The organism is Veillonella sp. T34266-5 (assembly GCF_002959815.1).
In the GTDB taxonomy this organism is placed as follows: Bacteria; Bacillota; Negativicutes; order Veillonellales; family Veillonellaceae; genus Veillonella; species Veillonella atypica.
In genome coordinates, this window is record NZ_PPCZ01000005.1 from 115,343 (window position 1) to 173,013 (window position 57,671).

General features: G+C 37.0%; 53 protein-coding genes (2 of these 53 running past the window's edge). 50 read left to right on the top strand and 3 right to left on the bottom strand.

Features of this window, described 5'->3' with window-relative positions:
* On the top strand, positions 1-357 hold the final stretch of the coding sequence (gene uvrA / locus VIHSUH07_RS03395) for an excinuclease ABC subunit UvrA (protein ID WP_105083905.1). Its footprint begins 2,496 nt before the window's first position; 357 of the gene's 2,853 nt are visible here — the last part of the coding sequence; its start codon lies beyond the left edge, outside the window; the stop codon is at positions 355-357.
* Positions 358-435: 78 nt separating this feature from the next.
* On the top strand, positions 436-2,274 hold the full coding sequence (gene uvrC / locus VIHSUH07_RS03400; RefSeq protein ID WP_105083906.1) for an excinuclease ABC subunit UvrC: 1,839 nt from the start codon (positions 436-438) through the stop codon (positions 2,272-2,274).
* A gap of 73 nt (positions 2,275-2,347) precedes the next feature.
* On the opposite strand, the gene VIHSUH07_RS03405 is transcribed toward uvrC, so the two are convergent.
* The gene (locus VIHSUH07_RS03405; protein ID WP_105083907.1) at positions 2,348-3,703 is read right to left on the bottom strand and encodes an MATE family efflux transporter; all 1,356 of its coding nucleotides are present in this window, start codon (positions 3,701-3,703) and stop codon (positions 2,348-2,350) included.
* A gap of 193 nt (positions 3,704-3,896) precedes the next feature.
* Between VIHSUH07_RS03405 and VIHSUH07_RS03410 the strand changes: the two genes are divergently transcribed.
* The 20 genes from VIHSUH07_RS03410 (at position 3,897) to VIHSUH07_RS03510 (ending at position 25,066) form a co-directional block, all read left to right on the top strand.
* On the top strand, positions 3,897-4,556 hold the full coding sequence (locus VIHSUH07_RS03410; RefSeq protein ID WP_105083908.1) for a TerC family protein: 660 nt from the start codon (positions 3,897-3,899) through the stop codon (positions 4,554-4,556).
* 161 nt (positions 4,557-4,717) lie between these two features.
* Positions 4,718-5,386, top strand: a complete 669-nt coding sequence (locus tag VIHSUH07_RS03415; RefSeq protein ID WP_105083909.1) for a TerC family protein — start codon at positions 4,718-4,720, stop codon at positions 5,384-5,386.
* Positions 5,386-6,849 (top strand): 23S rRNA (uracil(1939)-C(5))-methyltransferase RlmD, encoded by a 1,464-nt coding sequence (rlmD, locus tag VIHSUH07_RS03420; protein ID WP_105083910.1) that lies wholly within the window; start codon positions 5,386-5,388, stop codon positions 6,847-6,849. Before VIHSUH07_RS03415 ends, rlmD begins: the two co-directional genes overlap by 1 nt.
* A 147-nt stretch (positions 6,850-6,996) precedes the next feature.
* Entirely contained in the window at positions 6,997-7,647 is a 651-nt protein-coding gene (locus VIHSUH07_RS03425) for a DUF4304 domain-containing protein (protein WP_105083911.1), read from the top strand.
* 187 nt (positions 7,648-7,834) lie between these two features.
* Complete coding sequence (gene tnpA / locus VIHSUH07_RS03430; protein ID WP_005375295.1) at positions 7,835-8,299, top strand: IS200/IS605 family transposase; 465 nt, start codon at positions 7,835-7,837, stop codon at positions 8,297-8,299.
* A gap of 462 nt (positions 8,300-8,761) precedes the next feature.
* Positions 8,762-10,345: a YadA-like family protein gene (locus tag VIHSUH07_RS03435; protein WP_105083912.1), complete on the top strand. Its 1,584-nt coding sequence runs from the start codon at positions 8,762-8,764 to the stop codon at positions 10,343-10,345.
* Positions 10,346-10,734: 389 nt separating this feature from the next.
* Entirely contained in the window at positions 10,735-13,038 is a 2,304-nt protein-coding gene (locus VIHSUH07_RS03440) for an AAA family ATPase (protein WP_158251385.1), read from the top strand.
* A gap of 2 nt (positions 13,039-13,040) precedes the next feature.
* Positions 13,041-14,498 carry an LlaJI family restriction endonuclease gene (locus VIHSUH07_RS03445; protein WP_199176829.1) on the top strand — a complete coding sequence of 486 codons (1,458 nt, stop codon included), beginning with the start codon at positions 13,041-13,043 and terminating at the stop codon, positions 14,496-14,498.
* A 135-nt stretch (positions 14,499-14,633) separates the two neighbouring features.
* Positions 14,634-15,905, top strand: coding sequence for a hypothetical protein (locus VIHSUH07_RS03450; protein WP_105083915.1), 1,272 nt, complete (start codon positions 14,634-14,636; stop codon positions 15,903-15,905).
* A 94-nt stretch (positions 15,906-15,999) separates the two neighbouring features.
* Positions 16,000-16,797: an ADP-ribosylglycohydrolase family protein gene (locus tag VIHSUH07_RS03455; RefSeq protein WP_105083916.1), complete on the top strand. Its 798-nt coding sequence runs from the start codon at positions 16,000-16,002 to the stop codon at positions 16,795-16,797.
* Positions 16,798-16,823: 26 nt separating this feature from the next.
* Positions 16,824-17,885 carry an ankyrin repeat domain-containing protein gene (locus VIHSUH07_RS03460; RefSeq protein WP_105083917.1) on the top strand — a complete coding sequence of 354 codons (1,062 nt, stop codon included), beginning with the start codon at positions 16,824-16,826 and terminating at the stop codon, positions 17,883-17,885.
* A 28-nt stretch (positions 17,886-17,913) separates the two neighbouring features.
* On the top strand, positions 17,914-18,333 hold the full coding sequence (locus VIHSUH07_RS03465) for a bacteriocin (protein ID WP_105083918.1): 420 nt from the start codon (positions 17,914-17,916) through the stop codon (positions 18,331-18,333).
* Positions 18,326-18,685 (top strand): hypothetical protein, encoded by a 360-nt coding sequence (locus VIHSUH07_RS03470; RefSeq protein WP_105083919.1) that lies wholly within the window; start codon positions 18,326-18,328, stop codon positions 18,683-18,685. Before VIHSUH07_RS03465 ends, VIHSUH07_RS03470 begins: the two co-directional genes overlap by 8 nt.
* A 47-nt stretch (positions 18,686-18,732) precedes the next feature.
* A complete protein-coding gene (locus VIHSUH07_RS03475; RefSeq protein WP_105083920.1) occupies positions 18,733-19,203 on the top strand; it encodes a glycosyl transferase family 4 in 471 nt (156 codons plus the stop codon).
* A 30-nt stretch (positions 19,204-19,233) separates the two neighbouring features.
* Positions 19,234-20,748 carry an SMI1/KNR4 family protein gene (locus VIHSUH07_RS03480; protein WP_105083921.1) on the top strand — a complete coding sequence of 505 codons (1,515 nt, stop codon included), beginning with the start codon at positions 19,234-19,236 and terminating at the stop codon, positions 20,746-20,748.
* 56 nt (positions 20,749-20,804) lie between these two features.
* Complete coding sequence (locus tag VIHSUH07_RS03485) at positions 20,805-21,827, top strand: DMP19 family protein (RefSeq protein ID WP_105083922.1); 1,023 nt, start codon at positions 20,805-20,807, stop codon at positions 21,825-21,827.
* A 61-nt stretch (positions 21,828-21,888) separates the two neighbouring features.
* Positions 21,889-22,374: a prolyl-tRNA synthetase associated domain-containing protein gene (locus VIHSUH07_RS03490; protein WP_105083923.1), complete on the top strand. Its 486-nt coding sequence runs from the start codon at positions 21,889-21,891 to the stop codon at positions 22,372-22,374.
* A gap of 432 nt (positions 22,375-22,806) precedes the next feature.
* Positions 22,807-23,574 carry an antibiotic biosynthesis monooxygenase family protein gene (locus VIHSUH07_RS03500; protein ID WP_105083924.1) on the top strand — a complete coding sequence of 256 codons (768 nt, stop codon included), beginning with the start codon at positions 22,807-22,809 and terminating at the stop codon, positions 23,572-23,574.
* Between the two features lie 109 nt (positions 23,575-23,683).
* Positions 23,684-24,466: a protein-ADP-ribose hydrolase gene (locus tag VIHSUH07_RS03505; protein ID WP_105083925.1), complete on the top strand. Its 783-nt coding sequence runs from the start codon at positions 23,684-23,686 to the stop codon at positions 24,464-24,466.
* A 102-nt stretch (positions 24,467-24,568) separates the two neighbouring features.
* Entirely contained in the window at positions 24,569-25,066 is a 498-nt protein-coding gene (locus tag VIHSUH07_RS03510; protein ID WP_105083926.1) for a methylated-DNA--[protein]-cysteine S-methyltransferase, read from the top strand.
* 128 nt (positions 25,067-25,194) lie between these two features.
* Here VIHSUH07_RS03510 and VIHSUH07_RS03515 read toward each other — a convergent pair whose 3' ends face one another.
* The gene (locus VIHSUH07_RS03515) at positions 25,195-25,860 is read right to left on the bottom strand and encodes a fumarylacetoacetate hydrolase family protein (protein WP_105083927.1); all 666 of its coding nucleotides are present in this window, start codon (positions 25,858-25,860) and stop codon (positions 25,195-25,197) included.
* Between the two features lie 150 nt (positions 25,861-26,010).
* Between VIHSUH07_RS03515 and VIHSUH07_RS03520 the strand changes: the two genes are divergently transcribed.
* Both VIHSUH07_RS03520 and VIHSUH07_RS03525 read left to right on the top strand, forming a co-directional pair.
* Positions 26,011-27,216 (top strand): hypothetical protein, encoded by a 1,206-nt coding sequence (locus VIHSUH07_RS03520; protein WP_105083928.1) that lies wholly within the window; start codon positions 26,011-26,013, stop codon positions 27,214-27,216.
* 43 nt (positions 27,217-27,259) lie between these two features.
* On the top strand, positions 27,260-28,282 hold the full coding sequence (locus VIHSUH07_RS03525; RefSeq protein WP_105083929.1) for a branched-chain amino acid aminotransferase: 1,023 nt from the start codon (positions 27,260-27,262) through the stop codon (positions 28,280-28,282).
* Positions 28,283-28,385: 103 nt separating this feature from the next.
* Here VIHSUH07_RS03525 and VIHSUH07_RS03530 read toward each other — a convergent pair whose 3' ends face one another.
* Positions 28,386-28,778 (bottom strand): thioesterase family protein, encoded by a 393-nt coding sequence (locus tag VIHSUH07_RS03530; protein WP_105083930.1) that lies wholly within the window; start codon positions 28,776-28,778, stop codon positions 28,386-28,388.
* A 171-nt stretch (positions 28,779-28,949) separates the two neighbouring features.
* Here VIHSUH07_RS03530 and VIHSUH07_RS03535 point away from each other — a divergent pair, with 171 nt between their 5' ends.
* From VIHSUH07_RS03535 to VIHSUH07_RS03660, 26 genes are all read left to right on the top strand, one after another.
* Entirely contained in the window at positions 28,950-29,687 is a 738-nt protein-coding gene (locus VIHSUH07_RS03535) for a TVP38/TMEM64 family protein (RefSeq protein ID WP_005379027.1), read from the top strand.
* Positions 29,688-29,729: 42 nt separating this feature from the next.
* Complete coding sequence (locus VIHSUH07_RS03540; protein WP_105083931.1) at positions 29,730-30,923, top strand: aminotransferase-like domain-containing protein; 1,194 nt, start codon at positions 29,730-29,732, stop codon at positions 30,921-30,923.
* A 184-nt stretch (positions 30,924-31,107) separates the two neighbouring features.
* On the top strand, positions 31,108-31,941 hold the full coding sequence (locus tag VIHSUH07_RS03545; RefSeq protein WP_009660951.1) for an Mrp/NBP35 family ATP-binding protein: 834 nt from the start codon (positions 31,108-31,110) through the stop codon (positions 31,939-31,941).
* A 93-nt stretch (positions 31,942-32,034) separates the two neighbouring features.
* Positions 32,035-33,435: an anion permease gene (locus tag VIHSUH07_RS03550; RefSeq protein ID WP_105083932.1), complete on the top strand. Its 1,401-nt coding sequence runs from the start codon at positions 32,035-32,037 to the stop codon at positions 33,433-33,435.
* A gap of 135 nt (positions 33,436-33,570) precedes the next feature.
* Positions 33,571-34,869: a M18 family aminopeptidase gene (locus VIHSUH07_RS03555; protein WP_105083933.1), complete on the top strand. Its 1,299-nt coding sequence runs from the start codon at positions 33,571-33,573 to the stop codon at positions 34,867-34,869.
* A 293-nt stretch (positions 34,870-35,162) separates the two neighbouring features.
* Positions 35,163-38,609 carry a pyruvate carboxylase gene (locus tag VIHSUH07_RS03560; RefSeq protein ID WP_105083934.1) on the top strand — a complete coding sequence of 1,149 codons (3,447 nt, stop codon included), beginning with the start codon at positions 35,163-35,165 and terminating at the stop codon, positions 38,607-38,609.
* Between the two features lie 210 nt (positions 38,610-38,819).
* Positions 38,820-39,293, top strand: a complete 474-nt coding sequence (nrdR, locus tag VIHSUH07_RS03565) for a transcriptional regulator NrdR (RefSeq protein WP_005379058.1) — start codon at positions 38,820-38,822, stop codon at positions 39,291-39,293.
* A gap of 9 nt (positions 39,294-39,302) precedes the next feature.
* Positions 39,303-40,229, top strand: coding sequence for a dipeptidase (locus VIHSUH07_RS03570; protein WP_105083935.1), 927 nt, complete (start codon positions 39,303-39,305; stop codon positions 40,227-40,229).
* Positions 40,229-40,798 (top strand): D-sedoheptulose 7-phosphate isomerase, encoded by a 570-nt coding sequence (gmhA, locus tag VIHSUH07_RS03575; protein ID WP_005381034.1) that lies wholly within the window; start codon positions 40,229-40,231, stop codon positions 40,796-40,798. The genes VIHSUH07_RS03570 and gmhA overlap by 1 nt, the downstream gene beginning before the upstream one ends.
* Before the next feature lie 42 nt (positions 40,799-40,840).
* Positions 40,841-42,319: a D-glycero-beta-D-manno-heptose-7-phosphate kinase gene (rfaE1, locus tag VIHSUH07_RS03580; protein ID WP_105083936.1), complete on the top strand. Its 1,479-nt coding sequence runs from the start codon at positions 40,841-40,843 to the stop codon at positions 42,317-42,319.
* Complete coding sequence (gene rfaD, locus VIHSUH07_RS03585; RefSeq protein ID WP_060807074.1) at positions 42,316-43,281, top strand: ADP-glyceromanno-heptose 6-epimerase; 966 nt, start codon at positions 42,316-42,318, stop codon at positions 43,279-43,281. Before rfaE1 ends, rfaD begins: the two co-directional genes overlap by 4 nt.
* 51 nt (positions 43,282-43,332) lie before the next feature.
* Positions 43,333-43,833, top strand: coding sequence for a D-glycero-alpha-D-manno-heptose-1,7-bisphosphate 7-phosphatase (locus tag VIHSUH07_RS03590; RefSeq protein ID WP_105083937.1), 501 nt, complete (start codon positions 43,333-43,335; stop codon positions 43,831-43,833).
* Between the two features lie 51 nt (positions 43,834-43,884).
* On the top strand, positions 43,885-44,904 hold the full coding sequence (locus tag VIHSUH07_RS03595; protein WP_105083938.1) for a glycosyltransferase family 9 protein: 1,020 nt from the start codon (positions 43,885-43,887) through the stop codon (positions 44,902-44,904).
* A complete protein-coding gene (locus tag VIHSUH07_RS03600; RefSeq protein ID WP_105083945.1) occupies positions 44,904-45,941 on the top strand; it encodes a glycosyltransferase family 9 protein in 1,038 nt (345 codons plus the stop codon). Before VIHSUH07_RS03595 ends, VIHSUH07_RS03600 begins: the two co-directional genes overlap by 1 nt.
* A gap of 3 nt (positions 45,942-45,944) precedes the next feature.
* Positions 45,945-46,928, top strand: a complete 984-nt coding sequence (locus VIHSUH07_RS03605) for a 3'-5' exonuclease (protein WP_105083939.1) — start codon at positions 45,945-45,947, stop codon at positions 46,926-46,928.
* A gap of 46 nt (positions 46,929-46,974) precedes the next feature.
* On the top strand, positions 46,975-48,366 hold the full coding sequence (locus VIHSUH07_RS03610) for an aminopeptidase (RefSeq protein WP_105083940.1): 1,392 nt from the start codon (positions 46,975-46,977) through the stop codon (positions 48,364-48,366).
* A 51-nt stretch (positions 48,367-48,417) separates the two neighbouring features.
* Entirely contained in the window at positions 48,418-48,795 is a 378-nt protein-coding gene (locus tag VIHSUH07_RS03615; protein ID WP_005383868.1) for a hypothetical protein, read from the top strand.
* 133 nt (positions 48,796-48,928) lie between these two features.
* Positions 48,929-49,906, top strand: coding sequence for an ABC transporter substrate-binding protein (locus VIHSUH07_RS03620; RefSeq protein ID WP_005378884.1), 978 nt, complete (start codon positions 48,929-48,931; stop codon positions 49,904-49,906).
* 24 nt (positions 49,907-49,930) lie between these two features.
* Entirely contained in the window at positions 49,931-50,908 is a 978-nt protein-coding gene (locus VIHSUH07_RS03625) for an ABC transporter substrate-binding protein (protein WP_105083941.1), read from the top strand.
* A gap of 14 nt (positions 50,909-50,922) precedes the next feature.
* The gene (locus tag VIHSUH07_RS03630; protein ID WP_005378866.1) at positions 50,923-51,795 is read left to right on the top strand and encodes an ABC transporter permease; all 873 of its coding nucleotides are present in this window, start codon (positions 50,923-50,925) and stop codon (positions 51,793-51,795) included.
* A gap of 10 nt (positions 51,796-51,805) precedes the next feature.
* Positions 51,806-52,603, top strand: coding sequence for an ABC transporter ATP-binding protein (locus VIHSUH07_RS03635; RefSeq protein ID WP_005379071.1), 798 nt, complete (start codon positions 51,806-51,808; stop codon positions 52,601-52,603).
* Between the two features lie 185 nt (positions 52,604-52,788).
* Positions 52,789-53,055, top strand: coding sequence for a 30S ribosomal protein S15 (rpsO, locus tag VIHSUH07_RS03640; RefSeq protein WP_005379030.1), 267 nt, complete (start codon positions 52,789-52,791; stop codon positions 53,053-53,055).
* Positions 53,056-53,440: 385 nt separating this feature from the next.
* Entirely contained in the window at positions 53,441-55,510 is a 2,070-nt protein-coding gene (locus VIHSUH07_RS03645; protein WP_105083942.1) for a polyribonucleotide nucleotidyltransferase, read from the top strand.
* Between the two features lie 10 nt (positions 55,511-55,520).
* Positions 55,521-55,970 (top strand): dUTP diphosphatase, encoded by a 450-nt coding sequence (gene dut / locus VIHSUH07_RS03650; RefSeq protein ID WP_005379026.1) that lies wholly within the window; start codon positions 55,521-55,523, stop codon positions 55,968-55,970.
* Between the two features lie 151 nt (positions 55,971-56,121).
* Positions 56,122-56,943, top strand: a complete 822-nt coding sequence (locus VIHSUH07_RS03655; protein ID WP_105083943.1) for a hypothetical protein — start codon at positions 56,122-56,124, stop codon at positions 56,941-56,943.
* 147 nt (positions 56,944-57,090) lie between these two features.
* Positions 57,091-57,671, top strand: the start of a protein-coding gene (locus VIHSUH07_RS03660) for a dynamin family protein (RefSeq protein ID WP_105083944.1). 1,108 nt of this gene lie beyond the right edge of the window; 581 of the gene's 1,689 nt are visible here — the first part of the coding sequence; it begins with the start codon at positions 57,091-57,093; its stop codon lies beyond the right edge, outside the window.

Sequence of the window (57,671 nt, forward strand, 5' to 3'; positions counted from 1 at the left end):
CGGGTTAAATTGGCCACAGAATTAGCACGTCGCAGTACAGGTAAAACATTATATATCCTTGATGAACCTACAACAGGCCTTCATGCAGAAGATATTAGAAAGCTTTTAGATGTATTGCAGAAACTGGTAGATGGTGGCGATACAGTTATCGTAATTGAGCATAATCTCGATGTTATTAAAACAGCGGATTATATTATTGACCTTGGTCCTGAAGGTGGTAACCGCGGTGGTACCATCGTGGCTACCGGTACACCGGAACAGATTGCAAAGGTGAAAGAAAGTTATACAGGAAAATTCTTAGGTCCTGTATTAAAACAGACTAATACATTTATGAATGCTGCAAAGAAAAAGAAATAATTTGCACTGCCTTGCATGGTTGCGACAATGAAGTATTAATTATAATGGTATGGAGAATTGACGAAGAAAGGAGGATATATGCCGTCTGAAGAGTTATTAGAAAAGGTTAGCCATTTACCGACCACACCAGGGGTTTATTTATGGCGTGATCAATATAACCGCATCATCTATGTGGGTAAAGCGATTAATTTACGCAATCGCGTGCGATCCTATGTGCGTAATGATGCGAATCGGGCGCCTAAGGTAACGGCGATGATGAAGCGTGCCATTGATGTAGAGATTATTCAAACAAAGACGGAAATGGAAGCTCTCATATTAGAAAATACACTTATCAAAGAACATAAGCCGAAATACAATATTTCCCTTAAGGACGATAAAACGTATCCTTATGTTAAAATCTCTGTTCAAGAAGACTATCCTCGCGTATATATGACACGTCGCCTTGAACGGGATGGAGCTAAATATTTTGGGCCCTTTACCGATGTAACAGCCGTTCATGTAGTCCTCAAGTTGATTCGTCAGTATTTTCCATTGCGTACCTGTAAATCGATGAAGGTAGAACGCCCTTGTTTGCAATATCATATGCACTATTGTGAAGCGCCATGCTTTCATAAGATATCTGTACCGGATTACCGCAAATATATCGATGAAATTATAGCGCTCTTTGAGGGAAAACCAATCCCATTGCTTAAAGAAATTAAGGAAAAGATGGAAGAAGCTGCGGAAGAGCTTCGATTTGAAGATGCAGCACGTTATCGAGACCAATTGACGAGCATTGAGAAAATTCAAGAAAAACAGCGGATGGTAACGCAACGTGGTGATCTAGATGTACTGGGGATAGCTGTAGATGGTCAGTTGGCATGTGTACAACTACTCTTTATTCGAGGTGGCCGTCTATTAGGACGAGAAAATTACTTCGTGCAAAATGAAGGTGACTCGGAAGAAACCATTATGACTGATTTTATTAAGCAGTACTATGGGGATACTACCTTTATTCCTAAAGAGCTATTATTGCCTATGGAAAGTTCTGAGCAACATCTATTTAAGGATTGGTTCAGTGACATGAAGGGCCAACAGGTCGATGTCCTTGTGCCTCAACGTGGTTATAAGATGGACATGATTAAAATGGCTCATGAAAATGCTGAAACATTCCTTGAAGAACGTCGCCGCCAATGGCAATACCAAATCGATAAGAGTGGCGGTGCCGTTAAGAAATTGGCGGAGGTCCTCGACTTGCCAAGATTGCCAGAGCGTATGGAGTGTTTCGATATTTCCCATACACAAGGCTCTGAAACCGTAGCCTCCATGGTTGTATTTGAAGGCGGCAAGCCAGCTAAGAAGGAATATAGACGCTTTAAATTAAAGACCACACAGGGAAAGCCAGATGACTTTAAATCGATGGCAGAAATCATGGAACGCCGCTATGGTAATGAAACGGATTGGCCTATGCCAGACCTCATTATTATCGATGGTGGTAAGGGGCAGCTCAATGCATCTATACCGCTCATACGCGCCGTAGGTGTTACAGATGTGCCAGTCATATCCTTGGCAAAACGGATAGAAGAGGTCTTTGTAGAGGGGCAATCGGATAGCATCATTTTGAGTCATCATTCACCAGAGTTGCAATTATTGCAACAAATTCGTGATGAAGCCCATCGATTTGCTATTACCTATCATCGTAAATTGCGGGGCAAACGTAATTTAGAATCTGTACTCGACCACATTGATGGCATTGGTCCTAAACGACGTAAGGCTTTATGGGCTCATTTCAATAGTTTAGAAGCCATGAAAGAAGCCAGTATAGATGAATTGGCTAAGGTGGATTCTATGAACTATAAGACGGCGGAAACGTTATACAATTTTTTCCGTATGTCGAAGGTTGAAAAACAAGATGTATTACAAGGCAATAAAATGTAATACAAAAATAGTTAATACCTTATACTAGAAAAGCAGCACTGCTGAGTATGACTCGCAGTGCTGCTTTTGTGCGTTATGCTTTTATAGGTACTTGTTTGTGTTGAATATACCATGTTCGAATGGTGAATAGTATGCCTGCTACAATTACGCTAGCTAATAGGCCTATCCATACACCGAATGGGCCGTAATTTGGGTTGTTAGCAAGAATGTATGCGATAGGGAAGCAAACGCCCCAATAGGAAATAAGCGAGATATAGAATACGATCTTTACATCCTTGTAGCCACGTAGAATACCTTGTAACGGTGTACCGATGGCATCGACGGCAGAAAAGAAAACGCCATATCCAAGGAATCCATAAATAAGATTATATACCTCTTCATCATTTGTAAATAATGCGGATATGCTTTCCATATGGGTGAATGTGAAAGCACAAATTAAAACTGCAATGACAATGGCTAAAACGCGAGAAATGTAAGAGTACTGAATGGCTTCCTTATGTCGCTCAGCACCAACTTCATAGCCTACAGCAATGGTGGATGCCATGGCGATACTAAGTGGTAAGCAATAGAAGACGTTGGTAAAGGAAATGACCGATTGGTGAGCCGCTACAACAGCAGATCCAAAGTGTACCATCAATAGACCGGCAATACTGAAAATGCTGGCTTCGAAAAAGATGGAGGAACCGATTGGCAAGCCGATTTGCAATTGCTCACGTATGTATTGCCATTTTGGGCCTACCCAATCTTTATAGATACGATATCCTTTTAATTTAGGATGGAAGAGTACCATCGCACTAAATAGAATAAAGTTTGTCCAACAGGCTCCGGCAATGCCATAACCCGCACCTACACCGCCGATTTCAGGCAATCTGAAGTGACCAAATATCAGTGAGTAGTTTAAGAATACATTCACTACAAAACTCGTTACTACAATGGCCATAGAATAGTGAGTCAACCCGTGGGAATCAACGGTGTTACGCAATGTATTAACCCATAACAGAGGGAATAGGCCAAGTGCGAAAGCTTTCAAATAATTGATACAAACAGCCGTAGCAGCAGGTTCTAAGTTAAGGAAATTTAGTAATGGTACTAATCCGAAAACACCGAGTAATAATATAATAAGTGCTAGGGTTGTTGCAATATAAAACCCTTGGTAGACGATGGTAGGTATACTATCCGTTTTCTTGGCCCCTAATAGCTGTGCAATGATCGGGGTGATACCCATTAGGGTCCCTTGTGCAAAGATATAGAATAATAACCATAGGTTGTACCCTGTTGCAACCCCGGCTAAATCAATTGTACTATATTGTCCTGTTAAGAAGATGGCGATAAATGTGCCCCCTACAAGAGAAAATTGGGTGATGCACATAGGAGTAAATAATTTAATGAACAACCATAATTTTTGTAGTATAGAATATGTTTGATACATAATGACCTCCTAAATTGATGATATATTTTAACATAGTCTATCTATTATGGCTAGGTGTATTAAAAACTATAGAATATAGTTGTATATATGAGTATTCGTATTAGGAATAGATGTGCCCATTACAGTATTGTACAAGGTAGATTCTCTTTAGTATAATAAGTATATTAAATATTTTCGTTATAGGAGGTACGAATTGGACATTGTATCTGTTCAAGGTTTGTTGGCAATGTTACAAATCATTGTCATCGATATTCTGTTGGCCGGCGATAATGCCATTGTAATTGGCATGGCTGCACGAAATTTACCGGCTCATTTACAAAAGAAAGCAATTTTTTGGGGCACAGCAGGTGCTATCATTTTACGTCTCGTTATGGCATTCCTCTTCGTTGAGGCTTTAAATACAATTCCAGCGCTTCGTTTGGTAGGTGGTATCCTTTTATTATGGATTGGGTACAAGCTCGTTGCTGATGATGACAGTGAGCATAATATCGAGGCCAAGGATAGTTTGCGAGCTGCAATCATGACGATTGTCATTGCTGACGGTATCATGGGTATTGATAATGTAATCGGTGTAGTAGGCGCTGCAGGTGGCCACATGACAATGGTTGCTATTGGTATGCTTATTACGGTGCCTATCATCGTGTATGGTAGTACATTATTTGTGAAAGTCATCGAGCGTTTCCCAATTATTCTCTACGTTGGTGGTGGTATCCTAGGATGGGTCGGCGCTGGCATGAGCGTAGAAGACACATTGATTGCTCATACAGTTGAACCATATGCACTGTATATTAAAATAGCTACCGTTATCCTCGTAGTAGGCGCATCTTTAGTAGCAAAACAGCTTAAAAAATAATTGGAATGTATAATATCTCTTCTCTTTTTTACAGGAGGAGAGATATTTTTTTGCAGTAGATTATGAACGATATTAAAGCATTTGTTTTAGATGAGAAAATACATAAAATATGGTATAGTTAAGGGATAGTTATAGAATTAATTATAGTTGAGGTACGTATAATGGAATTTTTAGAAGCGGCCACGTGGGTTACGATTGGCAAAATTATATTGATAGATATTTTATTAGCCGGAGATAATGCTGTAGTTATCGGTATGGCAGCCGGTAAATTAGCACCAGAACTTCAAAAGAAAGCCGTTATATGGGGGACGGTAGGTGCTATTTTAATGCGTCTTATCTTTGCTACCGTTTTGGTAGAAGCATTAACCTTGATTCCTCTCGTTCATTTAGGTGGTGGACTTGTGCTCGTATGGATTGCCATTCAGCTTTTAAAAGGCGATGACGAAGAGGCTCATATTGAAGCTAAAAATTCCTTAATGGGTGCTATCTGGACGATTATTGTGGCTGATGCCATGATGAGTATCGACAATGTTATCGGTGTTGTAGGCGCTGCAAAAGGTCATTTAGAACTTGTTATCGTAGGGATGTTGATTACGGTACCTATCATCGTATTCTGCTCTACATTATTTGCTCGTATTATCCACAAATTCCCAGCTATTCTTTGGGCTGGTGGTGCCCTACTTGGATGGGTTGCCGGTGAAATGATCGTAGAAGATCCACTTCTTTTGCCATACATTCAAGGTGAAGAATTACTCGTTAAATTTGGTGCAGTATTCTTTGTACTCATCGTGACTGGTATCATTAAAATTTGGAAGAAAAGAGACGCGTAATGAACGGTACAGGTCGTACATCTCGTAAACATAAATCTAAAGGTAGACAACAACATACAGGTGGAAAACTTTCTAAAAAACAACAGGCCATTCTAAATGCGCCTGTTAAACTTGGCGAGGAGGTTTTGGTAACCATTCACGGTATTGGCAGTAGTGGAGAAGGTGTAGGTCGCGTAGATGATTTTACTGTCTTTGTTCCCTTTGCCTTGCCTGGAGAAACGGTGAAAGTATCTATTAATATGGTGAAAAAGACCTATGCTACAGGCAAGTTAATAGATATTGTAACACCAGCTTCTAATCGTATAGAGCCTACCTGTAACTTATATGGTGTATGCGGTGGGTGCCAATTGCAACATATTACCTACGAAGGGCAGCTTTCACTAAAAACACAAAAGGTGAAAGACGTTATAGAACGCATCGGTCACCAAAATCCTAACCTTGTAAAACCAGCATTAGGACCAAAAGAACCTTGGTCGTATCGTAACAAGATGCAAATGCCTGTCGGTGGTACTAGAGGCGACATTAAGATGGGATTCTATGCAATGGGGTCTCACGATATTGTACAGGGGACGAATTGCCCTATCCAAGATGATGGAAATAATCGTATAGCCCAAACTTGTTATGACATCGCTAAAGAACTTGATGTTGAGCCATACGATGAACATACAGGCAAAGGTGTATTACGCCATGTAATCGGTCGTATTGGACAATCTGGCTGGATGGTTATTCTCGTAACCGCTACTGATTATCTACCACAGCAAGAAGAATGGGTTAAGAGCATAACCAATTGTATACCACAAGTGGAAACCATCGTTCATAATGTAAATAGTAAACGTACCAATGTTATTTTAGGTCCTACTAATCATGTTATCTATGGAGATGGTACAATCACTGACCATATTAAGGACCTACGATTTAATGTATCACCACATTCATTCTTCCAAGTGAATCCAGAACAAACTACAGTACTTTACGATCAAGCATTAGCTTATGCTGATTTAAAAGGTGATGAAACCGTTATTGATGCGTACTGTGGTACGGGTACTATTTCATTGTTTTTGGCTCATAAGGCAAAACATGTTATCGGTATAGAAATCGTAGAACCAGCTATTATTAATGCCCGTGAAAATGCACGCAATAATGGCTATGACAATACTGAATTCATCGTCGCTGATGCGGCTGTTGAAATGCCAAAACTCTATAAAGCCGGCGTACGACCAGACGTCATCATATTCGATCCAATCCGCGCAGGCTGTAAAGAAGAAGTACTAACATCCGCAGCTGGCATGGAACCAAAACGCATTGTCTACGTATCCTGCAACCCAGCAACCATGGCACGAGATATTGAAATCCTCATACACTACGGCTATGAACTCAAAGAAGTACAACCAGTAGATATGTTTCCAATGACAGCGCATGTTGAGGCAGTGGCTTTGCTTACTAGGAACGAAGTGACGCAGTAAGCATTAGCACTGCCCATGCGATAGGCGTCCAAGAACACGAGGAGAAACGAAGTGTGATTGGAAACGCCGAACCGCTGAGGCAGTGGCTTTGCTTACTAGGAACGAAGTGACGCAGTAAGTAATTATTAGAGGAGTGCTTTTACAATCTTGAAACCTAGAGAGTTATGTGAAAAAGCTTGGCAGGAGATAGCAAGTAAATTTCCTGATTTTAAGGTAGTTAGTAAAGGTCAGAAGTTAAAGAAAACCTCTAAGAATAAAGACCTTATCTTTGAAATCTACTTTCAAGCTAATAGAAATAACTATGCAGATAGCGTAGAGTTTGTTCCACATATTGCCATTTATTCTAAATCTATGAAAAAAGCTAATATTCATAACGGGTTTGTATATGGAGGAGAATTAGGTCGTTTGTTAAATAGAACGGAATGGCATTGGTATCAACTAGCAGGTGCTAGCTATCAATATACTGTAGATGAAGTTAGCAAGCTATGTAAGGAATATATAATACCGTTATTTGAAGATTTTGAAGATACAGAACATAATATTGAAAAACTTATAGAGGGAGATATAAACGATCATAATCTGCTGTATTATATTTATTATTACGGTGGAAAAGATAAAGCTCAACAATATTTTAATAAAATAATTAAAAATTCTGAGTTAAGAAGTATGTATATTGATTTTTATAATCAGTTGAAAGAAATGCCTAAAGAAAATATTTCATTAGATGTGAGTGAATTTTATGGATCCACTATGATTAAATTTGCATATATAAATGGAATAATAATTGAAGAGGAATAATAAATAAGCCCATCGCATATCACTATGCGATGGGCTTTTCTCTGTTGTGCGCCGAATAGGCATGACTAAACCCCCAGTTAAACTGGGGGTCGGTAAAAAATTCTTAGAGAAAAGGAAAGAACCTCCTAGTGGTAAAATAAAGTTGGTCTGGCAACCACAACATTTCAACATAGGAGGTTCAATGTCAATGAATGACGTAAAAAGCTTATCACATAGTAAATGGAGATGTAAATATCATATTGTTTTTGCACCAAAGTATAGAAGACAAATAATTTATGGTCGGATAAAAGCTGATGTAGGTAAAATTTTAAGAGATTTATGTAATAGAAAAAATGTAGAGATTATAGAGGCAGAATGCTGTCCGGATCATATTCATATGCTAGTAACTATTCCACCACATTTAAGTGTATCAAGTTTTATGGGATATTTAAAAAGCAAAAGTAGCCTCATGATATTCGATAAACACGCAAATTTAAAATATAAGTATGGAAATAGACATTTCTGGTGTAGAGGATATTATGTGGATACGGTAGGACGATATGAAGGAGCGATAAAAGAGTATATTCGCAATCAACTACAAGAGGATATAGCGCAAGATACATTAAACTTTAAAGAATACACCGACCCGTTTACGGGTGAGCCAGTAAAATAGGCAAAATAAAAGCCCCCGAGTAGGGGGCAGCCAGTGGTAATAGAGTGGTTGTCAGATCATTCAATGCCCTCTTTAGAGGGCCACCACTAGAGAAAGACCCTTATAGGGTCAGAGCAAACCACCCGTTCTACGGGTGGTTATGATTTCTAGACTTATTATCATGGAAAATACAATTACATATTGTCTTTAGTATGTATTATCTTCTTACACTAATAAAATAAATTAAAATAAATAATAGTATAGCATTGGAAAAATAAAACGTTATGAATAGAAGTTATATGAGTATAAGTAATGCTAATTATATAAAAAACGAAAATGATTTATAATTTATTTATATTATGGCCTTTTTCTGAATAAAAATTATTTAGAAAGGGATCTGTGTATGGTGTATATCAAGAAAGGAGTCAATTTTGTAAGTATTTTTGGTAAGTAGTTTTGTATATTCATAGAGGGAGAAGAGAAATGAATAAAGTACAAATGATGTTAACTGGTAAGATAAATTCCCATAAATGTAATCCTAAGAACGTAAAGCGCCTTAGTACCGCAGTAACTGCTTGTGCATTTGCATTAACATTAGGGACGGTTATGGTATTAAGCACATCTAGTGCAAATGCAGCTGGTCAAGTAATTGGTGGTTATACGACTGGTAATCAAGCATTAGGTGATGGTAGTGTTGTTGTCAGTGGTGGTAAGGATAAGGAGCCTAATTTAGCCGAAGGGGAAAATAGTGTTGTCCTTGGTGGTACAAAGAATGCAGCAGAAGGTTCATATACTTCCATCGTTGGTGGCTTTCAAAATACAGTTCATGAAGAGATTAAAAATGGTGCCATCCTTGGTGGTACAAAAAATCAAATTGAAGCAGTAGGAACCTTAGTAGGCAATTATGCAACTATCAGTGGTGGGGAAGATAATATTGCGTATGGTGAGTCCTCATCTATTTCAGGCGGTAATTCTAATGGTACGTATGGATTGCATAGTTCCATAGCCGGTGGTCGTGGTAATAATGCAGCTGGTGAAATTGGTTCTGTTATAGGCGGTTCTCAAAACAATGCAGATGGTAAAGGGAGTACGCTTGCAGGCGGTTTAGGAAATACTGGTGTTGGTATGTGGTCATCCGTATTTGGGGGCAGTAAAAATGAAGCCGTAGGTACTGGAGCATCTATCCTTGGCGGTGGCGGCCGTGAATTTACAGGTCGTAAATTTGTAACCCATAAAAATATTGCAAATGGTGAATATAGTACAATCGTTGGATCTCGTGATGGTATGACGGTGGGAAATGGTAGTACAGTTATTGGTGGTTCTAATGGTATGACACTTGGTCTTGCTTCTACCTCTATAGGAGGTGGTTTTACAGGTGCTAAGGCAGAAAATAGTTTGGCATTAGGCCATAAGGCAGGTACTATTGTTAAATATGGCACTGCTATCGGTTATGAAAGCGTAGCTACAGAAGAAGGCACAATTGCGTTTGGTCATGATGCTGGTGATGTTTCTGGTTATACAGTAAAATATCCAGATAAAGAAATCACCACACACTTAGGTTATAAAAAAACTGTGCCAGATTATGATAAAGAGCCTACAGTAACACCTACTACATATTCAGATGCTAAATATAATCGTTTGGTGAAAGTAGCTGATGGCGTAGATGCACATGATGCGGCAACAGTAGGTCAATTGGAAAATGCTATTAGCCAAGTGCAATCTGCTGGTACAAATTTAGAAACTACAGTGAATAAAGCTACTGCATCTAGTTATGCACTAGCTGCATTACAACCAAACTTCTCAGAAGGTGAAACCGGATTGGGTGTAGCTGTTGGTTTTGGTCATTACCATGGAAAAACAGCTACTGCATTAGGTGCTTACTACCGTCCAAACCGCAATATACAATTTAATGTAGGTACTGTGGTTGGCAATGGTAACCAAGGCTTTAACGGTGGACTTAGCTTTAAGGTAGGATCTGAATCTAAATCAAATACAACATCCACTGATGAAAGAATCACTGAATTAGAAAAACGTATTCAAGAATTAGAGCAAGGTAAAAATAATTAGAAATAAATAAGATAAGACGAAGACATCTATATAGTTTTTATCAAGTTGCAGGGGAAATTTTTAATCTGTATAGCACTAACTATGCAAATGGTTAGTGCTTATTTACTTATGCAGATGCACCGTTTTATTGTTCAAAACGCTTGTAATACAATACCTTTAAATTATATTAAAAAAACTAATCATCAATTATGGTTTAGTATAGTTATTTAATATACACTCTAGCTTATATATGTAATATAATTAGATTAATAAATATCATATTGAATTAATATACTAAGATAAACTTACAGGGGTTAATTTACAATTACATAGCTAACACATGGGGAAAATATTGTTATTTCGTTAGGTTTAAAATGTATTTAATGAATAATGGGAGTGAAAAGAAGATTATGAATGAATATCAAAGAGCAGTTGAGATTCTTAAAGATTATGTTGAATCTGAAGGTGCTGAATTATTTTCTTCAGATAATTTAAAAAGGGAATTAGATGCATTTAAAGATGTCTTTTCTCCAGAAAAGTTAGAATCATTAGACGATACAAATTTGTTATCTACTATATTCTATTCATTAGGTGATAATAAAAATACCTTATGCTATTGGCTTGAAATGAATGGTGATTGTAGAGAAAATTTTGGTAGTATCGCAGGTGGATCTGCTTATAAATTTGGTTTATTTCAAAGTCAAAAATCTGGAAATTGGACAACTGGATATTCACAAAAACCAGTAGAGCTATCAGTAGAAAATGCGGTAAAGCTTGGTAAAGAAATTCGTGATGCACTAGTAAAAGGGATTAATATAATACGTGATACAAAATTAGAAACGGTTCAAGATTATGAAAGATTGGATGATAAATTAAAAACTGATGTTGGAGAAAAATATTATGAATTAGGGTGGGTACATAAATATTTTTCTATGATTTGTAATGATAAATTAAGCGGATTTCATACTTCCGATTGGCAAAAGCATGTACTTAGAGCTTTAAAAATTAAACCAAGTGAAAAAACATATGGTCGAAGTGGTCAGATTTCAATAATACAAAATTTGGCTGGATGGTATTATAAGCAATTTTTAGATATATTCAGAAACCGTTTTGGTGAGGTGCGTCAATTTATTCGTTTGGGCTGTTCAGATTCAACAAAAAATTATGTAAGTGAATGGCATGAACAGGGTGTCGTTGGATTTGGATATCCTAAAATAGGCGATTTGACGCAAAAAACTTTAAAAAAAGATATAGATAAAGTTGTTATTCAACGAGAGCTTGAAGAAAGTTATAATTTTTCAGATAAGAAAGTTGCATCTAGAAGAGCAGGGGAACTATTTAGATTTTATAAAAGTGATAATAATACAGTATTTGTTATCATGGAAGGCGAGAAGTTAATAGCATGTGTTGATGAAATAGGAGCATATTCATTTAATTCATCGTCAGAGATGCCACATCAGAAGAAAGCGAATTGGAAATTGGTCTTTGATGATGGGGAAAAATTGCCGGAAAAGACTGAAGGTTTGCGTACAATTTGTTATCCTTTTCATAAACCTGATAATCTATTATTTTTATATAATCGATATTACTATGGTAAAGAAAAAAGTGAGCTTATGAAAGAGACGGATAAAAATAATATTAATCACGAAAAGGCTATTAATTTTTATACTAAAGATCAATCATCTTTTGAACGAAATCGTATAATATTTGGAGCGCCAGGTACAGGCAAGAGTTTTAACTTAAATAAGGATGCTAAAGAATTGCTGAAAGATGATTATGACGACAATTTAGAGCGTATAACTTTTCATCCGGATTACTCATATGCTAATTTTGTAGGAACGTATAAGCCTGTTCCTGTTAAAAATGATGGTAAGGATTCAATTACTTATGCTTATGTTCCAGGACCTTTTATGCGTATTTATGTGGAGGCTTTAAGGAATAGTCGTACGGATAGAGTCAAACCGTTTTTATTATTAATAGAAGAGATTAATCGTGCGAATGTAGCAGCTGTTTTTGGAGATATTTTTCAGCTATTAGATAGAGATTCTAATAATGTAAGTGAATATCCGATTCATGCCTCTGAAGACATAAAAAATTATTTAGCATGTGAGCTTGGAGGAAAACCTGCAGATTATTGTAGGTTAAGAATCCCAGATAATATGTTTATATGGGCGTCCATGAATAGTGCCGATCAAGGTGTATTTCCTATGGACACGGCGTTTAAAAGACGATGGAGCTTTCAGTATTTAGGTATAGATGATGGGGATAAGGATGTTAGTGGAAAGTATGTATATCTTGGTGGTAAAGAAAAGCAAAAGATAGAGTGGAATCAACTCCGTAAAGCAATAAATGAGTTTCTTGCAAATGAAAATATTAATGAGGATAAACAGCTAGGTCCTTATTTCATTTCTAAACATTGCTTAATATCAGATAATAATGAATTTGATAGTGATAAATTTTGTGAAGTATTTAAAAATAAAGTACTTATGTATTTATTTGAAGATGCTGCTAGACAAAAAAGATCAAAGCTTTTTGCAAACAGTAAATATGGACATACTAGATACTCAAAAATATGTGAAGCTTTTGATGAACAAGGTGTAGAAATTTTCCATAAAGATATTCAAGCTAATATTAATATTAAAAGAATTGATCCAGTATCGGCTGAATCAGATAATAGTGATTTATTACAAACGGACAATCAGGAGCGAGACTGATTATGATTTCTGTATATTTAAGAGAGCAGAAACGATATACACAAAAAGAGCTTCTCAAAATATTTGTTTGTTCTGAAGAGAAGTTAGACTTAATTTTTAGTAAGTTAAAAGAATTTGGAATATTGAAAATAGTGAGGAAATCAAGCTCACAACTTAATATGTCTAATCTTGTAGATGAGTATATAGAAATTGTTCCTGTAGAAGCTATTTGTAAAGATTGTTATTATGTATTTATTTTTGTTGGTATTTTAATAGTAGCTGGACGAATTCTCAAATGTTATCCTAAGTATCTATGTAGTGTTGATAATCCGATAAAGGAATTACGAGTTGTTTGTAAAGTTATAGAGAAGTATAGTTCAAAAGAACAAATCATATATATGTTAAATGATTATACGGGGAATAGCTCTTTTAATTTATTAGCAGTCCTATTGTTCCTTATGCATGATTATTTTGAAAATGGTATCTATAATAATTCAAAAAATATACTTGAAGTTAATGGTTCGGGAGAAGTTTTATGGGATAAAACTATAAATGAAACTTTTTCAATATTTTCAAATAATAGACCATATTATATTGAGATGCAGACAAAGAAAAGGGTTAATGATGATTTTGATTATTTTAAACGTCTTCATGAGTGTATTTTGACACTCATATCAAAAGAGTTGATGGAGGCAGATCTCCTATCATTATTCGAACTTACTCCAATTGATTTAACTGATGAATATTTATATGAGTTTGGCGATAGGGAATATATATTATATAGAATTGAAAATGAGTTAAATATAGAGTTTAATACTAGGAAGCAATTAGTATTAAAAGGAATTTATGCATATATTAAGCATGGCGGACAGTTAGACTACAGAGATGGAATTTCTTCTTTTGGAACTAATTCTTTTAATCTAGTATGGGAATGTGTTTGTAGTGAAATTTTGAATAATCAATTAGATATTCCCTTAGGACAATTAAGATTACCCGTTCCGTTAAATAAAGAGTATAATTCACAAACTAAATTGATTAATTTAATAGAGAAACCATTCTGGTCAATATTTGAAAAAGAAGCTAAAGAGACGCTTATTCCTGATTTGATTACAATATTTAAGAATCAATTTTATATTTTTGATGCAAAATACTATACTCCCAATTTGAAACATGGAGAATCACCTAAAGGACAACCCGGTATTGAATCAATTTCTAAACAATATCTTTATCAATTAGCATATAAAAAATTTATTGATACGCATGGTTTTGAAGGAGTTAAGAATTGCTTTTTACTTCCAACTGAAGATGATACTATTATATGTTTAGGAGAAGTATCTATGAAAATGTTTTCAAATTTAGGACTAGAAAACATAAAAGTTAGATGTATTCCTGCAAACATTGCATATGATTATTATCTTTTAGGAAAAAAACTAGATATAAATATGCTCAAATTAAATAATAAAGATTGTTATAATCGTTGACGGATATGATAAAAGTAGTATGTTGAAAGTTAATTATTTGAGAAAATCAAATAGAGATAAAATAACTTTTTATCAAATCTGTTGTATCTGTTTGTGAAATTAATAAAGTATAAAATTATAGGGGGATTACAATAAATGGGGTATGAAATAATTGGTGTATGTATAATATTGATAGTAATAGGTGTTGTATTCTATTTAAAAAATAAAGTATATATGGTTAATTCGGAGGATATTATTAGTACATCAGATAGTGATAGCTTAAATGAAATTGAAACTAAATATGAGTTTGCTATTCATATGGAAATGATTCCTGTAGAGGCTATTCCAGATAAGAATGAACTTGTTGAAATTAAGGATAAAAAGTTGCTTTCACGTATAAATAATCTTCTTCCGGAAATGGCAAAGGCTAGAACTGCTGTACACAATACTGTACAGACTGCAAAGTCTAATGGTGAAGTATTATATAGAGCTATTCTTCCAGCAGGCACTAAGTTGACAGATTCAAAATCTATGGAAGGTGCTGTTCGTGGTATTTATCGTGGAACTAATAGTATCAAAGGACATGCAAACTTTGTAGCTGTTGAAGTTGAAAAAAGTACAAAAACTCTTGCTAATACAGCGGCAGCAGCGATGGGGGTTGCATCAATGGTAGTCGGTCAGTATTATATGACTCAAATTAATGATGAACTAGGTAAAATTAGCGATGGAATATCTCAAATTAATGATTTTTTAAATAATGAATATAAAAGTAATATACATTCACTGCTAGTACAGGTGAAAAAAATAGCTGATTTTCAGATAGAAATTTTAGAAAATGATGAACTTCGTTTGTTAAATATCAATCATCTTAAAGATTTGGAAACTAAATGTACCCAGCTTCTTGCACAAGCTAATTTTACTTTAGAAGGATATGCAAAGAAAAATGATTTAAATTATGAAGGTTATGAGAAAGCATTAAAAAACGTACAGAGTTGGTTTATGTATCAAAAATTGCTAATGGATATTTTATGTAGAATTTCTGATTTAGAATATGCTTTGAATTTTGGGGGAGCTTCAAGAGAAATGTGTAGTGTAGTATTAACTCAATATTTGAAAGAGGTATTAAAGGTACGATCAGAAGTTTCGTCTTGGCATGAAGAAGCCGCTAAACGATTAGGAATAGAACTGGATGAATCCCGTAGAAAACGGTCTGGTGTTGACGGTGTAATTTATTTTATTCCTGGGTTATTTAACGATGATTTTAACTATAGAGAGATGAATGAAGAAACAGAAGAGATGATTGCTAAACAGAAGATAGGGTATAATAACAAATTTAAAAGCGATAGCTCTGAATTATATTTGGATGATGTACAACTTATATCAAAAGATGGTAAAATTTATTATTTGCCGATGAATAAAGTTGTCTAAAAATGATGATATTAATAGCGGAACATTTATGTATATAGTTAATACGATAAAATTATCTAAAAAATAAATTCGAGAAATTCAGGGAGGAATTAACATGTTAGGAGCAATCATTGGAGATATAGTTGGTTCACGATTCGAATTTAATAATATTAGACGGAAGGACTTTGATTTCTTTACAGATCAATGTGTGTTAACTGATGATAGTATCATGACACTTGCTGTAGCAAAAGCAATTCTTATGAGTCAACCGGATTATAAAAATCTTTCACAGAATGCAGTAGAATGTATGCAGACGATTGGAAGATGTTATCCAGGTTATGGATATGGTGATCGGTTCTATAGATGGATTTTTGCAGAGAATCCAAAGCCATATAATAGTTATGGTAACGGTTCTGCTATGAGAATTAGTGCTGCTGGATTTGCTGCACAGAGTTTGGACGAAGCAAAGCTTCTTTCAAAATTAGTTACAGAAGTGACTCATAACCATCCTGAAGGTATGAAGGGGGCTGAAGCAACTGCAGTTGCCGTATACTTAGCTAAAACTGGTAAAGATATACTCGAAATCAGAAATTATATTAATCAGCATTACTACACCATGGATTTCACATTGGATGAAATCAGAGATACCTATAGATTCAATGAAAGCTGTCAAGGAACAGTTCCACAAGCATTGCAAGCCTTTTTTGAATCCACTGATTTTGAAGATGCTATTCGCAATGCTATCTCAATAGGTGGTGACAGTGATACTGTTGCTGCAATTTGTGGTGGTGTAGCTCAGGCCTATTATGGTGTTCCAAATGCTATTAGAAAACAGGCCATATCGTTTTTAGATACTAAACTGCTAGGTATATTGACTGCCTTTGAAAAAAAGTTTATACAAGTTGTGGTATAAGTAAATATTATATAGGAGAGAGGGATATGATACATCTTAAGGACTTAGGCAGTTTTGAATCTGTGCCAGATTTAGTGACAGATATTATAAATGGAAATATAACCGCTCTTGAAAGCGCATTAAAAGCTGGTTGGGAGATAGATAAGCCTATACAAATTGGTAAGTATAGTGAGTATACACCTTTACAATTAGCGTTAGTGATGGAATGTTTGCCAAGTGTGAAATGGTTAGTTGAACATGGTGTGGATCTAAATGATGAAGAAAATCCAGGTTTCTTGTTAGCTGTACGTTATGGAAATAAAGAAATTATTGATTATATGGTGGCTCATGGTACTAATATTCACGCCTTGAACTCTGTGGATGTAGATGCTTTTCAAGCTGCTACTTATGGGAAAAAATATGAGAACTTACAAATTATTCATGACTTAGGCCATACAGTACAGAAATATGGTGGTAAAGCTTTCAGAAATGCCATTACAGACAAAAATTATGAGGTTCTAGATTTTTTTATTTATAATGGTGTAGATATTAATTACAACAAGCCTGATTCTGTGTATCCTTTTAAGCCAACTCCATTGTGCGTAGCAGCCCGGTATGTGGATTTACAGATGTGTAAATACTTGGTAGAACATGGCGCGGATGTGACTATCACGGAAAAGGATGGTATGCGTCCCTATAGTATTGCCGTTGAAAAGGGCGATATGGAGATGGCAGAGTACTTTAAAACATTAGAGCCACCGGAGTTTCATGATATACAGAATAAAATAAATCAATTAAAACCATTTAAACTACCAAAAGCATTAGTATCATTTTTAGAGGGAGATACTCTCTATTTTGAATTGCCAGACTCTGATTTTATATCTATAGAGTTCTTACCTCTCATCGATACGGTTCCATTTAAAATGGGGCGTCGTAAACTATTACGACTATCTAAAGAACTAGGCGAGTATAACGACTGGCAAATTGTATGGGATCCTAAGTCTAAAAAGATTGGTTGTTATGATACAGAACACCAAGAACTACGAGAACTATGCAAGTTTGATGAGTTTATGGCAGATATATCAGGTCATTTAGAAACCTTATTCTAATGTATATCGTAAAGGAGAGGCGATACATATGATAGATACCTTTGAGAAAACATATACAGATTGGTCAATTGATGTGGGTGAGTACAAATATGAAGGTATAACTTTGAAAGAAGTAGAGCAAAATCTGTATTCGATTCAAGATAACGATATAGATTTTCTAATTGTTTCACCACCAAAAGCTATTTCAGTAGGTACTAAGCTATATAACTTCGTACAAGTTTGTAGTGACCAACATACAGAATTATTACATATCGAGATAAGTGTAACCAATGATGGTGAGCATGGAGCCATCATATATGGTAAAAATGAGCTAGGACATCAAGAGGCACTCCAGATTATAGAAGAATTTATTGCACATCATAAGGTGCCAGAATTAGATGACTGGGACATCGTGTTAGATTTAAGGCCTAAGATGGAAAGCTATGTAAAGGAATCTGAAAATGAATAATCATGTAATATATGATGAACAGTTAAGACAATACACTGTTTCCTATGAAGGTATACAATTTTGCTGGGATGAGGTTCCAACAGATGCTAATGTAGAGACTGCAAAATTATTAGCTGTTAATTACCATAAGAATATAGATGCAATTGTAACTTTCATTTATAACGAAATACGAGATTGGTATGGTGATGTCACTATTGATGACGTGAAAACACGGATAGGTATGCCTATTATTGAACCAGACCGAGATGCTGTGACCTATTGTGAGCAAACATTTGATGATACCCATATCTTTTCTTTTACATTTTGGGATGATGAATTCAAAGATTTACATTATTTTGCCATAGATGGATGATATATTTTCCATGATTTTGCTAGTATGACTTATATGCGGAGCCTATTATGCTATATACACCGAATAACATTTTGTATAAGTACATTCGTTACCGATTTAGACGGATTCAGATTCAATGTAATATGTTATATGATATAGCACCGGAGGAAGAAGATGAGATATATCGTAACCTATTAAAGAAGCGAGCGAAGATATTAATTCCCGTTGGCATATTATATTTCTTGATTTTTGGGATTATCTTTGCTTGGTTAGTAGGAACCAGTGAGGAACTAAATCCGTTAATGAAATGGGAATTAAGGGTAATATACAATGTTATACCCATTTTAAATACCGTAGAGATTAAGTGGTATGCCTACTCTTTAGATCTATTGCGGGCAGCAGTCATATTAATGCCTCTAGCGATTATAAATTCATTTCCTTATATAATTATTGCCTATATTGTAGATACTATATTGATACGACGAGAGGTGAAAGCTTTAATAAAAAAATATTCCATTAATGACATAAAATGTGATTAGATTATATCCATTTGGCTAGGAGAGAGTATTATGAATAATCTAAAAGACTTTGATTGGACCGAATTTTGGAACGATGTTGATTATGCATTTGAATCCTATATAGGTAAACCTGTTACCGATGAGGATATTAAGGATGCTGAAGCTGAGCTAGGCTATACATTGCCGGCAGCATATATTGAGCTACTTAAAAATCATAATGGTGGTGTAGTAAAGAAGAATTGTTTTATTAATGATGATGACGATTGTGTATACGTAACAGGTATATATGGCATCGATAGAGATAAAAAATACTCTCTTTTAGGTGAGATGGGTAATGAATTTTGGATTTCGAAAGTAAAGTATCCACCTATCGGTATCGTTGTAGCCGATACGATTTCCGGCGGTCATGATATGATTTTCCTCGATTATCGTGAGTGTGGTCCTACCGGTGAGCCTAAGATTGTACGGGTAGATCAAGAATGTGATTACTCAATTACTCTATTAGCAGATAATTTTGGTGACTTTATTAAGAACTTATATATCAGTATAGAAGAGATTACAGACGAAGAGTTTCAATCGTTAAGTGATGAGGAAAAGGTTAAGCTCCTTAATGAACAAGAGGGCATCGATAGTAAGCGTGCTATGGAGTTGTTAACGAATATAGGCATCGATAATTTGTCTCCTATACTATTAAGCACCTTAGGACGTATGTATAACAATAATGGCCGCGCAACAGAGGCTATCGAGTTGTTTGAACGAATCGATGAGGCACATCGCGATTGGTCTTGGTACTATCGTTGTGGTTATGCTCATGGGATGTTAGCTATTGGTGAAAGCTACGAATCTGAACATGTGCAGAAAGCATTACAGTTAATAGAGACGGGCATAAAAGTGACGAAAGAAGCTCACTTAGATAAACAGCTTGTTTGGTGCTGTGAAGTGGTAAAATATCACCTATCTAAAATTAAGCCAAAAGAGTACAAGGTGGATTATCCTTTGGTATATGAAACTATTAAGACTGTGTTTGATAAGAAAAATAGTAAAGATACTACAGAAGGTAAAGCTACTGGAGACATTAATGAATGCGAAGAAGATAACTATCCTACATATGATGTAGTACATTGGGTATTTAATAAGCAAACATATAGCAGAGAAGAGTTTTCCAAAGAATACAATGAAAATGTAAAGAAATACGTAGATGATGATCAAGTAGATGACGACGATAGATTAGAAGAACCTGAAATTCTAGTAACCTATGAAGCTTGGATTGAAAGTGAAGACCAACTTTTTGATAATGAACGTGTTACCGATGAAGAATTGCTGGAAGAAGATAAAGAAGATGGCATGTGGCAGGTAGAAATTATAGCTCATCTTGTGGCGGATAATGGTACATATTTTACTAGAGAAGAATTGCTCTTTAAATTGCACAATTTGATGGCTAATAAAGAATTAGGCGATCACGTATTCTTTGAAGGTATTGAATACGAAGGCCATGAATGTGAAGGTTACGGTCTCATAGATAACGAAGACGGTATACCAGTATTCTATATTATTTGTGGTAGCTAGTTTCTAGATAATGTTAACAAAAAGACTATATGTGTAATATGACAGGATGTGACATAATGGCATTAACGGTTGAACAATTTAAAGCACTTTCTGATGCGGAGCAATTACAAACCATAAAAGATCTTAATGATACGGGAAATGTTGAAACTATTATTGATGTGTTAACTGATGTGGGCATAGAAAATTTATCTGTACCTCTATTAGGTGAGCTTGGTCGAGCTTATAACAATAATAGCAATGAAAAAGAGGCTATTAAGGTATTAGAATCTATTGATGAAGCGTATCGTGATGCGGTGTGGTATTATCGCTGTGCCTATGCGTATGGAGCCATTGCTTTGGATAATAGTGACGGGTACACATCGGATACTATGCAACAGATGTTAAGGTTAGTAGATCAAGGTGTACGTTTAGCTACGAAAGCTAAACTAGATGATATAAAATCGTACTGTTTTGAAGTCATTGATATGTGCTATTCGCAAATGGATTTTGAAAGATGTGAAGCTGATTATCCTGAATTGTGTTCTGCTTATAATGAATATGTAGCAAAGAAAAAGAAGAAACGTAAAGGTGTACCTCGTCATCGCACCATTACTGTTGAGGAAATCATGGCTACAGACGATGTATGGACCATTAATGAACCCATGTATTGGACCATCAATATATATGGATCTTATGATGATTATATAGAATCTGCAAAAGGCTTTACCGTAGAGCAACGCTATCTTAATGCTATATCTTGGTATTTCGCAGAGGTTAATAATGGTGGTCATCACCAATTCTTCTATAACTCTACCGGTATTGTATGGGAAGATGCTCTAGAAGGTTTGCGACTCTTCAAAATGGATATACTAGCGGATAATTTACAATCCGTCATCGATTACTTTGGTGGTTCCGTTCCATTTGATAGGGAAGAGCGATGGAACATTCTAAAAGATTGGGACAATGAGGATGAATTGTTTGATTTCCTCGATAAAAAAGATGATGTAGTATATGAATATGATGGAATCTATGAAGACACATTCGTACATGCACATCCTGAATTATTTGTATTTGATGGGACCTATAAAGTTCCAGAATAAATGTAGTGATATAGCATATAAGTGCTACTTTCATTAACAATATATGTATTAGAGGTATTACATGTTAGATAAACAAGGCGTATATGATTGTTTGCGTGACCATCATATCGATTTTGAAGTTACGGATCACGCACCGCTATTTAGTATGGACGATAAACCTGATGTAGAACTGCCATATCCAGAATGGGATGCGAAGAATTTATTTATCCGTGACCATAAGAGGGAGCATTACTATTTAATTACTGTACGCGGTTCAAAGCGTGTAGATTTAAAACAATTCCGTAAGGACCACAATCTTAAAAAAATTTCCTTTGGTTCTGAAGAAGAGCTTTGGGATATACTAAAGATTAAACCCGGCCACGTATCTCCATTCTGCTTACTAAATGATAAAGAACTCAGAGTGCATTATTATATTGATGCGGATTATAAGGATAATCTTATTGGTATACATCCCAATCAAAATGATGCGACCGTGTGGTTACAAGGAAGAGACCTTGTTAAACTTATAGAGGAGCATGGTACAACAATAGAATATATAACAATATAAATTTAAAGTCGATTTATAATCTTTAGTTGTTTGTCAAGCTAAATTTAGTTCTGTATTATAGAGATAGAAGTAGGCCACTGACCGATATGTGGGGTATAAATAGTCGGGTTGAAAGTATTACCGCTGACCAATATTGCGGTATATAAATGGTTGGGTTGATAAGAAAGTCCTTCGCTACAAGCGGAGGGCTTTTTGTATCCTTTATCAAGTCAAATTCAAAAGTATAGGGAGATAATTAAGAAAAAAGAGCTTAAATTTAAACGTTGTGATACACTTTATATAGCAAAACTTGATGATGGTAAAGAAAGTGTATTTTTAATTCAAGATATGTTCCAAAGTTTATGCCAACACAACCTAATATTATTCGTATATATAAATTATTAAAAGATAGAATAAATAATGATGATTAATTAAGTTTAATGAGGTATTACCATGAATTTGAAGATTTTTAAACATATAATACTTACCTTTGCTATTTCCGCTTTAGGCGTTAGCACATCGTTTGCAGCATTCACATTTGATAAACAAGAACAGGTAGATACAGCCCCTATTGTAGGTTTGTATCGTTTCCAAGTACCAAACGAATTACAAGGTGCATATAATACTGCAGGTATTCAGAATTTAACAGCCTCTATGGCTAACGAGCCTAATACTTTATCTATGAATGTGGCTCATGTAAAAGGTAATCCCTCTGAATCATACGTAGTGGAGGTATATAAAGATACGGCTGCATTAGAAACACATCGCAAATCTGAGCATTTCCAAAACTATATTAACGAGGTTGGTTCTAAACTGATAAATCGTAAATTGTATGATGTACAGCCTTTGTTATTGATTGAAAAACCAGATGCGTTATCTTTGATTAATGATGGTCAATCTGTTGTGACCTTAACAGAGTTTACAGTAGACGGTAATGAGGTTGATACAGTACAAAAACAATATCAATTAGATATTGACCGTGCTGTTCGTGATGATGCGGGCTATAAGGCCGGTTACGTATTGCGTGAAAGAAACAATAAAACTCACTGGTATGTAATTCAAATTTATAGCGATGAGGTCGCTTTCAATAAACATGTAAATAGCCCAGGCTATCGTTTTATGATGAGCCAAATTCAAAGTAGTTTACAAGGTGTTACTACTAAAGTGTTGCAAGGAGATATCCTTGTAAATCATGGCGGTCAATCTTTTATAAGACCATAGTCTTTGATATACTATAACCAGTAAAGTTACTGCTAGCATATAATTATGTGCTAGCAGTTTTTTTGTTATATAATAAGTTAAAGTCTTTATAGACCATAAGGAGTTACATATGACACAGCAAGAACGTTTAATTTATCTTGTAAAAGGATTAGTAGAAGAATATACAGAGAAATATAAAGACGAATACATTGAAATCCCTAATGATGAAGCAGAACAGTTTACACTGTTTAGGTCTCTTTGTAATATTCGCCCTGCAGGATCTATGCCAGTAGAGTGGATGAAGGTACAAGATGAGTATTTAAATGAATTGGCTCATGAAAAAGGCATTGTAACGCTTAGTGATATGGAAGAGCGGGAATCTCAGATATATTTGTGGCAAGGTGATATTACGCGTTTAGCAGTAAAGGCTATAGTTAATGCCGCTAATAATCAGTTGCTCGGTTGTTTTGCACCTAATCACAAATGTATTGATAATGCCATTCATACCTTTGCTGGGATTGAGCTGCGCATGGCCTGTGCTCGTATGATTGAATATATGGATATGCCTGAAAAGACAGGTGTAGCTCGAATGACTTATGGTTATAATTTACCTGCCAGTCATGTTATCCATACGGTTGGACCTATTATTTATGATACTGTTACAGAGTTAGAACAAGAACAATTGGCATCGTGCTATCGATCTTGCTTGGAGTTAGCCAATGCTTATAGTTTGAAGTCCATTGCATTTTGCTGTATTTCTACAGGTGAGTTTAGATTTCCCAATGAATTGGCTGCCAGAATTGCAATCGATACGGTGCGTACCTATTTAAAAGAAACTAATAGTAAAATACAAGTGGTATTTAATGTTTTTAAGGATATAGATTATGATATCTACAACAAATTATTGGGATAGGTAATATATTCCTTTTGAAATTCATAAAAATACTGTATCATTTAATGATGATATTAAAAAAGTTTTGAATGATTTGTTAGCTTAAGAAGGAGTTATTGTACTATGAATTATAAATACACCTATGAAAGTCCGTTAGGAACGATGATAATGCTTGGTACATTAACGTATTTAACAGATTTATTTTTCGTTGATGAAGCTCATGCACCTAGTTATGATGATACAGAGTATATTGAACAAAAAACGGGCCCTTTTGAAGTGACCATTATGTGGCTAGATCAATATTTTAAAGGACAAAAACCGTTTATTACGCCACCGATACAACTAGAAGGAACTGAGTTCCGTAAATCTGTATGGTCTATATTACAAACTATCCCTTATGGTAAGACCATAACTTATGGTGAAATAGGTAAGCAGATTGCTGAAAAACAAGGCAAAGAAACATTTTCTGCTCAAGCTGTAGGAGGTGCTGTAGGACATAATCCTATATCTATCATTGTTCCGTGCCATCGCGTTATCGGTAGTAATGGTAAATTGACAGGATATGCGGGTGGTATTGAACGTAAGAAATATATGCTCGATCTTGAGGCGGAACATAAATAGTACATATTAGATTGTAAAATCATAATTAAATAGATTTATAGAAAAGAAGAAAGAGATTACTCATGATGGATAGACATATCATAGGTAATCTCTTTTGGTATATATAGGTTATTTATTTGTGCAGGAAATTATTTAAATTGATTTTCTAATGTACCAATACCACTAATCGATATAGATACAGTATCACCAGATTTTAGCCAACTATATTTAGATTCATTTTTACCGAGTACAACGCCACTAGGTGTACCAGTAAAGATGATGTCACCTTCTTGTAGTGTAATATACTGAGATACAAATTCGATAATCGCATCCGGCTTAAACAGCATTTGCTGTAATTGGGCTTGTTGACGAACCTCTCCATTGACTGTTGTTGTAATGGTAGCATTGTCAAAATCAAATTCGTCAGGTGAAACGATAATAGGGCCAATAGGAGCAAAGTTATCTAGCGATTTGCCGAGAATCCATTGAGAGCCTCTAAATTGTAAAGCGCGAGCTGATACGTCATTACCTATGGTATATCCTAAGATATGTTCTTTTGCTTGTTCACGAGATATATTTTTACCTGCTTTACCAATGATGATAACTAGCTCACCTTCGTAATCATAATGAAAGGATTCATCTTCGATGGTAATTGTATCTTGATGACCTGCAAGCGCATTTGTAGTTTTCATAAAGATTTCTGGAAAATCATGTGTAGCAAGACTGGTTTCCGCAATATGGTCCGCATAATTGAGACCTATACAGATGATGTTTTTAAGATTTGGGATTAGATTATGTTTAGTAGATTCTTTCATGAGCGATACCTCCTTACACATTGGGATATTAAGTTTATTATAATATAAATTGGTATGTAAAGAATAATTTTGACAAAATAATTATATAGAGGCATTTTTATCACATCCTATTTGATATACTTTTAAAAAGTAATAAAAGGAGGAGTTCCTATGTATATGCATAGAAATGTGACAGATAAATTTATAGGTTCCGTAGCGTCTTGTGACATTATAAGTACTGGTAGTTGGTATGGTAATTTACCAGATGGCGTTCCAAAGGAAGTGAAATTAAATCGTAAAGATTACTATATTGAAGAGAGACAACATATTTCTATTAAAGAAGCTATTAGTGTTACCTATGGCATTAAATGGGAGCATATCTCGAAACCTGTAGAGGGGAAAATAGAATCCTTAACAACTAAGGAGTACTCAATTGACGAATCTAAAAAACAATATCTATTAGAGCTTATGGGGCGTAGATTTTCCGATGATATTGACCTATATGATGAGGATGAGTGTACTGTCCAAGTGCAGCTCATCAACACTGAGGATCAGGAATTTATATATGAATTTCCTTTTGATAATACCCTGAGGGCCATGTCTATACTATTCAGACAAATCCTAGGTATGCCTACATTACTTTTATTTGATGGAAATCGAGAAAAAGATAGAATTCAAGAAATTCATATTGAAGTGCAAAAAAATATATACCAAGAATATGGTGACGTAAATACATTGAATTTTAATTGGAATGAGCCGTCTATTTCCATTGATTGTAATAGTAAACAATTGGGTCACTCTAGCCATAGTCATAGCGAGTATGTAGATAATCAAATGATTCATCAATTGAAGCAAGATATTGACTTTCACATTGGCGAAATGCTATATAGTCTAGATTCCTTTAGTCTTAGTGAAAGTCATGACCTTGATAGAGACCCTGCTCGTGGTGGTATAGTAACAGTACGTATTAGATGGGCGCATAAAGAAGATACATTGTTTATAGGGAATGTAACTGATCAGTATGTACCCACTTGGTATAAAAATCTAATTAATTTTATACATGCTCATACAAGAGATACATCTTTACAAGAGTTTTTACAATCAAATCATACATCTGATAGAAGGATTTATACGTATTGTTTAGTATATATTTTTAAGATAAACCAAGAATTTTATTATCGTACAGATAGAAATGATATATATGAAGGGGATATTGTAAAAGTTCCGTTTGGATCCGATAATGCGGTTCGTACTGGTCGTGTAGAATCTATTTCATATCATACGCGTTACGACGTACCTTATGATTTGAAACGAACTAAATTTATTATAGATAAACTTCTGTCCTCTATAGAATATGTTGAAATAACTTGCTCATAGTGTTAAGATTATAAGTATATTAATAAGCATGGAGGTTATTGTTATGAGCAAGAATATCGATTGGGATAATCTCGGTTTTGGTTATGTAGAAACCGATTACCGTTATTTGACTACATATAAAGATGGTAAATGGGACGAAGGCGGTTTAATTACTGATGCTAATGTTGTCCTTAATGAATGTGCAGGTGTATTCCAATATGCGCAAACTGTATTCGAAGGTTTGAAAGCATACTACACTAAAGATGGTCACATCGTATGTTTCCGTCCGGATCTAAACGCTGAACGTTTAAATCAATCTTGTGAACGCCTCGTAATGCCTACATTACCTGAAGGTCGTTTCATTGAAGCTGTAAAAGAAGTAGTAAAAGCTAATAAAGATTTTGTACCTCCTTACGGTCATGGTGCAAGCCTTTATATTCGTCCTTACATGATGGGCACTAACTCCGTTATCGGTGTAAAACCAGCTGACGAATATCAATTCCGTGTATTCACAACACCAGTAGGCCCTTACTTTAAAGGTGGCGCAAAACCAATCAAAATCCGCATTACTGATTTTGACCGTGCAGCTCCTCATGGTACTGGTCATATCAAAGCTGGTCTTAACTACGCTATGAGTTTGTACGCTATTACTGATGCACATGCAAAAGGTTATGCTGAAAATATGTACCTTGATGCAGCTACTCGTACTCATGTAGAAGAAACTGGTGGTGCTAACTTCATCTTCATTTCTAAAGATGGCGCATTGGTAACACCTAAATCCGATAGTATCTTGCCATCCATTACACGTCGTTCCTTGATGTATGTAGCAGAACATTATCTTGGTATGAAGGTAGAACATCGCCCTGTTCATAAAGATGAATTAAAAGACTTTGCAGAAATCGGCCTTTGCGGTACAGCAGCTGTTATTTCTCCAGTAGGTCAAATCGATACTCCAGAAGGCACTATTAATGTACCAGCTGGCATGGATGATATGGGCCCTGTAACTAAAAAATTATATGATACATTACTTGGTATCCAACATGGCGAAATCGAAGCTCCAGAAGGTTGGGTAGTTAAGATTTGCTAATCTTTTAGGCATATAAAAGAATACAATATAAAAACATCCTCCATAATCAGATGATTGTGGAGGATGTTTGTGTTTACGAAATTATTTTATTGAATCGGCCTATTTAGTTTGATGCTTTTCGTGCACCAACTTTAGACATAAATTTTTCGTTGTTAATGACGAATCTATCGTGTGTGCCTTTACCAATGATACCAATACCATCGGATGCTTCGATAGCAAAGGAGATTTTACGACCTTCTACAGCTGTTACTGTAGCCGTAGCCGTGATTGTAGCACCCATCGGGGAAGGCGCGTCGTGGCTGATTGATAGGGAGATGCCTACCGTGCCTTCACCGTCGTTTAATTCTGGTTGCACCGCCGCTTGTGCAGCTTCTTCCATAAGTGCACACATAGCAGGCGTAGCAAATACCTCAAGAGAACCAGACTTCATTGTTTTTGCAATATTAGATTCAGTAACTGTAACCGTTGCTGTAGCAGATTGACCAACTTGTATCATAGTAAACCTTCTTTCATTATGAAATAGAATATATTTGTATTATACAACTCTTATGAGTATATATGCTAATTTTGTAATGATAAAATTTATTATTTCCTAAAATAGACTTAATTATACAGACTCTATAGAATCCGTGCTATAATAGTACTAGTTTTATTAAACGAGGTTACTATGAAAGAACGAAAATTTTCGCCTTCTGGTGAAGGCTTGGTACAGGTAATAGCGGGCATATTATTTGTCGTATTGCTAATCATCATTAATATTGTAGATCCAACATTTTACCCAACTATGTGGCATTTAGCTACGAGTGGTTCTATGGAGGAAATTGCCGAGTATATTCAAGGCTATGGTCCTATGGCTATGGTGGTGAGTATGCTCCTTGATATTTTTGTCAATGCTGTAGGCTTTTTGCCATCTATCTTTATTTCCACAGCGAATGGTCTCGTGTTTGGCATGTGGCCTGGTATCATTATTTCATGGCTCGCTGAAACAATTGGGGTAGTTATTAGCTTTTACATTATGCGTTATTTCTTACGAGATGCAGCGGATAAGCTAATTTCTAAGAGTACCACATTGATGAAAGTTGACGATTTCTCTGGCAATAATGGTTTTGTGGTCATGTTATTTGCTAGATCACTGCCTTATTTTCCATCTGGCGTTATCACTGCATTAGGGGCTATCAGTAAGATTAAGCCGCGTGACTATATCTTGGCCAATTTAATTGGTAAATTCCCATCTACAGCCCTTGAAGTTGCCATTGGCACAGATATTGTAAATTTTCAAGAAAATATGGGGCGTCTAGGTATTATCGTAGTCGTAGCAGCCATTGTATATTTCATTTTGTGGAAGGTATACAAACGCTATATTAATAAGCGTAATGCAGAACGAGAACATGATCCTAATGCTTAATAAAATGTAATTCTATGTAGTTAAAATAAAAGAGGCGATACTATGAGTTTTTCACTTCCTGAACGTGTCATATTAAAAGGTCCTAATTTCATCCGTGAAGTATTTGAACGTGGTGTAGGTGTACCAGGATTTATCAGTTTTGGTATTGGTAATCCAGCACCAGAGGCAATTCCTGTGAAAGTCATCGAAGATGCTTTTGATTTCATCGTTCATGACAATCCTATGGGCTTGTTACAATACGGTCCAATGCAAGGGGATGCACGTTTGGCAGAATTGACATTGAAACGTTTATCTGAAGTTCATCATATGAATTTAGAAGGCCAAGGTTTAATCATTTCTAATGGGGCTGGTCAACTATTGGGCTTAGTACCAATTACCGTGTGTGAACCAGGTGACGAAGTATATATGGATGATTATACTTTCACCAGTGCTATCAATTCTGTACGCAATATGGGGGCTAAGGCAGTCGGTATCAAAACTGATGAGTCAGGTATGATTCCCAGTGAATTGGAAAAAGCAGCTCAATCTGGTAAGGGGAAATATATCTATTTAATTCCAAATTTCCAAAACCCAACCGGTATTACCATGCCTTTAGAGCGTCGTAAAGAAATTTACGCTATTGCATCTAAATATGATTTATTCATTTATGAAGATGATCCATATGGTGAAATTCGTTTTGCTGGTGAGCATGTACCGGCCTTTAAATCCTTTGATACGGAAAACCGTGTCCTTTACGCAGGATCGTATTCTAAAACATTATCGGCAGGCTTGCGCGTTGGTTTCTTGTTGGGACCAGAAAATGTTATCGGCACTATCCAAGCGTTAAAAAATAATACGGCTGGACAAATGCCGCTAGTTACACAAAAGGTGGTAGCACACGTACTAGAGCATATTGATTACGATGCACATTTAGAAAATGTACAGAAGGTATATAAATCTAAATGTGATGCTATGATGCGTGTCTTTAAAGAAAAAGGTAGTTCCAAGGTTCATTTGACGCAACCTACAGGTGGTATGTTCGCATGGATGACAATGCCGGATACTGTTGATTGTGATGAATTCTTTGAAGCGTGCATGGATAAAAATGTAGGCATTATTAAATGTGGTGCCTTTGCAGCTGATGGCGTACAAAACGGTCATGCATTCCGTTTGAGCTATACGGTGCCAACAATTCCAGAAATTGAGAAGGGGATGGAAATCCTCTGTGCTCTTACAAAGGACTATTGTGGTGAATAATTTAGTCGTTTAAAGCGTATAGGTATATTGAAAATTATTAAACTACCATGATACAATAACACTGTAAATATATGATGTGTTAGTTGTAGAAAGAGCTTTCACAATGAACGATATTTACAATGAGATAATAATTTTCTAACTATATATTGTTGAGGGAAGTCCTCAAAGAAAGTAGGTGTTTACTATGGGTTGCGGTAGCAGCAGTAGTGATTGCAATAGTTGTCCATCCAAATCCGCAGGTTGCGGTGGTGCACAACAGCCTCAAGATATGACGGCGCCATTGCATGAATTGAGTTCCGTTAAACATGTTATCGGTGTTGTATCCGGTAAGGGTGGCGTAGGTAAATCCTCCGTTACAAGCTTGATGGCCTTAACGATGGCTCGTAAAGGTTATAAAGTAGGTATTCTTGATGCTGATATAACTGGTCCATCCATTCCTAAGATGTTTGGTATCAAAGAAAAGGCTTACGCTGACGAAGTTGGTATGTATCCTGTTAAAACTAAGCAATATGGCATTGATGTAATGTCTGTTAATTTGTTGCTTGAAAATGATACAGATCCTGTATTGTGGCGTGGTCCTATTCTAGGCAATGTTGTAAAACAATTCTACAGTGATGTTATTTGGAAAGACATCGATTATTTATTCGTTGATATGCCACCAGGAACAGGTGACGTAGCAATTACTGTATATCAATCCTTGAAATTGGATGGTATTATCATTGTTACATCTCCTCAAGACTTGGTATCCATGATTGTTGAAAAAGCAGTTAAAATGGCTGATTTGATGCAAGTGCCTATCATCGGTGTAGTAGAAAACTATTCGTACTTCCATTGTCCAGATAATGGTAAGGATTACCAAATCTTTGGTGAAAGCCATATTGAAGAAATTCTTCAAAAATATGGTCTATTATTGTTGAGCCGTTTACCAATCGATCCTAATATTGCAAATTTATGCGATAAAGGTGATATTGAGTCTATCGACAAAACAAATTTAGAGGATGTATCTTTGCCTGAGTAGGATATATATGACGATGAAAGCTGTGCATAGTTTTAGATGCACAGCTTTTTTCATACAAAGTTTAATTTTTTTTCCTATGTAGGAGGTATGTGTATGAAAAAACTATTGAACTGGATTATTCCAGCGGTCTTTGGTATAGGCCTGTGGTTTATTCCAACACCAGAGGGTTTAACACCTCAGTCTTGGCACTTATTCGCCATCTTTGTTGCTACCATCGTAGGCTTTATTACGCAGCCATTACCAATTGGTGGTGTATCTATCGTTGTTATCACTGTGGCTGCACTCACAGGTACATTGAAAATTGGTGAAGCTATTTCTGGTTTTGCGAATTCTGCCATTTGGTTAATTGTTGGGGCCTTCTTATTCTCTCGTGGTTTTATTAAGACTGGTTTGGGTAAACGTATTGCTTATAACTTGATTGCTGCATTTGGTAGCAGTTCTTTGCGCCTATCTTATGCTTTAGCTTTATCTGATTTGATTTTGGCGCCTGCCACACCATCTAATACAGCTCGTGTGGGCGGTGTTATTATGCCAATTACGACAAGTTTGGCAAAAGCGTTCGGCTCTGAACCACAAGATGGTCCTCGTAAGATTGGTTCCTTCTTGATGCAATCTATTTATCAAGTCAATACGATTACATCTGCTATGTTCCAAACATCTATGGCGGGTAATACATTAGTTGCTGCATTGGCACTTCAATCCTTTGGAATTGGCATTACTTGGGGGGATTGGGCTATGGCAGCCATTGTTCCTGGTATCATTGCATTAATCATTATGCCGTATTTCATTTACAAAGTATATCCACCTGAAATTAAAGATGCTCGTGAAGCACAACAAATGATTCGCGAAGAGCTAAAAGGCCTTGGTAAAATGTCGTTCCAAGAATGGGTTATGCTAGGCGTATTCGTTTTAGCTTTAGTGTTATGGGCTACCTCTCAATTCACAAAAATTGATGCTACAACTGTTGCATTCTTAGGTATTTCTATTTTGCTTGCTACAGGTGTTCTTATTTGGGACGATGTTAAAAGTGAAAAAGGTGCTTGGGATACATTGGTTTGGATGGGTACATTGATGGGCTTTGCTGGTTTCTTGTCCAAATTGGGCTTCATCAAATGGGCTACAGTACTTGTAGGCGCTTATATTCCAGAAGGATCTTGGATTATTGCCTTCGTTATAGCTGTACTTATTAATACATATTCCCACTATGTATTCGCATCCTTAACAGCACATATTTCTGCCATGTTCGTAGCATTCTCCGCTATTGCTATCTCTGCAGGTGCACCACCAATGTTGACATTGTTGATGATTGCATTCACATCTAACTTGTGTATGTCCTTGACTCACTATGCAGCAGGTCCTTCTCCAGTAATCTTCAACACTGGATATGTTCCTCAAAACACATGGTGGAAACTCGGTTTCTTCTCATCCGTAATCAACTTAATCATCTTTGTAGGATTAGGTTCTATTTGGATGAAAGTTATCGGTATGTGGTAACATACAATTACATAAACGTATACGATTATGTATACATGACGCCGTCCCTTGTGGGACGGCGTTTTTGTGATACAATGGCAATAGATTATGTATATTACATAACAATTTGCATGTAATAATTGAGTAGGAGGTCATATGAAATTTGATAATCCTCAATTAATAAAATATATCAAGGGATGTACATCTCCGTATCATACGGTAGATACCAGTTTGCAACTATTATTAGATGCAGGATTTACAGAGTTATCCTTGGAAGAACCTTGGAATTTAACATCTGGTGATTATGTAGTTAATGTATATGGTACGACATTATTTGCCTTTCACATAGGCGAGGACTATCGTCATTCTTTACGCATTGCATCGGCTCATACAGATTTTCCTGCTATACGGGTAAAACCTAATCCTATTACAGATGTAAAAGGGTACACAAAGCTCAATGTTGAAATGTATGGTGGATTAATTCAAAATACCTGGTTAGATCGACCTTTAGGTGCGGCGGGGACCGTTGTTTTAAAAGGTGAGAACCCATATGATGTTGATTCCGTTTTATTTGATACGAAGCGGCCAATCGCTATTATTCCTAATTTAGCAATTCATATGAATCGTAATGTGAATGATGGGGTAGCATTGAATCGACAAAAAGAAATGTTACCTATCATCATGATGAAACCAGATGGAGATACGACAAAATCTGAGGAAGAGGTATGGAATCAATTTTTAGCAGACGAGATTAATTGTGATCCATCTGAAATTCTATCCTATGAAATTACACTCTATCCTGTAACAGAAGGTGCATTAGTTGGTACAGATTTCGATTTCATTAGTTCTCCAAGACTTGATAATTTAACATCTTGCTTCGGTGTTCTCGCGGGTATTGTAGAGGCAAAGATAAATAAAGTTGACGGTATTCGCTGTGCAATCCTATTCGACAATGAAGAGGTGGGTAGCCGTACTAAACAAGGCGGAGCAGGAATGTTATTGCCAAACTTATTAGAACGTGTGTATCGCAGTTTAGGATTAAGCCGTGATGATATGGATCTAGATGTGGCTCGTGGATTCATGATTTCATCTGATGTAGCCCATGGATTGCATCCAAATTATCCAGAGAAAAATGATATTACCAATTTCCCGGTACTCAATGGAGGCGTTACATTAAAACAGGCCTGTAGCCAATCTTATGCAGGCGATGCAAAGGCTATTGCCATTGTGAAAGGCCTTTGTGAGGAAGCTAATGTAGCCTACCAGATTTATGTTAATCGTTCTGATATTCCGGGTGGCTCAACTGTAGGTTCTATTTCATCAGCTATGTTACCAATGCGGACGATGGACATTGGCTTACCATTATTGGCTATGCATTCCGCTGTTGAAACGATGGGAGCTCGTGACCAAGAACAATTGAATCATTTAATGGAACATTTCTTGGGTGATGAATAAATTACATAAATATAACCTTATTCCACATCCGGTGTATGTAAAAATACATATGAAAAATTAATGAATAGAATAATTTCTATATTAGGTTAAATATTTTATAAATATAACCATATTGATGATTAATGCTTTTAATATCTGAAAATTATTGTATAATATAAGTATATTTGATTCATAATCGGATATCAAAAAAAGTGATAAATGTTTAAGTAAAACATGTATTTCGATATACATATATACAATGTATATCAATGCACACAAATCTATCATTCGATAGGACTCGGTAGGAGGCAATTATGAAGAAAATTAAATCCGTTTTGGTAGCCAATCGTGGCGAAATCGCAATCCGCGTATTTCGTGCATGTAACGAAATGGGTATTAAAACAGTAGCTATCTATTCTAAAGAAGACACATTGTCCTTGCACCGTAACCAAGCTGATGAAGCATATTTGGTTGGGGAAGGTAAAAAACCAGTTGATGCCTATTTGGATATTGAAGATATCATCCGCATTGCTAAAGAGCATGACATTGATGCTATCCATCCTGGCTATGGTTTCTTATCCGAAAACGAAGAGTTTGCTCGTCGTTGCGGTGAAGAAGGCATCATTTTCATTGGACCTCACGTAGAACATTTGAATATGTTCGGCGACAAGGTTAATGCTCGTACACAAGCTAAATTGGCAGACATTCCAATGATTCCAGGTTCTGATGGGGCATTGCGTGATTTTGCACAATTAGAAGAATTTGCTGAAACTCACGGCTATCCATTGATGATTAAAGCCGTAAACGGTGGTGGCGGTCGTGGTATGCGCGAAGTTCACCGCAAAGAAGAGTTACGCGATGCTTATGACCGCGCTAAATCCGAAGCTAAAGCAGCATTTGGCGATGATGATGTATATGTAGAAAAACTTATTGTTGAACCTAAACATATTGAAGTACAAATCTTAGGTGATGAACATGGTAATGTAGTTCATTTACATGAACGTGATTGCTCTGTACAACGTCGTCACCAAAAGGTTGTTGAAATGGCACCAGCTTTTGCATTGCCATTAGAAACTCGTAAAGCCGTATGTGATGCAGCCGTAAAAATCATGAAAAATGTTGGCTACGTTAATGCTGGTACTGTTGAATTCTTGGTAACAGCTGATGGTTCCTTCTATTTCATCGAAGTTAACCCTCGTATCCAAGTAGAACATACCGTAACAGAAATGATTACGGATATCGATATTGTTCATTCTCAAATTCGTATCGCTGAAGGCTATGATTTGCACAGCCCAGAAATAGGCATTCCTGAACAAGATGAAATTCCTTGTAAAGGTACTGCTATCCAATGTCGTATCACTACAGAAGATCCTAAGAACAACTTTATGCCAGATACTGGTAAAATCTTAGCATATCGTAGTTCCGGCGGCTTTGGTATCCGATTAGACTCTGGTAATGCTTTCACAGGCGCTGTAGTAACACCTTACTATGATTCCCTATTGGTAAAAGCAACTGCATTCGGTCCTAACAACGAAGAAACCATTCGTAAAATGCTTCGTTGCTTGAAAGAATTCCGTATTCGTGGCGTTAAAACAAACATTCATTTCTTGATTAACGTTCTTGAAAACCCTGAATTCCAAAGCGGTAACTACACAGTTAACTTCATTGAAGACCATCCTGAATTATTCGAATTAAAACCAGATCGTGACCGTGGTACTAAATTGCTTCGCTACATTGCAGATACTACAATCAATGGTTACTCCGGTGCAGGTCCTCAAGAAGTGCCTGATTTTGAACCAATGCAATTGCCATCTAAATTAGATGTGTCTCCTGCACCTGGTACAAAACAAAAATTCGACGAATTAGGTCCAGAAGGTTTCAGCAAATGGTTGGCTGACCAAAAACAAGTATTCTTTACTGATACAACATGGCGTGATGCTCACCAATCCTTATTTGCTACACGTTTGCGTACCATCGATATGGCTCGCGTAGCTGGCGATGCAGCAAAAGGTGTACCAAATCTATTCTCCTTAGAGTGTTGGGGTGGTGCAACATTTGACGTATCCTATCGTTTCTTGCACGAAGATCCATGGGAACGTTTGCGCATGTTCCGCAAAGAAGTGCCTAATACATTACTTCAAATGTTGATTCGCGGTGCTAATGCCGTTGGTTATACATCCTATCCAGATAATGTAGTTCGTAACTTCATTCAATTATCCGCTAAAAATGGTATCGATGTATTCCGTGTATTCGATAGCTTGAATAGCCTTGACAATATGAAGGTTGCCATCGATGAAGTTCGCAATCAAAATAAGATTGCTGAAGTTGCGTTGTGCTACACAGGCGATATCCTCGATAGCAATCGTCCTAAATACAATCTTGATTACTATGTAAAAATGGCTAAAGAATTGCAAAATGCTGGTGCCAACATCATCGCTATTAAAGATATGGCTGGTTTGTTGAAACCTCAAGCTGCATACAACTTAGTATCCGCTTTGAAAGATGCTGTGACAGTACCAATTCATTTGCATTCTCATGAAGGTTCTGGCAATACGATTTACTCCTATGGCCGCGCTGTAGATGCTGGTGTAGACGTAATCGACTTAGCTTACTCTGCATTTGCAAATGGTACAAGCCAACCTAGCATGAACTCCATGTACTATGCATTGGCAGGTACAGAACGTCAACCACAAATGAACATCGGCTACATGGAAGAAATGTCTCATTACTTCGGTAGTATTCGTCCTTACTACAGAGGCGTTGATAAAGCTGAAAAATATCCAAATACAGAAGTATACCAACATGAAATGCCAGGCGGTCAATATTCCAACTTGCAACAACAAGCTAAAATGGTTGGACTTGGTGATCGTTGGACAGACATTAAAAAAGTATATCACCAAGTTAATATGATGTTTGGTGATATCATCAAGGTAACACCTTCTTCTAAAGTCGTTGGTGATATGACATTGTACATGGTACAAAATAATTTGACTGAAAAAGATATCTATGAAAAAGGTGATACTCTTGATTTCCCTCAATCAGTAGTAGAATTCTTCGAAGGTCGTCTAGGCACACCATATCAAGGGTTCCCTGAAGAACTTCAAAAAATCATCTTGAAAGGTGCTCGCCCTATTACTGTTCGTCCTGGTGCTGTATTACCTCCAACTGATTTCGAACATGTTCGTAATGAATTAAACGAAATGGGTGCTAATACTACTGATGAAGATGTAAGTGCATACTGCTTGTATCCTAAAGTATTTAAAGACTACACTAAATTTACTAAAGACTTTGGTAATGTATCTGTACTAGATACACCAACATTCTTCTTTGGTATGAAACGTGGTGAAGAAATTCAAGTTACTATTGAAAAAGGTAAAACATTAATTATCAAGATGAATGGTGTATCCGATCCTGATGAAGATGGTAATCGCATCGTTCTCTTTGAATTCAATGGTCAACCACGTTCTATTAAAGTTCATGATAAACATGCTAAAACAACTGGCGTTGTTCGTCGTAAAGTAAATGAATCCAACCCTGGTGAAATTGGTGCTACGTTGTCTGGTTCCGTTGTTAAGATTCTAGTTAAAAAAGGTCAATCCGTAACTAAAGGTGAACCATTAATCGTAACAGAAGCTATGAAGATGGAAACAACAATTACAGCTCCTATCGGTGGTATCGTTGAAGAAATTCTTGTTCGTGAAGGCAGCCGTATCGAATCTGGTGATTGCTTGTTACACATTGAAGATGCTATTAAACGTTAATTTCATACGATTTAGCGCGTAAGTGCATACTAAAGAACCCCTTATAACACTTTTGATTATAATCTTCTTAAAAAGATTGTAATTCATAGGTTTATAAGGGGTTCTTTTTGTACTTTTCCTACTAAATATGGTACTATATAAGGTATAAGAAAATAGGCGTATTGTGCCTTTTTCATGATTACTGACTGATTAGAAAAGGAGTATTAGCTAATGAGATGTCCTTATTGCCAACATACAGACACGAAGGTAACAGACTCAAGAACGACAGATGAAGGAAATAGTATCCGTCGTCGTCGGGAGTGTATTAATTGTGGACGCCGCTTTACTACTTATGAAATCATCGAAGAAGTACCACTCATGGTAGCAAAGAAGAATGGTCGCCGTGAATTATTTGACCGTGGTAAATTGTTAAATGGCTTGTTACGTTCTTGTGACAAACGAACAGTGCCTATGTCCGTTATGGAAGAAGTGGTCAATAATGTAGAGCGAGACATTCGCAATGAAGTAAATCAAGAGATTTCTACAGATCGTATTGGTGAACTTGTATTACAACAATTAAAAGATATTGACCAAGTTGCCTATGTACGTTTTGCTTCAGTATATCGTAAGTTTGATAATATTGACAGCTTTATGGCTGAACTTAAAGCATTAAAAAAATTAGATGCTAAAAAAGCAAAGAAATAGCGTGAATATATGATTGATTTACATTGTGATACGATAATGCAATTAATCGACCACCCTCATGATGGTGATTTATTTTCTAATAACTGGAAAATTGATATTGAGCGCCTTATCAAAGGGCATAGTCGATTGCAGGATTTGGCATTATTTGTAGACTTAGAAGAACAAGACGATTCGTATGGTAGATACGAATCTATGCGCCAATTGTTCGATAGTCAGATACAAAAATATAGCGACTATATCAGTCATGTGCGTTCTTATGATGATATTACAGCGTGTTATGAAAATCATAAAGTAGCTGCTTTATTATCCATTGAAGAGGGGGGAGTTCTTGGAGGCGATTTAGCTAAGTTAGACAAGGCTTACGCTGATGGTGTTCGACTTATTACATTGACCTGGAACTATCCTAATGAATTGGGGGAACCTAATACTGGAGATTCTCATAAGAAATTGACAGAAACAGGCATTGCATTTGTAGAACGGATGCAAGAATTAGGTATGATTGTTGATTGTTCTCATCTTAATGATGGGGGAACAGAACAATTAGGCGATATTCTTGATGTGCCTTTTATTGCATCTCATTCTAATGCGCGAGAAGTGACAGCTCATCGTCGTAATTTGCCGGACCACTTGATTCGTCTAATTGGCGAAAAGGGTGGCGTTATTGGTTTGAACTTTGCTCAATCCTTCTTAGGGACTTCACCCATCAGTCGCATCGATGATATTGTGAAGCACGGATTGTATATCATCAATAAGGGCGGTGAAGATGTAATCGCTCTAGGCACTGATTTTGATGGTATCAAGCCAAATACAGAAATTGAGGATATTTCAGATATGCATCGTTTGTATGATGCATTTAGAGGCGCCGGGCTTTCAGAAGAACAAACGGAAAAACTATTTTGGAAAAACGCGGATCGCCTACTAAAGGAGATTTTATAATGACAGATATAAATCCAATCATTGCGGATCGATTTACAGACCATCTTGATGTGTTTAGTAAAACAATGGATCAGATGGATGTTATTCAAGAAATTGCTAACCGCTGTATTGTGGCTTTGAATAGTGGCAATAAAATTTTATTCTGTGGTAATGGTGGTTCCGCTGCGGATTCTCAACATCTTGCAGCAGAACTTATTGGACGTTTCAAAAAAGAACGTCGCTCTCTTGCATCCATTGCGCTTACCACAGATACATCTATTTTGACAGCTGTTGCCAATGATTATGACTATGATGCAGTGTTTGCGCGTCAAGTTGAGGGCTTAGGCCGTTCTGGGGATGTACTTATCGGTATTTCTACATCGGGTAATTCAAAAAATGTTGTGAAAGCTGTGGAAATGGCACGAAATACAGGTATGCACACGATTGCTTTCACCGGTGAAGGTGGCGGTAAATTGGCAGAATTATGCGATCTTACACTAGCTATTCCAAGTACTGTTACGGCGCGTATTCAAGAAATGCACATTTTAGCTGGTCATATCATTTGCGAACTTATTGAAGAAGATTATTAATCGAGATAGGGAAGAAATCACAGATTTCTTGAAAGGGGACCTATGATTACAAAAACAGTGAATGAGTTTTTGACAAATTCATTACCGAACCTAAACATTGCAGTTATCGGTGATGTTATGGTGGATCGTTATGTATTTGGCGATGTGAGCCGTATTTCACCAGAGGCTCCTGTGCCGGTCAATCGCGTATCCTCTGTGAAAGAAGTGCTTGGCGGGGCAGGTAACGTAGCGTCTAACTTAGCCAATCTCGATTGCCATGTCTATTTAGGGGCTGTAGCTGGTGTCGATGACCATGGTAGAGTGCTCGATAACTTATTGGCCGCTGATCATATTGATACATCCGGTCTCATCCATGATGAAAGTCGGTCTACGATTACTAAAATGCGTATTTTAGGTGACCGTCAGCAAATGATGCGCCTTGACTTTGAAACGATTACACCTATTACAGCTGCTGAAGAAGAACAATTAATCAGTTGGCTAGAAGAGCTTTGTCAACGTGGATTACAAGGCATCGTCATATCCGATTATGGAAAAGGCGTATGCACACCGACATTGTTGCATCATGTATTCAAGTTGGCGAACACGTATCAAGTACAGACCATCGTAGATCCTAAGGGTGCTGATTGGTCCAAATATGATGGTGCTACATGTATTACACCGAATGTAAAAGAATTGGGTGAATCCTTAGGTCGTGTGATTCCGAATGATGATACCTCAGTTATTGAGGCGGCTAAGGAAGTACTTAATAAGGTTAATATTAAATATATTATCGGTACTCGTTCCGCAAAGGGTATTACCGTTGTGGCTAAGGATGGTAGAACTTGGCATAATCCAGCAACACAACAGGATGTATTCGATGTGAGTGGCGCTGGTGATACGGTCGTAGCTATGATGATTTCATGCTTAGCCAGTGGTTTATCCATGCGTTTAGCCCTACATATCGCCAATGGCGCTGCTGGCATCGTCGTATCTAAGGTGGGAACATATCCAATCCATCGCCAAGAGTTGATTGAGTTATGGCGCTCTGTACGACAATTGACAACATCTAGTCCTTTATATACGAAAGAAGAAATGAAGGCGTTAATCGATAAATGGCAAAGCATGGACGAAACCGTCGTATTTACAAATGGTTGCTTTGATATCTTGCATCGAGGACACATTACGTATCTACAAGAGGCGGCACAACTTGGGGCTCACCTCATTATTGGACTAAACTCTGATGCATCTGTTAGACGTTTAAAGGGTGAAACAAGACCTATCGTATCCGAAGAGGATAGAGCAGCCTTATTAAGCGCCTTACAATGTGTAGATGGTGTTGTCCTTTTTGAGGAGGATACACCTGCCGAATTATTAGCATACTTACGCCCTAATATTCTTGTTAAGGGCGGCGATTATAAAAAAGAGGATATCGTTGGTAGAGAGTCTGTAGATGAAGTAGAGGTACTTTCATTTAAAGAAGGATACTCCACATCGGATATCGTAAAGAAAATAGCCACGATGGCTAAGGAGGGGAAATTATGATTATTGTAACTGGTGGTGCCGGTTTTATTGGTAGTAATATTGTGAAAGCCTTAAACGAACGCGGTCGCAATGATATTTTAATCGTTGATGATTTAACAGATGGTCGTAAAATTCGCAATCTCCAAAATTTAGATTATTTAGATTACATTGACTGTGATGATTTTGATGCTGCCATTGCAGACGGCACATTCAATGTAGGTCCTATTGAAGTCATTTTCCATGAAGGCGCATGTGCAGATACGATGGAATACAATGGCAAATATATGATGAAGAACAACTACGAAGGTTCCAAAAATCTATTCCACTATTGCCAAGATCGTGCTATTCCATTTATCTATGCATCCTCTGCATCTACGTATGGCAATGGTACAAATGGCTTTGTTGAAAAGCCAGAAGCAGAAGAAGCGTTAAATCCGTATGCATATTCTAAGCTATTATTTGACCGTTATGTACGTAAATTTGAGGGCGAATATACAGCGCAAGTGGTAGGTTTGCGTTATTTCAATGTATTTGGTCCTAATGAAGCACATAAGGATAAAATGGCATCTCTTGTACGCCAAATGTTCTATAAAAACCAAGAAACAGGCGTTATCAATTTGTTTGAAGGCACAGATGGCTATGAAAATGGTGGTCAAACACGTGATTTCATCTATGTCAAAGACGTGGTAAATGTAAACTTCTATTTCTGGGAACATCCTGAAATTTCTGGTACATTCAACTGCGGCACAGGTCACGCACATAGCTTCAATGAATTCATGCAAGCTGTTATTGACTATAATGGTAAAGGTCGCATTGAATACATTCCGTTCCCAGAAGTGTTGATTGGTAAATACCAAAGCTTTACCGAAGCTGACACAACAAAATTATTGGCGGCTGGTTATGATAAAGGCTTTACGCCATTAGCTGATGCCGTAAAAGAATATTGTGAATTATTAGATAATAACGAAGGTTACTTGCGTTAATTTGTTGTGATAGATTAATGTCAATTCTTTGATAATTGTAAAGGATGTAGTATGAGAAAGGTGTTATTCCTCGATAGAGATGGGGTTATCAACAAGGATGTTTCCTATCTCTATAAGATAGCGGATCTACAGTGGGTTGATGGTGCAAAAGAAGCATTGAAATTAGCCCATGATTCTGGTTATGAACTTATAGTCGTAACAAACCAAAGTGGTGTGGCACGAGGTTATTATAAGGAAACCGATGTACAAATCCTACATGATTATATGGGGAATGAACTGTTTAAAGCGGGTGCACCTATTTTACATTTCTATTATTGCCCACATCACAAGGATGGCACTGTAGAACGCTATGCTGTCGATTGTAATTGTCGTAAACCAAAACCTGGTATGATTTTGCAAGCTATCAAGGATTTTGATGTTGATGTAGAACGTAGCTTTCTCATCGGTGATAGCCAACGTGATGTAGAGGCTGCTGAGGCTGCAGGGGTAAAGGGATATCTGTTTACAGAATCCAATCTATTACATTTCATGAAAAAGATTTTAAAGCATTAATTTTTGGATGAACCACATTTGTGTGTATTCTTCGTTCATAGAGGGGTTATTATGAAGGACTATTCCAATATACTCATCATAAAAATGAGTTCCTTAGGTGATGTCATTCACGCATTGCCAACATTATATGCATTGCGCCAAAATTTGCCGCACGCAAAAATTACCTGGGCCATACATGAACAATTTGCGAGTTTATTGCCAGGTACCCCTTGGGTGGACGAAGTAATTATCATCGACAAGAAACAATTAAAATCGCCGTCTTATTTGTGGAATCTTCGTAAAGAACTACATAGTCGTCATTTCGATATGACCTTAGATTTACAATGTATCGCCAAAAGTGCCATTGTATCTTTACTATCGGGTTCTCCTGAGAAATATGGCTATTGGGAACTTCGCGAGGGCAGTCAATTAGTTAATAAAGCTCTAGTAGGAGCTCATAAATATGATCACGTTATTGAGCGCTATCTCGATACGGTACGTGCCTTAGGTGGCGAAGTGGATGGCGTGGAATTTCCAATGCCTCATGACCATGCAGCAGAAGGGAAGATTCGCAACCGGCTATCCGAACTAGGTGTAACCGATGATTATGTTGTCGTTGTACCTGGTGCACGATGGATTGTTAAGGAATGGCCGTTATTAAATTTTGGTGAATTATGTATACGCCTTTGTGAAAGTGGCAAAAAGGTGGTTATTGCAGGTTCGCCTGATGATAGTGAAAAAGGTCAATTTATAGAAAACTATGTGAAGAGCGATAATCTCATTAATTTAGTTGGTCAAACGACCATGGCTGAGTTAATCGAGTTGATTCGTCACTGCCATATTTTCATCAGCGCTGATACGGGGCCTTTACATATTGCCAATGCATTAAAGAAACCATTAATCGCGTTGTTTGGTACGACATCACCGCATAGAACGGGCCCATATGGGGGCAGTCATGTGCATCTTATTATTTCCTCTACATCTAAGGCTACACCTGAACAGCCACTAGTAGATGATCCCGACTGTATGGCACAAATTCCAGTAGATGCGGTATGGGATGTGTATTCTGAAATGTTGAGAAAGGATTTATGATGGAGCTTGATTATAAACGTATTGTCGTAACCTTTCTCATGCATTTAGGTGATGTAGTATTAACGACTCCATTTCTAGAGGTGTTGCGTAAAGCAGCACCTCATAGTCATATCACCTATGTGATTGATGAAAAGTTACAAGATGTGATGAAATACAATCCTTATATCGATGATTTGATTACCATCGATAAAAAAGGACGTCATAATAGCATTAAAGGGTTAAATGAAATCGCTCGTCGCATTAACGACCAAGGTCGTCCAGATATCGTTATCAACCTGCATCCTAATGAACGTACATCATATTTGGCATGGAAAATTCACGGTAAGGTAACGACAGGGATGAGTCATTTCCTATTTAGACCATTTATGACGAAATATACCCGTCTTGATCGCAAGACACGTCATGCTGCTGATATGTACATTAACGTATTAGAGCAATTAGGCGTCACCGACGTAGCTAATCACGGATTACATATCGAGACTAGTAAGGAATGGAATGACGAGGTATTCCGTTTTTATAAAAGCCAAGGCGTTATGCCTCGTGATAAGATTATTGGTTTTAATATCGGCAGTGCAGTGCCTGAAAAACGATGGCCCGCAGAGCGCTTTGCGGATGTAGCCGATTATTTTGGCAATAAAGGGTATAAAACAGTATTCTTTGGGGGCCCCATGGATTTGGACATGGTAAAACCTGTTGTAGAACAGATGAAGACGGCGCCAATCGTGGCTACAGGTGCTTTTAAATTGGGCCCTTTAGCTGCGGCCATGAAATGGTGTGATTTGTTGATTACGAATGATTCTGGACCTATGCATGTAGCCATTAGTCAGGGTGTTCCTATCGTAGCCCTTTATGGACCATCCAACCCATTTTTCTATGGTCCGTACCAAGCGAAATCTATCGTACTTGAATCGATGGACCATTATGAAATTGGTAAAAGCATGAAACAAGTCATTAAAGAAGGTAAGTATAAAGGCATTTCTGTTATTACCGAAGAACAAGTGATTAAGGCAGCTGAAACATTACTGCAGGAATCGTAAGTTATGGATTATATTATTTTTGATTTAGAGTGGAATCAACCATATAGCAACGACATTAGCTTTATGAAGCGAGCACGGATGCCGTTGACCGGTGAAATCATTCAAATCGGAGCTATTAAGCTCAATGAGAATTTAGAGATTGTGGATTCCTTCACAATGTATGTAAAACCTAAATATTTACCACATATGCATAAGCATGTGAAGGCCCTTACAGGGATAACCAATCAAGATTTGAATCGCGGTGTCCCATTTAGGGCGGCCTACAGTCATTTTCAACAATGGTGTGGCAAGGATTATATGCTCCTATCTTGGGGCGCTGACGATATTCTTATATTGCGAGAAAATTTATTGCTCCATAAATTAAAGAGTATCGACTATGATTCTTGGGCTGATGCACAGATGATATACAGCTATCAACGATATGGCACGACACAACAGTACTCCGTAGCTCATGCTATGGAGGATTTACATATATCATCCGAAGAACTATCCGCTCATAATGCGCTGCACGATGCTATATTTACGGCGCATATCTGCCAAAAGCTAGATTTGCCAAAAGCATTATTGAATTATGATTCCATACGAAAAGAGGCGCCAAATCCATTTTTATATCCACCGGGTTTGACCTTCTTTATGTACGATAACTTTCAAGAAAAGAAACGTATCGTATATGATAGACGAGTGCGATTATCCTTTTGTCCTTATTGCCAAAGTCGATTGGAAACGACACGTCCTGAGCGGATACAAGGAGATAAGCATTTATCTATAGGCGTTTGTCCGAAACACGGAGCATTTGCCATTCAGTTAAAGGTAGGAAAATATACGATTAAGTCGGGAATTACCAAGTTTTATGTAACAAAGGTATTGAGTCATAGTACTGATGAAATCGATAAACTATATAGAGAAAAATCGGAAATTAACCGAGAGAAAGAACGGCTCTACTATGAGCGCCGTCAAAAAGAATTATTAGAAAAATCAAAAGCATAACACACGATATAGTGTACTGTATGCTTATATAGAAAGGGATGAAATTATGGAACGTAAATATGCTTGGCATAATTATGATGAACAAACATTACAAGATGTGATGTCATTAGGTGACTCTTATCGTCAATTTTTAGATAATGGAAAAACAGAACGCGAATGTGTCATTCAATCTGTAGAAGCTGCTAAAAAAGCTGGCTATGTAGATTTAAATGACTTGATTAAATCTAATACGCCAATTAAAGCGGGAGATAAGATTTACTATACTCACATGGATAAATCTATTGCGCTATTTAATATCGGTACCGATGATTTAGACCTTGGTATGAATATCCTTGGTGCTCATATCGATTCTCCGCGCATTGACGTAAAACAAAACCCTCAATATGAAGATAGCAATCTAGTATTCTGGGATACACATTATTACGGGGGTATTAAAAAATACCACTGGGTAGCTATGCCGCTTGCTATTCATGGGGTTGTAGTCAAAACGGATGGCACACGCATCAACATTAATATTGGTGATAAGGAATCTGATCCTGTATTCTGTATTACTGACTTATTGCCTCACTTAGGGCAAGAACAAATGCAAAAGAATGCGGCAAAGGTGATTGAAGGAGAGGCTCTAGATCTTCTCATCGGTAGTCGCCCTGTTAAAGATGAAGAAAAAGAAGGGGTCACTAAATTTATTAATCACCTTCTTGAAAAAGAATATGGATTTGTAGAACGCGATTTATTATCTGCTGAACTTGAAATTGTACCAGCTGGCAAGGCGCGCGATATGGGCTTTGATCGCTCCATGGTATTAGCATATGGCCAAGATGACCGTGTCTGTGCTTATACATCCTTGGTAGCTATGCTCGAAGTTGATAAGGTAAAACGTACGACTTGTTGTTTACTTGTAGATAAAGAAGAAATTGGTTCCGTTGGTGCTACAGGCATGCAATCCAAATTCTTTGAAAATGCGGTAGCAGAAATCTTAACATTGATGGGTAAACCTAATTCAGTAAATGTGCGCCGTACATTGGAAAATTCTCGTATGCTATCCTCTGATGTTAGTGCTGGATATGATCCATTGTATGCATCTGCTTTTGAAAAGAAAAATGCTTCTTACCTCGGTATGGGTGTCGTATTTAATAAATTTACCGGTTCTCGTGGTAAATCCGGTTCCAACGATGCCAATGCAGAATACATGGGTTTTATCCGCCGTGTAATGGAATCTAATAACGTAACATACCAAACGGCTGAACTCGGCAAGGTTGACCTTGGCGGTGGTGGCACCATTGCGTATATCATGGCCTTATATGGTATGAATGTAATCGACTGCGGCGTTGCTGTTCTTAGCATGCATGCACCATGGGAGGTTACATCTAAGGCCGATATTTATGAAGCAAAACGCTGTTACGTAGCATTTTTGAATGCAGATGATGAAATAATCTAGTATGATGGGGCTTTCACCATTGGTGAAAGTCCATGTTATGTGAGGTATAGGATGAAACAAACGGAATTAGGCGCTGCTATCGAGGCGGCGAAGGGAGAGGCAACAGAGGTTAAGACCGTAAAGGTCGATATTTTTGATATTCCTGAAACAAAGGCAAAAGAATATATCGCTACCCGCGAAGAGGTGGCTAAAGCTGCTATGGAGGTCATGAAACCATATTGTGTGACTGTTAAACGGGAAACCTTAGATGAAGATGAAGGGGAAGCCGTTGTGGGCTATTATGTAACGGGAGAAATTTTAATGTGTGTCATCCTTGACCCATTTGAAGTGCCCGTAATGAAGGTGGCCCTCGATAAGGGGACACTAAAAGAATACATTCTAGCAGCTAATGAATTGACAGAGGATATGCTAGCTTCTCTAGATAAATAATAAATCTGTTAGCATACAATATGTGCTCTACATAAGGACAAATGTAAAATACTTTAGTCTGATACATTGATGTAGTGCTCAAAGTTGTTTATAATAGAAGTATTATTATTTCGAATATAGGAAGGAAGACCCAATGAACTTGAAAAAAGGCATTGCCCTCGCGCTCACGGCGGCAGCATTGATGGCTTTCACAGGCTGTGGCACAAATGAAACTACATCTAATGGAGAATATAAGGTTGGTGTTGTACAACTCGTAGAACATCCAGCACTAGATGCGGCAAATAAAGGTTTTGTTGATGCTCTTAAGGAAAAGGGCTTATCTGATAAAATTACCTTTGATCAACAAAACGCACAAGCTGACCAATCTAATTTGAATAGTATTGCACAGCGTTTTGTATCTGATCGTAAAAATTTGATTTTAGCAATTGCTACGCCAGCGGCCCAATCCATGGCGAACGCAACTCATGATATTCCAATCTTGGGTACAGCTATTACTGATTACGAGGCGGCTAAACTTGTTAAATCTAATGAACATCCAGGTGGTAATGTATCTGGCACATCTGATATGAACCCTGTAGAACAACAAGTAGATTTGATTTTAAAAGTATTGCCAAATGCTAAAACAATCGGTACGATTTATAGCTCTAGCGAAGTAAATTCTCAAATTCAAGTTGAAAAGATGAAAGCTTACGCAGCGACAAAGGGCATTAAGGTTGAAGAGGTTACTGTTTCCAATGTAAACGATATTCAACAAGCGGCACAAAACCTTGTATCTCAACGTGTTGATGCCATTTATGTACCAACAGATAATGTGGTAGCATCTGCTATGAGCAATCTTGTAGCGATTACCGACCCTGCAAAAATTCCTGTATTCGGCGGCGAAGATAACCACGTAAAAGGCGGTGCGGTTATGTCCTTATCTGTAGACTACTACAAACTTGGTTACCAAACTGGCTTGATGGCGGCTAAGGTGCTAACTGGTGAAGCTAAAGTCGAAGATATGCCGATTGAAATGCAAAAAGAATTCAAATTAGTTGTAAATAAAGATAAATTACAAAAATTGGGCATCACCTTACCAGAGGATTTGATGAACAAAGCAACTATGATTTAGTACTTAACTGGTAAGGAGTTACACATGAACTGGAAAAAAGGTATTGCAGTGGCACTTAGTGCCATCACTGTTATGGCAATGGTAGCTGGTTGTGGTTCCAATACTACTACTAGTGACCAAAAGAAAATTGGCGTTATTCAATTAGTAGAACACCCATCCCTTGATGCTGCTAATAAAGGCTTTGTAGATGGTCTTGCATCTAAAGGTTTTAAAGATGGGGAAAACATTAAAATCGACCAACAAAATGCACAAGCTGACCAATCTAATTTGAATAGTATTGCACAACGTTTCGTATCTGATAAAAAGGATTTAGTATTAGCAATCGCAACACCAGCGGCTCAAACGATGGCAAATGCATCTCATGATATGCCAATCTTAGGTACAGCTATTACAGACTATGTAAGCGCTAAACTCGTTCAATCCAATGAACACCCAGGTGGCAATGTAACTGGTACATCCGATATGACACCTGTTGAAAAAGAGGTAGATCTTATCATCGCTTTAGTGCCAAATGTAAAACGCATTGGTGCTATTTACACATCCTCTGAAATCAACTCCCAATTACAAGTTGAAAAGATGAAAGCTTATGCTGCTACAAAAGGTATTACAGTTGTAGAAGCTACGGTTTCCAACGTAAACGATATTCAACAAGCAGCAACAAATCTTGTAAATCAAGATGTACAAGCTATTTATACACCAACAGATAATGTATTAGCATCTGCTATGGCTAACTTAGCACAAATTACAGATGCTGCTAAAATTCCAGTATTTGCAGCTGATGAAGGTATGACAATGACTGGTGGTGTAGCAACATATTCTGTAGATTATTATAAATTAGGTTATCAAACAGGTTTGATGGCAGCTAAAGTTCTTTCTGGCGAAGCAAAAGTTAGCGATATGGCCATCGAAACACAAAAGGATATTAAATTGACTGTCAACGAAGAACGTGCTAAAAAATTAGGTATCACAATTCCTGATGCACTTCGTAAAGATATGAAATAAAAGAGGAGATTTTGATGTTAGATTTAGTGGTAGGCACCATAACAACAGGCCTTTTGTGGTCCTTGTTAGCGGTCGGTGTATTTATTACCTTCCGCGTTCTTGATGTGGCCGACTTGACTGTTGAAGGGACATTCCCAATGGGGGCGGCCATTTCCGCCATCTTGATTACAACTGGTATGAATCCAATTCTTTCTATCTTGATTGCTGGCGTAGGTGGCATGGCTGCCGGTGCCGTAACCGGTTGGATCCATACAAAATTAAAGATTCCTGCATTGTTAGCTGGTATCTTAACGATGATTGCTTTATATTCCATTAACCTTCATATAATGGGGAAAGCCAACGTATCCTTACTTCGCATGGATACAATTTATACAATTATTGGTAGCGTGCTTCATACGCCAAATATGTGGTCTGCTGCCATTGTTGGTGTTATCGTAGCTGTTGTTGTATGTTTATTACTGTTCTGGTTCTTCGGTACTGAAATTGGTACCGCATTACGTGCAACAGGCGTTAACCCTCAAATGATTCGCGCCCAAGGCGTGAACACAGATAATATGATCGTTCTTGGCCTATTAATTTCCAATGGCTTCGTTGGGATGTCTGGTGCTCTTATTGGTCAATTCCAAGGCTTTGCCGACGTAGGCATGGGGATTGGTACCATCGTAATCGGCTTGGCATCCGTTATTATCGGTGAGGTTGTATTCGGTACAAAATCCTTTGTTCGTAGCCTCATTGCTGTAGTACTTGGTTCCATCGTATATCGTATCGTTATCGCTGCCGTACTCTACATGGGTATGCCACCAAACGATTTAAAATTATTCACTGCTATTCTTGTTGCCATCGCGCTTTCTTTGCCTACATTGAAAGCCAAATGGTTAGCTCGTTAAGGAGGACACTATGTTAGAAGTAAAAAATATGGTAAAGACCTTCTTTAAGGGCACAATTAATGAAAAAACTGCACTACAAGGCATCGACCTTCGCTTAGAAGAAGGCGATTTCTGTACCGTAATCGGTGGTAATGGTGCTGGTAAAAGTACATTGCTAAACTCCATCGCTGGTGTATTTCCTGTCGATGAAGGCAGTATTACCATCAATAATATTGATGTAACAAAAATGCCAGAATACAAACGTGCTAAATACATCGGCCGAGTATTCCAAGATCCTATGGTTGGTACAGCAGGCAATATGCAAATCGAAGAAAACTTGATCCTTGCGATGCGCCGTGGCAAAAACTTAGGTCTTAAATGGGCTTTCAAAGATAGTGAACAAGCATTCTTTAAAGAACGCCTTGCACTATTAGGTCTAGGCCTTGAAGACCGTCTATCTGCACGGATGGGCCTATTATCTGGTGGTCAACGTCAATCTATTACATTGCTTATGGCTACTATGCTTCGTCCTGATTTATTACTCTTGGACGAACATACAGCAGCACTTGATCCTAAGACAGCTGAAAATGTATTGCAATTAACAGATAAACTTGTTTCAGAACATAATCTAACAACCCTTATGATTACGCACAACATGCGTGATGCATTGCGCTTTGGTAATCGTCTTATCATGATGGACGCTGGTCGTATCATCTATGATGTAAAAGGGGAAGAAAAGAAAAAATTAACAGTTGCTGATTTGTTACAAAAATTTGAAGTAGCTGGCGAAGGTGCGTTAAGCGACCGTATGATGCTCGGTTCAAAATAAGTACCTAAATCATATGGTCTAAAAAAGAGGGGAAATTATCCTCTCTTTTTTCATGAAAACCTTTACACTATGTGGATTATACTGTATACTTAACTAAGTCATAAGACATATCGTAAGCGAAGTATTCGAATCTCCAACGGTTACTTAAGCTTATCGGGATTATTATTTTTTAGGAGGTAACATTAATGTTAACTACAGAAGCTAAATTAGCAGTTATTAAAGAATACGCTACTCATGAAGGTGACACTGGTTCTCCAGAAGTACAAGTTGCGATTTTGACAAGCCGCATCACATACTTAACTGAACACTTGAAAGAACACAAAAAAGACCATCATTCCCGTCGTGGTTTGTTGAAATTGGTTGGTCAACGCCGCAACATGCTTGACTACCTTCGTCGTAAAGATATCGAACGTTACCGTTCCCTTATCGAACGTCTTGGCCTTCGTAAATAATACAATTAGCCGTCCGTTTGGACGGCTTTTTTATTTTATATCCTTGTGTTATAATGAATTTAGGCAAAGGGAAACAACTGCCGATAATCTATTGTGGAAACACAGAAAAAAGGACAGAGCGGCAACTCTGTCCTTTTTATTGTGCTAGTTGCTATTTAAATCTACTATCTAGCCACTTGATGACGTAATGGCAAGTTACACCACCTATGATAGTGATTATAAGGGAAACAACATAATCCACTATAGAAACACCTCCTTTCTGTTGCCAGAATAGGAGTTAGCAACAATTAAAGTATATCATATGGATAGAAAAAATAGCCTAATTAAATTAGATGATATATAATAATAAGGTATACGTATAAGAAGATTTTTAGGAGGAATAGGAATGGAACAATTCCAAATGGACCTAGCTGGTCGTACGCTTACGATCGAGACTGGGGAACTTGCAAAACAAGCTGGCGGTGCCGTAATGGTTGGTTATGGCGATACACGCGTACTCGTTACCGCTACAGGTTCTAAAGAGGCGAAGGATATCGATTTCTTCCCACTCACAGTAGATTATGAAGAAAAAATGTATGCTATTGGTCGTTTGCCAGGTGGCTTTATTAAACGTGAAGCACGTCCACCTGAATCTGCTATCTTGAATAGCCGTTTGATTGACCGTCCTATTCGTCCACTATTTGATAAAGGTGTACGTAACGAAGTACACGTTGTTGCTACCGTTATGTCCGTTGATCAAGATTGTGATCCTGCTATCTGCGGTATGATTGGTGCATCTGCAGCATTATCTATTTCCGATATCCCATGGGCTGGCCCAATTGCTGGCGTTCGCATGGGTCGTGTAAATGGTGAATTTGTCGTTAACCCAACAAAAGCACAATTAGAAGAAACTGATCTTAATATTGTAGTAGCTGGTACTAAAGATGCTATCCTCATGGTTGAAGGTGGCGCTCAAGAAGTTCCGGAAGAAACCATTCTTGAAGTTATCATGGCTGCTCACGAAGAAATTAAGAAAATCGTTGCATTCCAAGAAGATGTAAAAGCTAAAGTAGGCAAGGAAAAACGCGTATTTGAAAGCAAAGACGTACCTGCTGAAATCGCTGATGCAGTTCGCGCATATGGTCACGATAAACTTGATGCAGCTGTTCGTTGTGCAGATAAACAACAACGGGATGCACAAGAAACTGAAGTACGTGAAGACGTATTAGCACATTTCGCAGACATCTACCCAGATAACTTAGCTGATGTAAATAAAGCATTTGATGCTATGACGAAGGAAATCGTTCGTCATATGATCACTGTTGAAAAAATTCGTCCAGATGGCCGTAAACTTGATGAAGTTCGTCCAATCTCTTGTCGTACAGGCGTATTGCCTCGTACACATGGTTCCGGTCTATTCACACGTGGTCAAACTCAAGTATTGAACGTAGCTACTGTAGCGCCATTGTCTGAAAAACAAACAATTGATGGCATCGGTTTAGAAACAGAAAAACGCTATATTCACCACTACAATTTCCCATCCTTCTCCGTAGGGGAAACTCGTTCCTCCCGTGGTCCTGGACGCCGTGAAATTGGTCATGGTGCTTTAGCTGAACGCGCATTGATACCTGTCATTCCTAGCGAAGAAGAATTCCCATATGCATTGCGTTTAGTATCTGAAGTATTAGAATCCAATGGTTCTAGTTCCATGGCTTCCGTATGTGGTTCCACATTGTCCTTGATGGATGCTGGTGTACCTATTAAAGCTCCTGTAGCTGGTATCGCAATGGGGCTTGTAACACAAGGGGAACACTACACAATCTTAACAGATATCCAAGGCATGGAAGATGCTCTTGGCGATATGGACTTCAAGGTGGCTGGTACTGCAAAAGGTGTAACTGCCATCCAAATGGATATTAAAATCTCTGGTTTGTCTCGTGAAATCCTTCACGAAGCATTGGAGCAAGCTCATAAAGGTCGCATGCACATCATGGGTATTATGCTAGATACCATTGCTGAACCTCGTCAACAAATGTCCCAATACGCTCCACGCATCATTACAATGAAAATTGATCCAGACAAAATCCGTGACGTAATTGGTTCTGGCGGTAAAGTAATCCGTAGCATCATTGACGAAACAGGTGCAAAAATTGACATCGAAGATGATGGTACTGTATTCATCGCTTCTGTAGACCAAGAAGGGGCTGCAAAAGCGCAACAAATCATCGAAAACCTTACTAAAGAAGTTGAAGTAGGTGAAGTATACCTTGGTAAAGTAACTCGCTTGATGGCATTTGGTGCTTTTGTAGAAGTATTACCAGGTAAAGAAGGTCTTGTACATATTTCTAAACTTGCAAAAGAACGCGTTGAAAATGTAGAAGACGTTGTAAATGTAGGCGACGAAATTATGGTTAAGGTTATCGAAATCGATAAACAAGGCCGTGTGAACTTGTCCCGTAAAGATTGTTTGAAATAAGAGGTGTTACATGGATATTCGTGGCTTTGAAGTAGTTTCTGCTTTTGAAGAACAAAATATCAATTTACCAACACGTAAAACCACAGAAAGCGCAGGCTATGATATTGAATGCGCTGAAGCTGTTACTTTAGAACCAAATCAAGTGGTTCTTGTGCCGACAGGCCTTAAGGCCTTCATGGCATACGACGAATACCTTGCTATACACATCCGTTCTAGCATGGCTATCAAACGCAAACTAGCTCTTGTGAATAGCACAGGCATTATCGACAGCGATTACTACAATAATGAGGAGAATGAAGGTCATATCATGATCGCCCTCCTAAACTTTGGCAACGAACCTGTTACCCTTGAAAAAGGCGAACGCGTTGCGCAAGGCATTTTCTCTAAATACCTTATCACCAACGATGACGACGCAACAGGCGTACGTACAGGTGGTATCGGTAGCACTGGGACTATGTAAACTATATATAATTCTTTATAGAATGGTGAAAGCCGCTCAACTTAGGTTGGGCGGCTTTTTTGTGTGTAAAAAATTACGTATAGGGTTAGATATACTAAAGGTAATCCAGAACCATATTTATTTTGTTTGTTGTGTTATGAGGAGATTAGCTATGAAAACTTTAAAAGAAAACATCATCACAGTAGAAGACATTAAAGCAGAAATTGAAAAAGCAGAATTTGATGTTCCAAGAGAAGATGAGGATTTTGGTGATCGCTATGATCGATTACATGCAGAATGGGCTGTAAAAGGATTAAAGAAGTATAGAGATGAATTAAAGGAAGCCTTTGCTGACAAAGAACGTTTTAAGGATTGGGTAATAGACATATGGGGAGATGTAAATACTTTTATAGCTGTAATAAACGAAGAACTACGTTTACGTTCTATTGAATCAATTCGAGAAGCATCCGAATGCGCTGCATTGATGAAAATTTTTATTCCCTCTGAAAGTGGTTCAAGAGATGAAGCTGAAGAAAAGGTAAAACGTAATCTAGAAGAAGCTTTAGAAGAACATGACCAAAGAATTATTAACATCTTTGATGTTGAAATTGTGCCACTTTTACAATGGAACGAAGAATTACTTACAATGAAAGCTTTCTTGACTAATGATTTCTATATGAAAGGTACATTTACAGATGAATTAAAACAAATCTATATTAATGTATTTACCTTATTAGATAGAAACCTAAGTGAAAAGGTTGAATATAGTAATGCACATTCATTTGAGTATTATGTGGATTTAGAAGATGAATGGGAGTACTTGTATTTAGATGATTTAAATCCTGTAGAAGAACTACTAGCAATATTGCCTGGTAGCCCTTATGAATGTGATGTGATGTATTATGCTCATTCAATTAATAGAGAAATCAATTTAAAACGGATCTATATATTGAAAGATAGATATGAAAAGTATATTAATTCGTTAATTAAGTAAATTTAGCGTATTAATTTAATTGTTAAATTTAGAAGTCTACAACACATCTATTTATGAATCTTTTATGAATTGTTATAAGGAAATAAATTTTATACTGATATAATAAAAATAAAGTATTAATAATATGTTTTGTTATAGGAGAAGGAAATGATTAATAAAATAATAAATGAACAGAAATCAATTGAATTAAAAAAAATTGCTAGTAAATACAATTTAATTGATATAGAAAATAATTTAGATGTATTTATTATTACAAATAAAGATTATATTGCACATATGTTATTTATAGGTAGTTTTAGTGCTGGTAAAAGTGCTTTGTTAAATAAATACTTAGGGAAATCTGTTTTAGTAGAAAGTCAAATTCCTGAAACTGCTTATGCTACAGAATTAGTTTTCTCAGAAGATGAAAAGAAAATAGCGTGTTTAAATAATGGCGAAGAATTAGATTTTGAACATGTTCGATCTAAAGAAGATATCTCTTATTTAAAATATTTTATTAATAGTGAGACTTTAAAAATTAATTCTGATTATATAGTTGTTGATACGCCTGGTTTTGATTCAGGATTAGAGCGCCATAATAATGCTTTAGTAAACTATATAGATAAAGGGACGGGCTATGTATTAGTTATTGATAGTGATAAAGGAACTATCTCTGAGAGTGCGATAAATTTTTTAAAAGAAGTTTCTCAATATAGTGATGATATTGCTATTATCATAAATAAGATAGA

What these genes read in the sequence shown, in the direction of transcription:
- VIHSUH07_RS03545 (WP_009660951.1), top strand. Translation starts at nt 31,108, where the DNA reads ATGGGTTGCGGTAGCAGCAGTAGTGATTGCAATAGTTGTCCATCCAAA.
- VIHSUH07_RS03475 (WP_105083920.1), top strand. Translation starts at nt 18,733, where the DNA reads ATGCTATATACACCGAATAACATTTTGTATAAGTACATTCGTTACCGA.
- VIHSUH07_RS03630 (WP_005378866.1), top strand. Translation starts at nt 50,923, where the DNA reads ATGTTAGATTTAGTGGTAGGCACCATAACAACAGGCCTTTTGTGGTCC.
- VIHSUH07_RS03620 (WP_005378884.1), top strand. Translation starts at nt 48,929, where the DNA reads ATGAACTTGAAAAAAGGCATTGCCCTCGCGCTCACGGCGGCAGCATTG.
- VIHSUH07_RS03530 (WP_105083930.1), bottom strand. Translation starts at nt 28,778, where the DNA reads ATGATACAAGTTGGTCAATCTGCTACAGCAACGGTTACAGTTACTGAA.
- VIHSUH07_RS03555 (WP_105083933.1), top strand. Translation starts at nt 33,571, where the DNA reads ATGAAATTTGATAATCCTCAATTAATAAAATATATCAAGGGATGTACA.
- VIHSUH07_RS03635 (WP_005379071.1), top strand. Translation starts at nt 51,806, where the DNA reads ATGTTAGAAGTAAAAAATATGGTAAAGACCTTCTTTAAGGGCACAATT.
- VIHSUH07_RS03605 (WP_105083939.1), top strand. Translation starts at nt 45,945, where the DNA reads ATGGATTATATTATTTTTGATTTAGAGTGGAATCAACCATATAGCAAC.
- VIHSUH07_RS03515 (WP_105083927.1), bottom strand. Translation starts at nt 25,860, where the DNA reads ATGAAAGAATCTACTAAACATAATCTAATCCCAAATCTTAAAAACATC.
- VIHSUH07_RS03490 (WP_105083923.1), top strand. Translation starts at nt 21,889, where the DNA reads ATGTTAGATAAACAAGGCGTATATGATTGTTTGCGTGACCATCATATC.
- VIHSUH07_RS03450 (WP_105083915.1), top strand. Translation starts at nt 14,634, where the DNA reads ATGGGGTATGAAATAATTGGTGTATGTATAATATTGATAGTAATAGGT.
- gmhA (WP_005381034.1), top strand. Translation starts at nt 40,229, where the DNA reads ATGACAGATATAAATCCAATCATTGCGGATCGATTTACAGACCATCTT.
- VIHSUH07_RS03625 (WP_105083941.1), top strand. Translation starts at nt 49,931, where the DNA reads ATGAACTGGAAAAAAGGTATTGCAGTGGCACTTAGTGCCATCACTGTT.
- VIHSUH07_RS03505 (WP_105083925.1), top strand. Translation starts at nt 23,684, where the DNA reads ATGACACAGCAAGAACGTTTAATTTATCTTGTAAAAGGATTAGTAGAA.
- VIHSUH07_RS03500 (WP_105083924.1), top strand. Translation starts at nt 22,807, where the DNA reads ATGAATTTGAAGATTTTTAAACATATAATACTTACCTTTGCTATTTCC.
- VIHSUH07_RS03595 (WP_105083938.1), top strand. Translation starts at nt 43,885, where the DNA reads ATGAAGGACTATTCCAATATACTCATCATAAAAATGAGTTCCTTAGGT.
- VIHSUH07_RS03460 (WP_105083917.1), top strand. Translation starts at nt 16,824, where the DNA reads ATGATACATCTTAAGGACTTAGGCAGTTTTGAATCTGTGCCAGATTTA.
- VIHSUH07_RS03405 (WP_105083907.1), bottom strand. Translation starts at nt 3,703, where the DNA reads ATGTATCAAACATATTCTATACTACAAAAATTATGGTTGTTCATTAAA.
- dut (WP_005379026.1), top strand. Translation starts at nt 55,521, where the DNA reads ATGGATATTCGTGGCTTTGAAGTAGTTTCTGCTTTTGAAGAACAAAAT.
- VIHSUH07_RS03645 (WP_105083942.1), top strand. Translation starts at nt 53,441, where the DNA reads ATGGAACAATTCCAAATGGACCTAGCTGGTCGTACGCTTACGATCGAG.
- VIHSUH07_RS03560 (WP_105083934.1), top strand. Translation starts at nt 35,163, where the DNA reads ATGAAGAAAATTAAATCCGTTTTGGTAGCCAATCGTGGCGAAATCGCA.
- VIHSUH07_RS03525 (WP_105083929.1), top strand. Translation starts at nt 27,260, where the DNA reads ATGAGCAAGAATATCGATTGGGATAATCTCGGTTTTGGTTATGTAGAA.
- VIHSUH07_RS03455 (WP_105083916.1), top strand. Translation starts at nt 16,000, where the DNA reads ATGTTAGGAGCAATCATTGGAGATATAGTTGGTTCACGATTCGAATTT.
- VIHSUH07_RS03445 (WP_199176829.1), top strand. Translation starts at nt 13,041, where the DNA reads ATGATTTCTGTATATTTAAGAGAGCAGAAACGATATACACAAAAAGAG.
- VIHSUH07_RS03520 (WP_105083928.1), top strand. Translation starts at nt 26,011, where the DNA reads ATGTATATGCATAGAAATGTGACAGATAAATTTATAGGTTCCGTAGCG.
- rpsO (WP_005379030.1), top strand. Translation starts at nt 52,789, where the DNA reads ATGTTAACTACAGAAGCTAAATTAGCAGTTATTAAAGAATACGCTACT.
- VIHSUH07_RS03590 (WP_105083937.1), top strand. Translation starts at nt 43,333, where the DNA reads ATGAGAAAGGTGTTATTCCTCGATAGAGATGGGGTTATCAACAAGGAT.
- tnpA (WP_005375295.1), top strand. Translation starts at nt 7,835, where the DNA reads ATGAATGACGTAAAAAGCTTATCACATAGTAAATGGAGATGTAAATAT.
- VIHSUH07_RS03480 (WP_105083921.1), top strand. Translation starts at nt 19,234, where the DNA reads ATGAATAATCTAAAAGACTTTGATTGGACCGAATTTTGGAACGATGTT.
- VIHSUH07_RS03655 (WP_105083943.1), top strand. Translation starts at nt 56,122, where the DNA reads ATGAAAACTTTAAAAGAAAACATCATCACAGTAGAAGACATTAAAGCA.
- VIHSUH07_RS03550 (WP_105083932.1), top strand. Translation starts at nt 32,035, where the DNA reads ATGAAAAAACTATTGAACTGGATTATTCCAGCGGTCTTTGGTATAGGC.
- VIHSUH07_RS03615 (WP_005383868.1), top strand. Translation starts at nt 48,418, where the DNA reads ATGAAACAAACGGAATTAGGCGCTGCTATCGAGGCGGCGAAGGGAGAG.
- VIHSUH07_RS03485 (WP_105083922.1), top strand. Translation starts at nt 20,805, where the DNA reads ATGGCATTAACGGTTGAACAATTTAAAGCACTTTCTGATGCGGAGCAA.
- VIHSUH07_RS03510 (WP_105083926.1), top strand. Translation starts at nt 24,569, where the DNA reads ATGAATTATAAATACACCTATGAAAGTCCGTTAGGAACGATGATAATG.
- nrdR (WP_005379058.1), top strand. Translation starts at nt 38,820, where the DNA reads ATGAGATGTCCTTATTGCCAACATACAGACACGAAGGTAACAGACTCA.
- VIHSUH07_RS03610 (WP_105083940.1), top strand. Translation starts at nt 46,975, where the DNA reads ATGGAACGTAAATATGCTTGGCATAATTATGATGAACAAACATTACAA.
- VIHSUH07_RS03415 (WP_105083909.1), top strand. Translation starts at nt 4,718, where the DNA reads ATGGAATTTTTAGAAGCGGCCACGTGGGTTACGATTGGCAAAATTATA.
- VIHSUH07_RS03470 (WP_105083919.1), top strand. Translation starts at nt 18,326, where the DNA reads ATGAATAATCATGTAATATATGATGAACAGTTAAGACAATACACTGTT.
- VIHSUH07_RS03535 (WP_005379027.1), top strand. Translation starts at nt 28,950, where the DNA reads ATGAAAGAACGAAAATTTTCGCCTTCTGGTGAAGGCTTGGTACAGGTA.
- rfaE1 (WP_105083936.1), top strand. Translation starts at nt 40,841, where the DNA reads ATGATTACAAAAACAGTGAATGAGTTTTTGACAAATTCATTACCGAAC.
- VIHSUH07_RS03570 (WP_105083935.1), top strand. Translation starts at nt 39,303, where the DNA reads ATGATTGATTTACATTGTGATACGATAATGCAATTAATCGACCACCCT.
- VIHSUH07_RS03600 (WP_105083945.1), top strand. Translation starts at nt 44,904, where the DNA reads ATGGAGCTTGATTATAAACGTATTGTCGTAACCTTTCTCATGCATTTA.
- rfaD (WP_060807074.1), top strand. Translation starts at nt 42,316, where the DNA reads ATGATTATTGTAACTGGTGGTGCCGGTTTTATTGGTAGTAATATTGTG.
- VIHSUH07_RS03440 (WP_158251385.1), top strand. Translation starts at nt 10,735, where the DNA reads ATGAATGAATATCAAAGAGCAGTTGAGATTCTTAAAGATTATGTTGAA.
- VIHSUH07_RS03540 (WP_105083931.1), top strand. Translation starts at nt 29,730, where the DNA reads ATGAGTTTTTCACTTCCTGAACGTGTCATATTAAAAGGTCCTAATTTC.
- rlmD (WP_105083910.1), top strand. Translation starts at nt 5,386, where the DNA reads ATGAACGGTACAGGTCGTACATCTCGTAAACATAAATCTAAAGGTAGA.
- uvrC (WP_105083906.1), top strand. Translation starts at nt 436, where the DNA reads ATGCCGTCTGAAGAGTTATTAGAAAAGGTTAGCCATTTACCGACCACA.
- VIHSUH07_RS03435 (WP_105083912.1), top strand. Translation starts at nt 8,762, where the DNA reads ATGAATAAAGTACAAATGATGTTAACTGGTAAGATAAATTCCCATAAA.
- VIHSUH07_RS03465 (WP_105083918.1), top strand. Translation starts at nt 17,914, where the DNA reads ATGATAGATACCTTTGAGAAAACATATACAGATTGGTCAATTGATGTG.